The 55,378-nt window shown below is 49.3% G+C and carries 70 protein-coding genes and 1 other annotated feature (1 of these 71 cut by a window edge); of the genes, 1 reads left to right on the top strand and 69 read right to left on the bottom strand.

Annotated elements, in window-relative coordinates; translation table 11 throughout:
• The 62 genes from cwlD to PCH01S_RS27925 form a co-directional block, all read right to left on the bottom strand.
• Positions 1-636, bottom strand: partial view of an N-acetylmuramoyl-L-alanine amidase CwlD gene (cwlD, locus tag PCH01S_RS28220; protein WP_042235556.1) — the 5' portion only. Its footprint begins 123 nt before the window's first position; the window shows 636 of its 759 coding nt (coding positions 1-636); the start codon lies at positions 634-636; its stop codon lies off the left edge, out of view.
• 67 nt (positions 637-703) lie between these two features.
• Entirely contained in the window at positions 704-1,885 is a 1,182-nt protein-coding gene (gene sat, locus PCH01S_RS28215) for a sulfate adenylyltransferase (protein WP_042235554.1), read from the bottom strand.
• Between the two features lie 42 nt (positions 1,886-1,927).
• The gene (locus PCH01S_RS28210; RefSeq protein ID WP_042235552.1) at positions 1,928-2,620 is read right to left on the bottom strand and encodes a phosphoadenylyl-sulfate reductase; all 693 of its coding nucleotides are present in this window, start codon (positions 2,618-2,620) and stop codon (positions 1,928-1,930) included.
• A 281-nt stretch (positions 2,621-2,901) separates the two neighbouring features.
• Positions 2,902-3,294, bottom strand: coding sequence for a 30S ribosomal protein S9 (gene rpsI, locus PCH01S_RS28205; protein ID WP_009676832.1), 393 nt, complete (start codon positions 3,292-3,294; stop codon positions 2,902-2,904).
• A gap of 20 nt (positions 3,295-3,314) precedes the next feature.
• The gene (rplM, locus tag PCH01S_RS28200) at positions 3,315-3,752 is read right to left on the bottom strand and encodes a 50S ribosomal protein L13 (protein WP_042235549.1); all 438 of its coding nucleotides are present in this window, start codon (positions 3,750-3,752) and stop codon (positions 3,315-3,317) included.
• 174 nt (positions 3,753-3,926) lie between these two features.
• Complete coding sequence (gene truA, locus PCH01S_RS28195) at positions 3,927-4,697, bottom strand: tRNA pseudouridine(38-40) synthase TruA (protein WP_009676806.1); 771 nt, start codon at positions 4,695-4,697, stop codon at positions 3,927-3,929.
• Positions 4,698-4,820: 123 nt separating this feature from the next.
• The gene (gene rplQ, locus PCH01S_RS28190) at positions 4,821-5,183 is read right to left on the bottom strand and encodes a 50S ribosomal protein L17 (protein WP_009676799.1); all 363 of its coding nucleotides are present in this window, start codon (positions 5,181-5,183) and stop codon (positions 4,821-4,823) included.
• A 24-nt stretch (positions 5,184-5,207) separates the two neighbouring features.
• Positions 5,208-6,152, bottom strand: a complete 945-nt coding sequence (locus PCH01S_RS28185; protein WP_009676831.1) for a DNA-directed RNA polymerase subunit alpha — start codon at positions 6,150-6,152, stop codon at positions 5,208-5,210.
• Between the two features lie 122 nt (positions 6,153-6,274).
• Positions 6,275-6,670, bottom strand: coding sequence for a 30S ribosomal protein S11 (gene rpsK / locus PCH01S_RS28180; RefSeq protein ID WP_016423660.1), 396 nt, complete (start codon positions 6,668-6,670; stop codon positions 6,275-6,277).
• Between the two features lie 21 nt (positions 6,671-6,691).
• Complete coding sequence (gene rpsM, locus PCH01S_RS28175) at positions 6,692-7,060, bottom strand: 30S ribosomal protein S13 (protein ID WP_016423661.1); 369 nt, start codon at positions 7,058-7,060, stop codon at positions 6,692-6,694.
• A gap of 20 nt (positions 7,061-7,080) precedes the next feature.
• Positions 7,081-7,194 carry a 50S ribosomal protein L36 gene (rpmJ, locus tag PCH01S_RS28170; protein ID WP_003333770.1) on the bottom strand — a complete coding sequence of 38 codons (114 nt, stop codon included), beginning with the start codon at positions 7,192-7,194 and terminating at the stop codon, positions 7,081-7,083.
• Positions 7,195-7,282: 88 nt separating this feature from the next.
• Positions 7,283-7,501, bottom strand: a complete 219-nt coding sequence (infA, locus tag PCH01S_RS28165; RefSeq protein ID WP_009676800.1) for a translation initiation factor IF-1 — start codon at positions 7,499-7,501, stop codon at positions 7,283-7,285.
• A gap of 3 nt (positions 7,502-7,504) precedes the next feature.
• On the bottom strand, positions 7,505-7,816 hold the full coding sequence (locus PCH01S_RS28160) for a KOW domain-containing RNA-binding protein (RefSeq protein WP_042235574.1): 312 nt from the start codon (positions 7,814-7,816) through the stop codon (positions 7,505-7,507).
• A gap of 9 nt (positions 7,817-7,825) precedes the next feature.
• Complete coding sequence (gene map / locus PCH01S_RS28155; protein WP_042235545.1) at positions 7,826-8,578, bottom strand: type I methionyl aminopeptidase; 753 nt, start codon at positions 8,576-8,578, stop codon at positions 7,826-7,828.
• Complete coding sequence (locus PCH01S_RS28150) at positions 8,575-9,228, bottom strand: adenylate kinase (protein WP_042235542.1); 654 nt, start codon at positions 9,226-9,228, stop codon at positions 8,575-8,577. Before PCH01S_RS28150 ends, map begins: the two co-directional genes overlap by 4 nt.
• 85 nt (positions 9,229-9,313) lie before the next feature.
• Positions 9,314-10,621, bottom strand: coding sequence for a preprotein translocase subunit SecY (secY, locus tag PCH01S_RS28145; protein ID WP_042235539.1), 1,308 nt, complete (start codon positions 10,619-10,621; stop codon positions 9,314-9,316).
• Positions 10,621-11,061, bottom strand: coding sequence for a 50S ribosomal protein L15 (gene rplO / locus PCH01S_RS28140; RefSeq protein ID WP_009676816.1), 441 nt, complete (start codon positions 11,059-11,061; stop codon positions 10,621-10,623). The genes secY and rplO overlap by 1 nt, the downstream gene beginning before the upstream one ends.
• Positions 11,062-11,092: 31 nt before the next feature.
• A complete protein-coding gene (rpmD, locus tag PCH01S_RS28135; protein ID WP_009676811.1) occupies positions 11,093-11,278 on the bottom strand; it encodes a 50S ribosomal protein L30 in 186 nt (61 codons plus the stop codon).
• An 11-nt stretch (positions 11,279-11,289) separates the two neighbouring features.
• Positions 11,290-11,787 carry a 30S ribosomal protein S5 gene (gene rpsE / locus PCH01S_RS28130; RefSeq protein WP_009676829.1) on the bottom strand — a complete coding sequence of 166 codons (498 nt, stop codon included), beginning with the start codon at positions 11,785-11,787 and terminating at the stop codon, positions 11,290-11,292.
• 28 nt (positions 11,788-11,815) lie between these two features.
• Positions 11,816-12,181 (bottom strand): 50S ribosomal protein L18, encoded by a 366-nt coding sequence (gene rplR / locus PCH01S_RS28125; RefSeq protein ID WP_042235537.1) that lies wholly within the window; start codon positions 12,179-12,181, stop codon positions 11,816-11,818.
• Positions 12,182-12,233: 52 nt separating this feature from the next.
• Complete coding sequence (rplF, locus tag PCH01S_RS28120) at positions 12,234-12,776, bottom strand: 50S ribosomal protein L6 (protein ID WP_009676801.1); 543 nt, start codon at positions 12,774-12,776, stop codon at positions 12,234-12,236.
• Between the two features lie 29 nt (positions 12,777-12,805).
• On the bottom strand, positions 12,806-13,204 hold the full coding sequence (rpsH, locus tag PCH01S_RS28115; protein WP_009676818.1) for a 30S ribosomal protein S8: 399 nt from the start codon (positions 13,202-13,204) through the stop codon (positions 12,806-12,808).
• A 32-nt stretch (positions 13,205-13,236) separates the two neighbouring features.
• Entirely contained in the window at positions 13,237-13,422 is a 186-nt protein-coding gene (locus tag PCH01S_RS30050; protein ID WP_040953112.1) for a type Z 30S ribosomal protein S14, read from the bottom strand.
• Positions 13,423-13,515: 93 nt separating this feature from the next.
• Positions 13,516-14,058, bottom strand: a complete 543-nt coding sequence (rplE, locus tag PCH01S_RS28110; RefSeq protein WP_042235534.1) for a 50S ribosomal protein L5 — start codon at positions 14,056-14,058, stop codon at positions 13,516-13,518.
• 29 nt (positions 14,059-14,087) lie between these two features.
• Positions 14,088-14,441: a 50S ribosomal protein L24 gene (rplX, locus tag PCH01S_RS28105; RefSeq protein ID WP_009676802.1), complete on the bottom strand. Its 354-nt coding sequence runs from the start codon at positions 14,439-14,441 to the stop codon at positions 14,088-14,090.
• Positions 14,442-14,542: 101 nt separating this feature from the next.
• The gene (gene rplN, locus PCH01S_RS28100) at positions 14,543-14,911 is read right to left on the bottom strand and encodes a 50S ribosomal protein L14 (protein WP_009676804.1); all 369 of its coding nucleotides are present in this window, start codon (positions 14,909-14,911) and stop codon (positions 14,543-14,545) included.
• Positions 14,912-14,943: 32 nt separating this feature from the next.
• On the bottom strand, positions 14,944-15,207 hold the full coding sequence (gene rpsQ, locus PCH01S_RS28095; protein WP_009676813.1) for a 30S ribosomal protein S17: 264 nt from the start codon (positions 15,205-15,207) through the stop codon (positions 14,944-14,946).
• 26 nt (positions 15,208-15,233) lie between these two features.
• Entirely contained in the window at positions 15,234-15,431 is a 198-nt protein-coding gene (rpmC, locus tag PCH01S_RS28090; protein WP_009676819.1) for a 50S ribosomal protein L29, read from the bottom strand.
• On the bottom strand, positions 15,421-15,855 hold the full coding sequence (gene rplP, locus PCH01S_RS28085) for a 50S ribosomal protein L16 (RefSeq protein ID WP_009676823.1): 435 nt from the start codon (positions 15,853-15,855) through the stop codon (positions 15,421-15,423). The genes rpmC and rplP overlap by 11 nt, the downstream gene beginning before the upstream one ends.
• Positions 15,856-15,857: 2 nt before the next feature.
• Entirely contained in the window at positions 15,858-16,520 is a 663-nt protein-coding gene (gene rpsC, locus PCH01S_RS28080) for a 30S ribosomal protein S3 (RefSeq protein ID WP_042235530.1), read from the bottom strand.
• A gap of 13 nt (positions 16,521-16,533) precedes the next feature.
• Positions 16,534-16,866, bottom strand: coding sequence for a 50S ribosomal protein L22 (gene rplV / locus PCH01S_RS28075; RefSeq protein WP_016423663.1), 333 nt, complete (start codon positions 16,864-16,866; stop codon positions 16,534-16,536).
• A gap of 30 nt (positions 16,867-16,896) precedes the next feature.
• A complete protein-coding gene (gene rpsS / locus PCH01S_RS28070) occupies positions 16,897-17,175 on the bottom strand; it encodes a 30S ribosomal protein S19 (protein WP_042235527.1) in 279 nt (92 codons plus the stop codon).
• 48 nt (positions 17,176-17,223) lie between these two features.
• Entirely contained in the window at positions 17,224-18,054 is an 831-nt protein-coding gene (rplB, locus tag PCH01S_RS28065; RefSeq protein ID WP_042235524.1) for a 50S ribosomal protein L2, read from the bottom strand.
• Between the two features lie 30 nt (positions 18,055-18,084).
• Positions 18,085-18,375, bottom strand: a complete 291-nt coding sequence (gene rplW / locus PCH01S_RS28060) for a 50S ribosomal protein L23 (protein ID WP_042235521.1) — start codon at positions 18,373-18,375, stop codon at positions 18,085-18,087.
• On the bottom strand, positions 18,372-18,998 hold the full coding sequence (gene rplD, locus PCH01S_RS28055) for a 50S ribosomal protein L4 (RefSeq protein WP_042235518.1): 627 nt from the start codon (positions 18,996-18,998) through the stop codon (positions 18,372-18,374). The genes rplW and rplD overlap by 4 nt, the downstream gene beginning before the upstream one ends.
• 16 nt (positions 18,999-19,014) lie before the next feature.
• Positions 19,015-19,638, bottom strand: a complete 624-nt coding sequence (gene rplC / locus PCH01S_RS28050) for a 50S ribosomal protein L3 (protein WP_042235516.1) — start codon at positions 19,636-19,638, stop codon at positions 19,015-19,017.
• Positions 19,639-19,683: 45 nt separating this feature from the next.
• Positions 19,684-19,992 (bottom strand): 30S ribosomal protein S10, encoded by a 309-nt coding sequence (rpsJ, locus tag PCH01S_RS28045; RefSeq protein ID WP_009676797.1) that lies wholly within the window; start codon positions 19,990-19,992, stop codon positions 19,684-19,686.
• A 431-nt stretch (positions 19,993-20,423) separates the two neighbouring features.
• Positions 20,424-21,614 carry an elongation factor Tu gene (gene tuf / locus PCH01S_RS28040; protein ID WP_042235513.1) on the bottom strand — a complete coding sequence of 397 codons (1,191 nt, stop codon included), beginning with the start codon at positions 21,612-21,614 and terminating at the stop codon, positions 20,424-20,426.
• Between the two features lie 45 nt (positions 21,615-21,659).
• Positions 21,660-23,735, bottom strand: a complete 2,076-nt coding sequence (gene fusA, locus PCH01S_RS28035) for an elongation factor G (RefSeq protein WP_042235509.1) — start codon at positions 23,733-23,735, stop codon at positions 21,660-21,662.
• A 35-nt stretch (positions 23,736-23,770) separates the two neighbouring features.
• Positions 23,771-24,241, bottom strand: a complete 471-nt coding sequence (gene rpsG, locus PCH01S_RS28030; protein ID WP_042235507.1) for a 30S ribosomal protein S7 — start codon at positions 24,239-24,241, stop codon at positions 23,771-23,773.
• Between the two features lie 42 nt (positions 24,242-24,283).
• Positions 24,284-24,703 carry a 30S ribosomal protein S12 gene (rpsL, locus tag PCH01S_RS28025; protein WP_042235505.1) on the bottom strand — a complete coding sequence of 140 codons (420 nt, stop codon included), beginning with the start codon at positions 24,701-24,703 and terminating at the stop codon, positions 24,284-24,286.
• 158 nt (positions 24,704-24,861) lie between these two features.
• The gene (locus PCH01S_RS28020) at positions 24,862-25,113 is read right to left on the bottom strand and encodes a ribosomal L7Ae/L30e/S12e/Gadd45 family protein (protein WP_009674511.1); all 252 of its coding nucleotides are present in this window, start codon (positions 25,111-25,113) and stop codon (positions 24,862-24,864) included.
• Between the two features lie 158 nt (positions 25,114-25,271).
• Entirely contained in the window at positions 25,272-28,892 is a 3,621-nt protein-coding gene (rpoC, locus tag PCH01S_RS28015) for a DNA-directed RNA polymerase subunit beta' (RefSeq protein WP_042235503.1), read from the bottom strand.
• Positions 28,893-28,970: 78 nt separating this feature from the next.
• Positions 28,971-32,507: a DNA-directed RNA polymerase subunit beta gene (gene rpoB / locus PCH01S_RS28010; RefSeq protein ID WP_042235501.1), complete on the bottom strand. Its 3,537-nt coding sequence runs from the start codon at positions 32,505-32,507 to the stop codon at positions 28,971-28,973.
• A 419-nt stretch (positions 32,508-32,926) separates the two neighbouring features.
• Positions 32,927-33,526 carry a class I SAM-dependent methyltransferase gene (locus PCH01S_RS28005; protein ID WP_042235499.1) on the bottom strand — a complete coding sequence of 200 codons (600 nt, stop codon included), beginning with the start codon at positions 33,524-33,526 and terminating at the stop codon, positions 32,927-32,929.
• Positions 33,527-33,676: 150 nt separating this feature from the next.
• Positions 33,677-34,042: a 50S ribosomal protein L7/L12 gene (gene rplL, locus PCH01S_RS28000; RefSeq protein ID WP_009674515.1), complete on the bottom strand. Its 366-nt coding sequence runs from the start codon at positions 34,040-34,042 to the stop codon at positions 33,677-33,679.
• A gap of 45 nt (positions 34,043-34,087) precedes the next feature.
• The gene (gene rplJ, locus PCH01S_RS27995; RefSeq protein ID WP_042235497.1) at positions 34,088-34,597 is read right to left on the bottom strand and encodes a 50S ribosomal protein L10; all 510 of its coding nucleotides are present in this window, start codon (positions 34,595-34,597) and stop codon (positions 34,088-34,090) included.
• Between the two features lie 62 nt (positions 34,598-34,659).
• Positions 34,660-34,809 (bottom strand) — a sequence feature (ribosomal protein L10 leader region).
• Between the two features lie 59 nt (positions 34,810-34,868).
• Positions 34,869-35,561, bottom strand: a complete 693-nt coding sequence (rplA, locus tag PCH01S_RS27990) for a 50S ribosomal protein L1 (RefSeq protein ID WP_009674490.1) — start codon at positions 35,559-35,561, stop codon at positions 34,869-34,871.
• Positions 35,562-35,638: 77 nt separating this feature from the next.
• Positions 35,639-36,064 carry a 50S ribosomal protein L11 gene (gene rplK, locus PCH01S_RS27985; RefSeq protein ID WP_009674499.1) on the bottom strand — a complete coding sequence of 142 codons (426 nt, stop codon included), beginning with the start codon at positions 36,062-36,064 and terminating at the stop codon, positions 35,639-35,641.
• Positions 36,065-36,243: 179 nt separating this feature from the next.
• Positions 36,244-36,777 carry a transcription termination/antitermination protein NusG gene (gene nusG / locus PCH01S_RS27980; protein WP_009674510.1) on the bottom strand — a complete coding sequence of 178 codons (534 nt, stop codon included), beginning with the start codon at positions 36,775-36,777 and terminating at the stop codon, positions 36,244-36,246.
• A gap of 22 nt (positions 36,778-36,799) precedes the next feature.
• The gene (gene secE, locus PCH01S_RS27975; RefSeq protein WP_009674493.1) at positions 36,800-37,012 is read right to left on the bottom strand and encodes a preprotein translocase subunit SecE; all 213 of its coding nucleotides are present in this window, start codon (positions 37,010-37,012) and stop codon (positions 36,800-36,802) included.
• Between the two features lie 18 nt (positions 37,013-37,030).
• A complete protein-coding gene (gene rpmG, locus PCH01S_RS30040) occupies positions 37,031-37,180 on the bottom strand; it encodes a 50S ribosomal protein L33 (RefSeq protein ID WP_082211310.1) in 150 nt (49 codons plus the stop codon).
• A 255-nt stretch (positions 37,181-37,435) separates the two neighbouring features.
• Entirely contained in the window at positions 37,436-38,080 is a 645-nt protein-coding gene (sigH, locus tag PCH01S_RS27970) for an RNA polymerase sporulation sigma factor SigH (RefSeq protein ID WP_042235494.1), read from the bottom strand.
• A 129-nt stretch (positions 38,081-38,209) separates the two neighbouring features.
• Positions 38,210-38,722, bottom strand: coding sequence for an NYN domain-containing protein (locus PCH01S_RS27965; RefSeq protein WP_042235490.1), 513 nt, complete (start codon positions 38,720-38,722; stop codon positions 38,210-38,212).
• A gap of 6 nt (positions 38,723-38,728) precedes the next feature.
• Entirely contained in the window at positions 38,729-39,466 is a 738-nt protein-coding gene (gene rlmB / locus PCH01S_RS27960) for a 23S rRNA (guanosine(2251)-2'-O)-methyltransferase RlmB (RefSeq protein ID WP_042235487.1), read from the bottom strand.
• A gap of 26 nt (positions 39,467-39,492) precedes the next feature.
• Positions 39,493-40,074 carry a Mini-ribonuclease 3 gene (locus PCH01S_RS27955; RefSeq protein ID WP_042235571.1) on the bottom strand — a complete coding sequence of 194 codons (582 nt, stop codon included), beginning with the start codon at positions 40,072-40,074 and terminating at the stop codon, positions 39,493-39,495.
• Positions 40,071-41,468, bottom strand: coding sequence for a cysteine--tRNA ligase (gene cysS, locus PCH01S_RS27950; RefSeq protein WP_042235484.1), 1,398 nt, complete (start codon positions 41,466-41,468; stop codon positions 40,071-40,073). The genes PCH01S_RS27955 and cysS overlap by 4 nt, the downstream gene beginning before the upstream one ends.
• Positions 41,449-42,120 (bottom strand): serine O-acetyltransferase, encoded by a 672-nt coding sequence (cysE, locus tag PCH01S_RS27945; protein WP_042235482.1) that lies wholly within the window; start codon positions 42,118-42,120, stop codon positions 41,449-41,451. The genes cysS and cysE overlap by 20 nt, the downstream gene beginning before the upstream one ends.
• A gap of 373 nt (positions 42,121-42,493) precedes the next feature.
• Complete coding sequence (gltX, locus tag PCH01S_RS27940) at positions 42,494-43,951, bottom strand: glutamate--tRNA ligase (RefSeq protein WP_042235480.1); 1,458 nt, start codon at positions 43,949-43,951, stop codon at positions 42,494-42,496.
• A gap of 51 nt (positions 43,952-44,002) precedes the next feature.
• Complete coding sequence (gene ispF, locus PCH01S_RS27935; protein ID WP_042235478.1) at positions 44,003-44,488, bottom strand: 2-C-methyl-D-erythritol 2,4-cyclodiphosphate synthase; 486 nt, start codon at positions 44,486-44,488, stop codon at positions 44,003-44,005.
• 4 nt (positions 44,489-44,492) lie between these two features.
• Complete coding sequence (gene ispD / locus PCH01S_RS27930; RefSeq protein ID WP_174446857.1) at positions 44,493-45,194, bottom strand: 2-C-methyl-D-erythritol 4-phosphate cytidylyltransferase; 702 nt, start codon at positions 45,192-45,194, stop codon at positions 44,493-44,495.
• A gap of 99 nt (positions 45,195-45,293) precedes the next feature.
• The gene (locus PCH01S_RS27925) at positions 45,294-46,340 is read right to left on the bottom strand and encodes a PIN/TRAM domain-containing protein (protein WP_042235474.1); all 1,047 of its coding nucleotides are present in this window, start codon (positions 46,338-46,340) and stop codon (positions 45,294-45,296) included.
• Positions 46,341-46,502: 162 nt separating this feature from the next.
• Between PCH01S_RS27925 and PCH01S_RS27920 the strand changes: the two genes are divergently transcribed.
• Positions 46,503-46,898 (top strand): hypothetical protein, encoded by a 396-nt coding sequence (locus PCH01S_RS27920; protein ID WP_042235473.1) that lies wholly within the window; start codon positions 46,503-46,505, stop codon positions 46,896-46,898.
• Between the two features lie 124 nt (positions 46,899-47,022).
• Here PCH01S_RS27920 and pssA read toward each other — a convergent pair whose 3' ends face one another.
• The 7 genes from pssA to PCH01S_RS27885 all read right to left on the bottom strand — a co-directional run bounded on the left by pssA (position 47,023) and on the right by PCH01S_RS27885 (position 55,176).
• Positions 47,023-47,769 (bottom strand): CDP-diacylglycerol--serine O-phosphatidyltransferase, encoded by a 747-nt coding sequence (pssA, locus tag PCH01S_RS27915; protein WP_042235471.1) that lies wholly within the window; start codon positions 47,767-47,769, stop codon positions 47,023-47,025.
• An 86-nt stretch (positions 47,770-47,855) separates the two neighbouring features.
• Positions 47,856-48,935, bottom strand: a complete 1,080-nt coding sequence (disA, locus tag PCH01S_RS27910; RefSeq protein WP_042235469.1) for a DNA integrity scanning diadenylate cyclase DisA — start codon at positions 48,933-48,935, stop codon at positions 47,856-47,858.
• A gap of 113 nt (positions 48,936-49,048) precedes the next feature.
• Positions 49,049-50,416: a DNA repair protein RadA gene (radA, locus tag PCH01S_RS27905; protein ID WP_042235467.1), complete on the bottom strand. Its 1,368-nt coding sequence runs from the start codon at positions 50,414-50,416 to the stop codon at positions 49,049-49,051.
• A gap of 157 nt (positions 50,417-50,573) precedes the next feature.
• A complete protein-coding gene (clpC, locus tag PCH01S_RS27900; protein WP_042235464.1) occupies positions 50,574-53,021 on the bottom strand; it encodes an ATP-dependent protease ATP-binding subunit ClpC in 2,448 nt (815 codons plus the stop codon).
• Between the two features lie 46 nt (positions 53,022-53,067).
• Positions 53,068-54,096, bottom strand: a complete 1,029-nt coding sequence (locus PCH01S_RS27895; RefSeq protein WP_241688924.1) for a protein arginine kinase — start codon at positions 54,094-54,096, stop codon at positions 53,068-53,070.
• 87 nt (positions 54,097-54,183) lie between these two features.
• A complete protein-coding gene (locus PCH01S_RS27890; protein ID WP_042235459.1) occupies positions 54,184-54,702 on the bottom strand; it encodes a UvrB/UvrC motif-containing protein in 519 nt (172 codons plus the stop codon).
• A 12-nt stretch (positions 54,703-54,714) separates the two neighbouring features.
• Positions 54,715-55,176 (bottom strand): CtsR family transcriptional regulator, encoded by a 462-nt coding sequence (locus PCH01S_RS27885; RefSeq protein WP_009674502.1) that lies wholly within the window; start codon positions 55,174-55,176, stop codon positions 54,715-54,717.
• Positions 55,177-55,378 lie beyond the last annotated feature (202 nt).

Below are 55,378 nucleotides of genomic sequence, written 5' to 3'. Positions count from 1 at the left end.
CCCGACTTCGACGAGCGCACTCGGCATTTTCAACGTTTTCAGTAAATAAACGCCTGTATCGGCCTTCTTGGAGACACGCTCCGTATTTTCCAGATTTTTCTTGAGTTCGTTCTGGATGAGTGTGGACAAGGTTGCGTTGTCCGGGTGGTTCGGGTAGTAGAACGTTTGTGCGCCCCTCCACTTATCGGACGGAATGCTGTTCAAATGGATGCTGATAAACAAATCGGCTTTTTTGCTGTTTATGAATTCGGCGCGGCTTAACAAATCTTCTGTTTTACGGCGGCTGAGTCCCTTCGTTCCCTCCAGGGCCAAATCCGTATCCGTCTCCCTTGTCATCACCACCATAGCGCCGACCTGCTGCAAATAATCACGCAAATACAAAGTGATCGCGAGGTTGATATCCTTCTCTATTACGCCGGATTGGCTGACCGCCCCTCCGTCAGGGCCTCCGTGCCCGGCATCCAGAGCAATCGTCTTCCCTGAAAGAGGCATGGACCATTCGCTCCATGTTCGTGTCGAAGGCAGCTCGTAGGTGTACATAAAGGCCATCAGCATAACCAGCAGGCCCGCCATGATGATCTTAATGCCGCTGTCCCAGGTCAGCCATACGACAAACCTTTTTCTTGGTCTCCGCATGAAAAAATCCACCTCTGTTCCCCAATAGACTCCATTCATCTATATGGGACAGGGTGGACAATTATACCTACTGCGCGGACGTGCCTACAGGCTCTGACATGCCGTCTATGAGCACTTTCGCCACTTCCGGGCGTGTGAACTCCTGGGGCGGACATTGGCCGTCACGCAGCAAGGCGCGTACTTTCGTGCCCGACAGGTGCAGGTGGTCAGCTTTATCGTGCGGGCAAGTTTTGCTCGATGCCATATTCCCGCATTTCGTGCAGTAAAAGCTATGCTCGAAGAAAAGAGGCGTAATGCCGATTTCTTCCGGTGTAAAGTTACTGAAAATTTCCTGGGCTTCATAAGTACCGTAGTAGTCGCCTACACCCGCATGATCGCGGCCTACGATAAAATGGGTACAGCCGTAGTTTTTGCGGACCAAAGCATGGAAGATCGCTTCCCGCGGACCCGCATAACGCATGGCTGCCGGAAAAACACCGAGAAAAGCACGATCCGAAGGATAATAATTTTCAAGGAGAACGAGGTAGCTTTTCATCCGGACATCTGCTGAAATATCATCGGACTTGGTTTCGCCAACCAACGGATTCAGAAACAGGGCATCGACGATTTCCATGGCCGATTTTTGAATATATTCATGGGCCCGGTGGACCGGATTGCGGGTTTGAAACCCTACGATAGTCCGCCAGTTCTTCTCGTCAAAAATTCGGCGAGTCTCGGCCGGATCATAGTAAAAATCTTCGAATTTGGCCGGTTTCGGCCTGTTCAACACTTGGACGGGCCCTCCGACATAGGTGGATGGTTTCGTCAGCAGCTTTTGGACGCCTGGATGCTCCGTATCGTCCGTTTTAAAGACTTTACGGGCTTCGAGCTGCTGATCGGCCTTGTAAATGCTGGTCACGTCTATAAGACCGTATACGACGCCGTCCTCTTCTCCCACCAAAGCCGCTTGCTTACCAACGGCGAGCTCCTCCGCAACGGCTTCTTCAACCGCCAGGGTCACAGGTATGCTCCATACGGTGCCATCCGCCAAACGCATGCGTTCGACAACCGAAAGGTAATCTTCTTCATTCAGAAAACCGGTTAGCGGGGAAAATGCCCCTACTCCAATAAGATCAAGGTCGGATATAGCCCAATTGTTTATGCGAATTTGAGGCAGGTCGCCCGCCTTTGCAAGAAGTCGATCGCGTTCGCTTCCCGTAACCAGGCGATTAATCAAAGTGCCGCCGTGAGGCGCTATTGAAGATGGCATGGATGTCTCTCCTTTAGTCTTCTAATAATTTCAGTTTCTCGCTTACTTATGGAGTCCGCATTCCGTTTTGTCATTGCCTGCCCAGCGGCCCGCACGCGGATCTTCACCCGGAGTGACCGCTTTTGTGCAGTGGCTGCAGCCGATACTAGGGTAGTTCTGATCGTGAAGAGCATTATAAATAATACCATTGGAACGAATATACTCCCATACATCGTCCGAAGTCCAGCCAGCAAGCGGATTAAACTTAACCAGACCGAATTTCACATCGTATTCAACCTTCTTGGCATTTGCCCGGGTCGGAGCTTGATCTCTGCGAATTCCTGTAATCCATGCGTCATAGTTTTTTAAAATATCCGTCAAGGGATCCACCTTACGGATGTTACAGCATTCGTTCGGAGTGGACAGCCACAGTTCTGCGCCATACTGCGCCGCTTGCTCTTCCAATGTGAGCTTAGGGAGAACTTGAATAAAAGATTTTTGATAGTGGTCTTGTAAACGATCTCTTGTATCATACGTCTCCTGGAAATGCACATTAGTGTCCAGATAGAAAATGTCTGTTTCCGGGCTCACCTTTTGCAGCATATCCACCAGGACTACGTCTTCCGCACCGAAGCTGCAAGCGAGCGTAATACTTGGAAAAGTGTTAACCGCCCATCGAATAAGCTCTTCGGGTGACTGGTTCTCAAATTCTTCAGCGGCTTTGTTCACTAATACTTCCTTTTCGAACAAATTCATATTTGTACCCTCCCATTTTAATTCCGAGTATCCTAATCTGTTTTGTTATTTTATTTCATTATAAATCACAACTTAGTCTTGTCAATAGCCTAGAGACGATCTTTTTATCATATTGAACAAAAGATAGATAAGTTCGTGCGTTATAACGGAATTGTAGAGTGTTATGGCGAACAGATTGAGGGATCATTTGTCCGTAACGGTCAAAAGAATGTTAAAAGAACACAAAAAAACCCTTCCGGTACATTTCTGTACCCAGAAGGGTTTGCTTTGTATAACCGATCTTAACGTTTCGAGAACTGAGGTGCACGACGAGCTGCTTTCAAGCCGTACTTCTTACGTTCTTTCATACGAGGATCACGAGTCAAGAATCCAGCGCGTTTCAGAGAACCGCGGAATTCAGGATCTGCTTTAAGCAGTGCGCGGGAGATGCCATGGCGGATTGCGCCGGCTTGTCCGCTCATTCCGCCGCCGTTAGCCAGTACGAGTACATCGTACTTGCCAATTGTTTCGGTCAGCGTCAGAGGTTGTTTCACGATTAGTTTCAGCGTTTCCAGGCCGAAGTATTCGTTAAGGTCACGTTTGTTGATGATGATGCGTCCTTCGCCCGGTACTAGACGTACACGTGCTACCGAATGCTTACGACGACCGGTTCCGTAGTATTGAACTTGTGCCACAAGTCAGTCCTCCCTTTCAATTAACCCCGAAGTTCCCAAACTTCTGGTTGTTGTGCTTGGTGTGGATGTTCCGCGCCTGCATATACTTTCAGCTTCAGCTTCATGCTGTTTCCAAGACGTGTCTTAGGCAGCATGCCGTGAATAGCAAGTTCCAGTACACGCTCAGGCTTTTTGTTCAGCATATCTTGAGCTGTCGTAACTTTCAGACCACCTGGGTGCATCGAGTGACGGTAGTATTTCTTGTCTTGCAGTTTGTTGCCGGTCAGATGAATCTTCTCAGCGTTGATGATGATTACGAAATCTCCGGAATCCACGTGCGGGGTGAATTGCGGTTTGTGTTTGCCGCGGATAATGCTTGCAGCTTCACTAGCCAGACGTCCGAGCGTCTTGCCGGTAGCATCAATGATGTACCATTTGCGTTCAACTTCATTCGGCTTAGCCATATATGTGGTACGCATGCTCTGATCCTCCTAAAAATATATCTCCAAACTTTATTAACAAACATAGTCATAGGTTAAAATACGTCTTGAATCTTTGGGTGCTTTTGAAGTCGGGGCCGTGGGGTAGCCCTTCAAGAAACACCATCACATATTTTACAGCATAGTCCAGGGAATAGCAAGAATTAAATTACATTATTCCGCGTATTCTACATTCCACAGCATCAGCCCGTGGGCTTCGGCTGTCGGGCCCGCAAGCGCCCGGTTACGTCCCCTCAAAATCGCAGCCATTTCTTCGGCTGGGCGTTTGCCTTCCCCGATTTGTATCAATGTTCCCACGAGAATCCGGACCATGTTGTAGAGAAAACCGCTGCCGGTGAAATAAAAGCGAAGCTGACCCGGCTGGTTGGGCTCGACAGACATTTGATCCGTTTCTTCAACGATCCAAGCGTCATAAATCGTACGAATACGCGATTCGGCTACGGTTTTGACCGAACAGAACGAGGAGAAGTCGTGCGTGCCTAGGATCGCCGCTAGAGCGTCTCTCATGGCATCCACATCCAAAGGGTTGGGATGGTGGAATTGGTATCGGCGTTGAAAAGTATCCGGTATCCGCGCAGTACGGATCGTATAGGAATAGGTTTTTCTTTTTGCCGACTTGCGGGCATGAAAAGATAGGGGCACTTCATCCGCACGAAGCGCAACGATATCTTTCGGAAGCCTGGAATTAAGAGCAAGGCACCAGCGTTCTGCGGGGATCTGGGAGGCTGTAGTGAAGTTGATCACCTGAGCGCGGGCGTGAACGCCAGCGTCCGTCCGCCCTGATGAGGTGATCTTCACCGTCTCCCCGGACAGCATCCGAATGGCCCGTTCCAGATAATCCTGAACCGTATTGCCATGAGGCTGCGTCTGAAAACCCGAGTACGAGGTGCCGTCATAACTTACCGTTATTCTTATATTTCTCACGAAACCATACCCTCCGTATACCGAACGGACAGGTTGATCGGGAGGTGAGCACAATCCGGTCAGATTGCAAAAAAAGGGCTTCAGCAGAATCCAAAGATTCTGTCCACCCTTTCCCACCCTTCGTTACGCCCGGTCTACCAGTTCCAGATATACCATAGGAGCAGCATCTCCGCGACGAGGTCCCAGTTTCAGGATACGTGTGTATCCACCTGGACGCTCAGCATAGCGAGTTGCCAGCTCGGAGAACAACTTCTGGATTGCATCCTGGTCTCCTGCGGTTTCACGACGAACAAATGCAGCTACTTGACGACGAGCATGCAGATCTCCGCGTTTCGCTAATGTGATGAGCTTCTCGGCGATAGAGCGAACTTCTTTCGCTTTCGCTTCAGTTGTTTGAATGCGCTCGTTAATGAAAAGGTCCGTTACGAGGTCGCGGAACAATGCTTTCCGCGCACTGGAGTCACGGCCTAACTTTTGATATGCCATGTCTTAACCCTCCTTCTGAGGTGATTATTCTTCCGTACGCAGGCCAAGACCCAGCTCTTCGAGCTTCTCTTGAACTTCTTCAAGAGATTTACGGCCAAGGTTACGCACTTTCATCATATCTTCTTCGGTTTTGGTGATCAGCTCTTGCACGGTATTGATACCGGCACGCTTCAGGCAGTTGTAAGAACGAACGGAAAGATCCAGTTCCTCGATCGTCATCTCGAGAACTTTCTCTTTCTTATCTTCTTCTTTCTCTACCATGATCTCCGCATCTTTAGCTTCATCGGTTAATCCAACAAAGAGCATTAGGTGTTCCGTCAGAATCTTCGCACCAAGACTTACTGCTTCCTCAGGGCGAATACTTCCGTCCGACCACACTTCGAGGGTTAGTTTGTCGTAGTTCGTCACTTGGCCGACACGAGTGTTCTCTACCGTGTAGTTCACACGCGTGATCGGAGTGTAGATCGAGTCAACCGGAATGACGCCAATAAGCTGCTCATCCCGTTTGTTCTTATCAGCCGGCACATAACCGCGGCCTCTGTTCGCATGAATTCTCATATGAAGACGAGAATCAGACGATAGAGTCGCGATATGAAGATCCGGGTTCAAGATCTCCACATCACTATCTCCGCGAATATCAGCAGCTGTGATTCTACCTTCTCCTTCGGCATCGATCTCCAGTACTTTTTCTTCGTCTGAATGGATTTTCAAAGAAAGACCTTTCAGATTCAGAATAATCTCCGTTACGTCCTCCATAACTCCCGGAATAGTCGAGAATTCATGGAGAACTCCGTCGATTTGTACGGAGCTAACCGCAGCACCCGGTAGTGAAGACAGTAAGATACGACGTAGTGAGTTACCTAATGTGGTCCCGTATCCGCGTTCCAGCGGTTCTACGACGAATTTGCCGTAAGCTCCGTCTTCGCTTAAAGATACGGTCTCTATTTTTGGCTTTTCGATTTCGATCATGAAATTAACCCTCCTTCAAAACGTCGTTACCCTGGAACATTTCCATAAACGATGTAGTATGCCTATCCTTCAACATCATTATTCACATGTTTAGAATATTTATACCACATGCCGACTTGAAATTACACGCGACGACGTTTTGGAGGACGGCAACCGTTATGCGGAATTGGTGTTACGTCCTTAATCAGGTTGACTTCGAGACCAGCAGCCTGCAAAGAACGAATTGCTGCTTCACGGCCGGCACCAGGGCCTTTAACCATGACTTCAACAACTTTCAGACCATGTTCCATAGCGGCTCTAGCTGCAGATTCAGCAGCCATTTGCGCAGCAAACGGAGTACTTTTACGGGATCCTTTGAAGCCCAGGTTACCGGCACTTGCCCAGGAAAGCGCGTTTCCATGAGGATCCGTGATCGTTACGATCGTATTGTTGAATGTGGAACGGATGTGTGCCACACCGGATTCAATATTTTTACGGTCACGACGTTTCGTACGGACGACTTTTTTAGGTTTAGCCATTGTTCACTCTAACCCCCTTTATTATTTCTTCTTGTTAGCTACAGTCCGACGAGGACCTTTACGTGTACGAGCATTGGTTTTCGTGCGTTGACCACGAACAGGCAGGCCACGACGATGACGGATACCACGGTAGCATCCGATTTCAACCAGACGTTTGATGTTCAGAGCGATTTCGCGACGAAGGTCGCCTTCCACTTTGATCGTTTTGTCGATAACTTCACGAATTTTGCTTACTTCTTCTTCCGTAAGATCGCGAACACGAGTGGATGCGTCAACGCCAGTTTGGCTCAGAACTTTCTGAGAAGTCGTTTTACCGATACCAAAAATGTACGTCAATGCGATTTCAACGCGCTTGTCACGCGGTAAGTCTACACCAGCAATACGTGCCATTGTTGAACGTGCACCTCCTTTTAACCTTGTTTTTGTTTATGTTTCGGGTTTTCACAAATTACCATGACGTTGCCTTTGCGACGAATGACTTTGCATTTCTCGCAGATCGGCTTGACCGACGGTCTTACCTTCATGTTTATTACCTCCTGAGAGTTTGCCACCGCAAACTTGCTTCGTAAGGGTTGGCCGCTATGTCGGCTAAGACTGCGGCGTTGCAGCTATTTATTTGAACCGATAGGTTATACGACCTCTCGTCAAGTCATATGGGGATAATTCTACAGTAACCTTGTCTCCAGGTAAAATCCGAATGAAGTGCATTCTGATCTTTCCGGAAACATGGGCCAAAATTTTATGTCCGTTCTCAAGCTCTACCTTAAACATTGCGTTCGGAAGAGGTTCGATTACTGTACCTTCCACTTCAATTACATCTTCTTTAGCCACTGATTATTCTCCTTTCTCATCTGCCTCAGATTGTAGACTGTCGATAAACTTCTTCACCGCATGTCTTAACTTGGCATTCGTAACACGGCTGCTTTCCGTTAAACTTCTGGAAACTTCTCCGCTGATCTCGGGCTGAAGCTGAAGATGCTGAACATTCTTCTTCTTCGGCTGGTCGAATCTGCGTTTATCACCATCGGCAATCCAAACGAATCTGGAATCCTCCGCTCGAATGATAACCGCATATTGACCTTGATCTTTGCCTCGGAGAATTTTTGCGATTTGACCGGGCTGCGGCAGTTGTTCCTGACCTACCAATTCGCTCACCTAAGCCTTCAGCTGGGTTAATATTTCATAACCGTCTGCCGTAATGGCAATGGTATGTTCGAAATGTGCACATAAGGAATTATCTACGGTAACTACGGTCCAATCATCCTCGAGTGTCTTTACGAATCGCTGTCCGACGTTCACCATAGGCTCGATTGCAAGTACCATACCGGGTTTAAGCCGGGGGCCTTTATCCCGAATCCCATAGTTGGGAATCTGCGGATCTTCGTGAAGTTCCGTGCCGATCCCGTGACCGACATATTCACGAACAACCGAGAAACCCGCGTCTTCGATCACTTGCTGTATGGCGTGTGAGATCGTATACAGCCGGGCGTCCGGTTTGGCTTCCGCCAATCCGGCAAACAGCGAACGTTCAGTTACTTCCAGAAGTTTCTTTGCGGTTTCAGAAATTTCACCGACGCCATAAGTCCAGGCCGAATCACCATGATATCCTTTATATTGTGCCCCGATATCAATGCTGATAACGTCGCCTTCGACTAATTTGCGGCTGCCGGGAATGCCGTGCACCAATTCTTCATTAACTGAAGTGCAGATGCTGCCAGAGAAACCGTTGTAGCCTTTGAAAGAGGGTACGGCACCTTGACTGCGAATGTATTCCTCAGCGATTTTATCCAGGTCCTTAGTCGTAACGCCGGGACGAACCGATTCAGCCATCAACTTGTGGGTCTCGGCTACGATTCGACCTGCCTCACGCATAAGTTCCAACTCTACTTCGGACTTACAAATGATCATTCAGAATGACCTCGCAGCAATGAACTGATTTGGGAAGTTACATCTTCGATATCCTGCTCCCCATCAACCTCGCGCAATACGTTACGTTTCTGGTAGTACTCAAGAAGCGGTGCTGTCTTCGACGTGTATTCGTCCAAGCGGGTACCGACTTTCTCTTCCGTATCATCGGATCTCTGATACAATTCGCCGGAGCATTTGTCGCATACGCCTTCCTGCTTCGGAGGATTGAAAATCACGTGATACGTGGCGCCGCAGGATTTGCAGATACGGCGACCGGTCAGTCTGGCCAGCAGGAAGCTGCGATCCACTTTCAAGTTAATGACGTGATCGATTCGCTTACCAAGAGATTGCAGGATCTCGTCTAAAGCTTCCGCTTGAGCAATCGTACGCGGAAAACCATCGAGGAGAAATCCCTTATCGCAATCCGACTGCTGCAGACGTTCACGAACAATACCGTTAGTGATTTCGTCTGGAACAAGTTTGCCTTGATCGACATAGGACTTAGCTTCTATGCCGAGCGGCGTCCCTTGACTCATTGCCAATCTAAAGGCATCGCCGGTTGAAATGTGAGGAATCTGAAATTCACTAACAATTTTCTCCGCCTGAGTACCTTTACCCGCACCCGGAGGACCCATAAATAAAACGTTCACGTTTTCCCCTCCTTCGGCACTTAGTAGTACGAACAGCACAATAGGTGCCGATGCCGCAACAAAGTGCCTACATCAGAACCTATTGCTATTTGTTGATAAATCCTTTGTAATGACGTTTGATCAGTTGGCTTTCTACTGTTTTCAACGTCTCCAATGCCACACCCACGAGGATGAGAAGTGAAGTTCCGCCGATCCGAACCGAAGTTGGCAAACCTGCCAGAGCCCCGAAGATCATTGGGAGAATCGAGATGAAAGCCAGGAAGAAGGCGCCGGACAAAGTAATTCTCGACATTACTCTTGTCAGATAGCTGGAAGTTGGTTTTCCGGGACGAACGCCTGGAATATAACCGCCGTTCTTCTTCATTTGATCAGCCATTTGCACCGGATTAATCTGTACAAACGTGTAGAAATAGGTGAAACCGACAATCAGTAGTACATATAGAGCAAGCGCAATCGGCGCCGAATTGTTAATGCTTAGATTGCGGATAATCCAATCCGCAAATGGATTCCCCGCCCAGAAACCTGCAATAATCGTCGGGAATTGAAGCAGTGATACGGCAAAGATGACCGGAATTACTCCTGCAGCATTCACTTTCATGGGAATGTGCGTGCTCTGTCCGCCGTACATTTTCCTCCCTACAACACGCTTAGCATATTGCACGGGTATCTTCCGAACTCCCTGCTGAACGTAGATAACGCCAACGATAATGGCTACTACTACGATCAGAATGAGGACGACTTTCAAGATGTTCAGGAACAGGGCATCTCCTGCATTCGCAAACTGCGTCTGGTAAATCTGACTGATTCCTGTCGGAATAGCAGCTACGATTCCCGCGAAGATAATAATCGAAATCCCGTTTCCGATCCCTTTTTCAGTGATCTGCTCACCTAACCACATCAGGAACATCGTTCCTGCCGTCAAGACAATCGCTATCAGAGAGTAGGTAGCAAAGCTTGGATTGATCACAAGCCCCTGGAAGGAGTTGTTAAACATGATCGCATATCCATAAGCTTGAATCACGCCAAGCACAACCGTTAAATAGCGAGTAAGTTGGGCCGATTTCTTTCTCCCCACTTCTCCCTCTTTCGCCCACTGTGTAAGCCTAGGAACAACGTCCATGGACAGTAGTTGAACGATAATCGAAGCCGTAATGTACGGAAAGATCGACATCGAGAAGATGGAGAACTGGAAAAGCGCTCCGCCGGAGAAAGTATTCAGCAATCCGAACACGCTATTCTGGTTGGCCTGATCCTGCAGCTTCAGAAGCTCTGCATTGATATTGGGTACCGGAATGAAGGCACCGATTCTGTAGATGATTAACACGAGAAGCGTGAAAATGATTCTCTTACGCAAATCCTCTACTTTAAAGATGTTGGACAGGGTCCGGAACATTAAATCACCTCGGATTGACCGCCGGCAGCCTGGATTTTATCTACCGCAGATTGGGAAAACTTGTTCGCCTTAACTGTAAGCTTTACAGTGAGTTCGCCGTTTCCAAGAATCTTAATTCCATCTTTAGGTGATTTAACAACACCCGTTTCCATCAGAAGCTCAGGAGTTACTTCCGTACCAGCTTCGAACTTGTTCAGGTCTTCCAGGTTAACGATAGCAAATTCCTTACGCGTTGGGTTCACGAAACCACGCTTAGGGAGACGACGGTAAAGTGGGTTTTGTCCACCTTCAAAGCCTGGACGAACACCACCGCCGGAACGGGCGTTCTGACCTTTGTGACCGCGTCCGGATGTTTTTCCGAGTCCGCTACCTACACCGCGACCGAGACGCTTGCGAGTGTGGCGTGCGCCTTCTGCAGAGCTCAGCTCATGTAATTTCATAGTTGCACCTCCTCTTGATTGAATGTGTTACTTATGCTTGAATTTCTTTAACTTCGATAAGGTGGCTGACTTGATTAATCATACCACGGATTGCTTCATTGTCGCTTTGAACAACAGAATGGTTCAGCTTTCTGAGACCAAGAGCTTGAACCGTCTTCTTCTGTGTTTCTGGACGTCCGATCAGACTACGCTTAAGGGTAATTTGAAGTTTAGACATGTTTATCCTCCTTAACCCATCAACTCTTCAACGGTTTTGCCGCGAAGTTTGGCTACTTCTTCCGCTTTCTTCAGACGGGAAAGACCCTCTAAAGTAGCGTTCACCATGTTCATGGAGTTCGAAGAACCCAGGGATTTTGTTAAAATGTCGCCAACGCCAGCTAGTTCGAGTACTGCACGAACAGGGCCGCCAGCAATAACACCGGTACCTTCAGATGCTGGTTTCAGCAGCACACGTCCAGCGCCGAAATGACCAGTTACAAGGTGAGGAATCGTAGTTCCAACGATAGGAACGTGGACGAGGTTCTTCTTAGCATCTTCGATTCCTTTGCGGATTGCATCAGGAACTTCGGAAGCTTTACCGATACCAGCGCCGACATAGCCGTTACCATCGCCTACTACGACAAGAGCGCTAAAGCTAAAGCGACGTCCGCCCTTTACAACTTTAGCAACGCGATTAATATGAACAACTTTTTCAGTCAGCTCTAAAGTGTTAGGATCTACACGCAAGTCGTTTACCTCCTTATGAGATGTTTTCTTAGAATTCTAGACCAGCTTCACGAGCTGCTTCGGCCAGAGCCTGAACACGTCCGTGATAGAGATATCCGCCGCGGTCAAATACTACTTGGCTCACGCCTTTTTCTTTCGCACGATTCGCAACCAGTTCGCCGACTTTACGAGCAGCTTCGACGTTACCGCCGTTGCTAACCTCTTTAAGCTCTTTGTCCTGAGTGGATGCCGATGCCACTGTTACTCCGTTCACATCATCAATGATTTGCGCATAAATGTGCTTCTCAGAGCGGAAAATGTTCAAGCGAGGACGTGCTGTCGTCCCTTGAATTTTCTTACGAACACGCAGGTGTCTTTTCAGACGTGCTTTATTCTTATCGCCTTTAGTAATCATGGGTTGCACTCCTTTCATCTATATTCCGATGTCAGGCCGGCCTTAGGCCGCCTTACTTCTTCTTACCAGCTTTACCTTCTTTGCGGATAATACGTTCGCCTTCGTACTTAATACCTTTACCTTTATACGGCTCAGGTTCACGAACGGCACGGATTTTGGCAGCAGTTGCGCCAACGAGTTCTTTATCGATCCCTTTAACAATCACTTTCGTGTTGCTAGGTACGTCGAATTCGATTCCGCCTTCAGGGTTGATTTCAACCGGGTGAGAGTAACCTACGTTCAGGACGAGTTTGTTTCCGGTTTTGTTAGCACGGTAACCTACGCCAACAAGCTCCAGATTCTTCTCGAAACCTTGCGTTACTCCTGTAACCATGTTGTTCAATACGCTGCGAGTCGTGCCGTGCAGGGAACGATGCAGTTTATGATCAGAAGGTCTTTCAACCGTAATGACATTGTCTTGTACGGATACCTTCATATCTTTGTGAAGTTCGCGGGAAAGGGTTCCTTTCGGTCCTTTTACCGTGATTGTCGTGTTCTCAAGCTTTACGTCAACGCCACTTGGAACAGTAATTGGTTTGCGACCAATACGAGACATGTTTGCACCTCCATTCAATCGAGTCTAAATTACCAAACGTAGCAGAGAACCTCTCCGCCGGATTTTGCTTGACGAGCGTCTTTGTCCGTCATCACGCCACCGGAAGTGGAGATGATAGCGATACCCAGACCGCCAAGTACCCGAGGGATCTCTTGGGATTTTGTGTATACGCGCAGACCAGGTTTGCTGATACGTTTCAAACCGGTGATTACGCGCTCGTTATTCGGACCGTATTTCAGGAACAAGCGGATGATGCCTTGCTTGTTATCTTCTACGAATTCAGCGTCACGGATGAAACCTTCATTCTTGAGGATTTCAGCAATCTCTTTCTTGATCTTGGAGGCCGGAATTTCTACCGTCTCGTGACGAACAATGTTTGCATTACGAATGCGTGTAAGCATATCTGCAATTGGATCAGACATAACCATGGATGTGAACCTCCTTCCCGAAAATAAGTGGATTACCAGCTTGCTTTACGCACACCTGGAATCTGGCCTTTATATGCTAGTTCACGGAAACAAATTCTGCAAATTTTAAATTTGCGGAGAACGGAATGCGGGCGGCCGCAACGTTCGCAGCGAGTATACGCCTGCACTTTGAACTTAGGGGGACGTTGTTGCTTGATTTTCATCGAAGTTTTTGCCACTTAAATTACACCTCCTACAAGTTTTCGCCTGAAAACTCTCTCCGATCATTATCGGCAGGGGCTTCCTTCCGAAAGCTCCGTGATGATTTGTTCTTACTTCACAAACGGCATTCCGAGTTGGGTAAGCAGTTCACGAGCTTCTTCGTCCGTATTCGCAGTCGTTACGATTACGATGTCCATACCACGAACTTTATCAATTTGATCGTATTCGATCTCTGGGAAGATCAGTTGTTCTTTAAGACCAAGCGTGTAGTTACCGCGTCCGTCGAACGCTTTGGAGGAAACTCCACGGAAGTCACGTACGCGCGGAAGCGATACGTTGAACAATTTGTCCAGGAATTGATACATGCGTTGGCCGCGCAGTGTTACTTTAACGCCGATCGGCATGTTCTCACGAAGTTTGAAACCCGCGATGGATTTCTTCGCACGAGTGATTACCGGTTTTTGACCCGCAATTTTTTGCAGATCCTCTACGGCACTGTCGAGCACCTTGGAGTTCGAAACAGCCTCACCAACCCCCATGTTGATGACTACTTTCTCGATCTTAGGAACTTGCATAACAGTGGTGTAGTTGAACTTCTGCATCAGAGCAGGAGTAATTTCATTCAAGAAACGATCTTTCATTCTTGCTGCCATTCTGGTGCCTCCTTTCCGCACTTAGTCGATTAATCGATAGCTTCGCCGGATTTTTTCGCAATACGTACTTTAGTTCCGTTCTCAAGGACCTTGTAACCTACACGAGTCGGCTTGCCGCTCTTAGGATCCACGAGCATTACGTTGGAAGCGTGAATTGCAGCTTCTTGAGTAATGATTCCGCCTTGAGGGTTTTGCTGGGAAGGTTTCGCATGTTTCTTGATCATGTTCACGCCTTCAACCAGAACACGATTTTCACGCGGGTAAGCTGCGAGAACGCGACCTTTCTTACCTTTGTCTTTGCCGGAGATAACAAAAACTGTGTCGTCTTTCTTTACATGCAGTTTATGGTTATGAGACTCAAGTCTCTTTTTCGTTCTTGGCATGTTGATTACACCTCCTAAGCTTTCGTATGAAAGCTAACTTCGTAAGAGCTGCCGGACTTTCCAGAAGAAAGCCGCGCCGCAATTTAATTGAGCTGCCTGTGTTAGATAACCTCAGGAGCAAGAGAAACGATCTTCATGAAGTCTTTATCACGAAGTTCACGAGCAACTGGTCCGAAAATACGAGTTCCACGAGGGCTCTTATCATCTTTTACGATAACTGCCGCGTTCTCATCAAATGTGATGTAAGATCCGTCTTTACGACGAGCGCCGCTCTTAGTACGAACGATTACCGCTTTGACTACATCACCTTTTTTGACAACGCCCCCTGGTGTTGCTTCTTTCACAGAGCAGATGATCAAATCACCGATATTGCCTACACGACGACCAGTACCGCCAAGCACACGAATGCACATCAGCTGTTTCGCACCGGAGTTGTCCGCAACCTTCAAACGAGATAATGGTTGAATCATGTTAGTCCCTCCTTTCGGATTATACCTGTTGGTTAAACAATAACTGCTTTTTCAACGATCTCAACGAGACGGAAACGCTTGTCTTTAGACAATGGGCGAGTTTCCATGATTTTCACGGTGTCGCCAATTTGCGCTTCATTGTTCTCATCGTGAGCTTTAAACTTCTTCGTATATTTAATCCGCTTGTGGTACAAGTCGTGTTTTTTGTAAGTTTCCACGGCAACAACGATGGTTTTATCCATTTTGTCGCTGACCACTTTACCGGTTTGGACTTTACGTTCGTTACGCTCTGCCATATACGAGCCCTCCCTTCTGAATTTGCTTAACCAATCCCGAGTTCTCTTTCACGCAAAACTGTTTTCGCACGGGCGATTTCTTTGCGCAGCTTCTGAATTTGAACCGGGTTATCCAGTTGTCCGGTAGCTAGTTGAAAACGGAGGTTAAAAAGTTCTTCCTTGAAACCGTTAATTCTTTGTTCAATCTCAGCAGTGGTTAAGTTGCGGAATTCACTAGCCTTCATGTGCTTCACCACCCACTTCTTCTTTCTTCACGAACTTACATTTAACGGGAAGCTTGTGCATAGCAAGACGCATAGCTTCGCGAGCAACTTCTTCGCTAACACCGGCAAGTTCGAACATAACTTTACCTGGTTTTACTACGCTGACCCACTTCTCAACGTTACCTTTACCGCTACCCATCCGAACTTCAAGAGGCTTTTGGGTGATAGGCTTCGAAGGGAAGATTTTGATCCACACTTTACCGCCACGCTTGATGTAACGAGTCATGGCAATACGTGCTGCTTCGATCTGACGGTTTGTGATCCACGCAGGCTCAAGAGCCTGGAGGCCGTATTCGCCGAACACAACTTCAGTGCCGCCTTTAGCGCGACCTCTCATTTTACCGCGGTGTTCTTTGCGGTGTTTTACACGTTTAGGTACTAACATGATTAGTTGCCTCCTTCCGATTGAGCCTTTTTCTTAGCTGTCGGAAGTACCTCTCCACGATAGATCCATACTTTCACGCCGATCCGTCCGTAGGTCGTGTGCGCTTCAGCTGTACCATAATCGATATCCGCACGAAGCGTGTGGAGTGGAACTGTTCCTTCGCTGTATCCTTCCGTACGGGCAATCTCCGCTCCGCCCAGACGACCGCTGGTCGAAACTTTAATTCCTTTAGCTCCCGCTCTTTGCGTTCTTTGCATCGCTTGTTTCATAGCACGACGGAAAGATACGCGGCGCTCAAGCTGTTGTGCAATGCTTTCTGCAACGAGGACAGCGTCGAGCTCAGGGTTTTTCACTTCTGCAATGTTGATGTGTACTTTCTTACCTGTCATGTTGGAGATGTAGTTGCGGATGTTTTCAACTTCCGCTCCACCTTTACCGATAACCATACCAGGTTTAGCTGTATGAATCGTTACGTTAACGCGATTAGCCGCGCGCTCGATATCGATATGGGACACTGCAGAATCTTTCAGCTTGTTCTTCAGATATTCACGAATTTTAACGTCTTCCATCAGCAGGTCGCCGAAATCTTTCTCAGCATACCACTTGGATTCCCAATCGCGAATAATACCAATTCTAAGACCCACCGGGCTTACTTTTTGACCCACACGTTATCCCTCCTTATTTCTCAGATACCACAACAGTGATGTGGCTGGTACGTTTATTGATACGGCTTGCACGACCCATCGCACGAGGGCGGAATCTTTTCATGATTGGACCGTGGTTCACATAAACTTCACTAATAACAAGTTTGTTAGGATCCATCGAATAGTTGTGCTCAGCGTTGGCAATTGCGGAGTTCAGCACCTTCTCCACGATCGGAGAAGCTGACTTTGGAGTATGGCGAAGGATTGCAACCGCATCGCCTACTTGTTTGCCGCGAATCAAGTCAATTACCAGCTGCACTTTGCGAGGAGCGATCCGAACGAATTTAGCAGCAGCTTTAGCTTGCATAGTAGTACCTCCTCTCAGTAAAAATAACGATTAGCGTTTGCCTGTTTTCTTGTCGTCATCGTGACCTTTGTACGTACGAGTTGGTGCAAACTCACCGAGTTTGTGTCCGACCATATCTTCCGTTACGTATACAGGCACGTGTTTTCTTCCGTCATACACCGCGATTGTGTGGCCCACGAATTGCGGGAAAATCGTGGAACGACGAGACCAAGTTTTAACTACCGTTTTCTTGCTCGACTCATTCAGTTCTTCGACCTTTTTCATCAGGTGTCCGTCGATAAAAGGACCTTTTTTCAAGCTGCGACCCATTGAAGCCCCTCCCTTCTCTGAACCATAAGATATTCAGATGTGTATAAATTACTTCGTGCGACGACGTACAATGTACTTGTCAGAAGCCTTGCCTTTTTTACGAGTTTTATAACCGAGTGTCGGTTTGCCCCATGGGGACAACGGAGACTTACGTCCGATTGGAGCGCGGCCTTCACCACCACCGTGTGGGTGATCGTTCGGGTTCATTACTACCCCGCGGACTTCTGGTCTCTTACCGAGCCAACGATTACGTCCCGCTTTACCGATTTTCACAAGTTCGTGATCTTCGTTACCTACAGAACCGATTGTCGCGCGGCAGCCTTTAAGCACTTTGCGAACTTCGCCCGAGGAAAGACGAATTGTCACGTACACATCTTCTTTACCGAGAAGTTGAGCTTCCGTACCGGCAGCACGAACCAACTGTCCGCCTTTGCCTGGCTTCAACTCAATGTTGTGGATAACTGTACCGACCGGAATGTTTTCCAGAGCCAGCGCGTTACCTACTTTAATGTCGGAACCCAATCCGGATTGGATTTGATCGTCGACTTTCAGACCTTTAGGAGCGATGATGTATCTCTTCTCCCCGTCTGCATAGTGGATCAGAGCAATGTTAGCGGAACGGTTTGGATCGTATTCGATTGTAGCAACGCGACCCGGAATGCCGTCCTTATTGCGTTTGAAGTCGATGATGCGGTATTTACGCTTGTGTCCGCCACCGTGGTGACGAGTAGTGATTTTACCTTGGTTGTTACGACCAGCTTGTTTGCTCAGAGGAGCAAGCAGGGATTTCTCCGGTGTGGATGTCGTGATTTCTTCGAAAGAAGATACCGACATGGCACGTCTTGCTGGAGAGGTCGGTTTATACTTTTTAATTGGCACCTGTGTTACCTCCTTACTTTAGAGATATTGTTATACCGTTTCAAAGAACTCCAGCTCTTTGCTGTCTGCGCTAAGTGTCACGATGGCTTTCTTCCATTCGGAAGTGTAACCGGAGTGACGTCCTTGACGTTTCGGCTTCGCTGGCATTCTGAGTGTGTTTACGCTTGATACTTTTACTTTGAAAATTTGCTCGATCGCTTGCTTAATTTCCGTTTTGTTAGCGCGGATTTCAACTTCGAACACATATTTCTTGTCAGCCATCATTTCCGTAGAACGTTCCGTGATGACCGGGCGCTTGATAAGATCGCGTGGGTTCTTCATTGCGCAAGCACCTCCTCTACCTTCTGAACCGCATCCTTCGTAATGATCAATTTGTCATGAACCATTACGTCGAGTACGTTGATTCCATCAGCAACAACGAATTTAACTCCCGGAATGTTACGAGCGGAGAGTGCAACACTATCTTCGTAAGAAGCAGCAACCACGAGAGCTTTGCGCTCAACGTTGAGGTTTTTCAAAATAGCTACGAATTCTTTCGTCTTCGGAGCATTCATTTGAAGTTGATCCAGAACGATAATGTCGTTATCGATTACCTTCGAGGACAGAGCCGACTTGATCGCAAGACGACGAACCTTCTTAGGCAGTTTGTAACCATAGCTGCGAGGAGTCGGTCCGAATACGACACCGCCACCCTTCCATTGTGGAGCACGGATACTACCTTGACGAGCACGGCCAGTACCTTTTTGCTTCCACGGCTTACGTCCGCCGCCGCGTACTTCAGAACGTCCTTTAACCTTGTGAGTTCCTTGACGAACGGATGCTTGCTGGAGCAAAACAGCTTCATGCAGAGCGTGTACGTGAGGTTCGATACCGAACACTACATCAGACAGTTCTACTTCACCGACTTGTGTGCCGGATACATTATAAAGAGCTACTTTTGGCATCAGTCTTCCTCCTTTCTTACTTTTTCACCGCGGATTTCACGCTTACGTAGCTGTTTCTAGGACCAGGAATGGAACCTTTAACAAGGATTACGTTGCGTTCCGCATCAACTTTAATTACTTGCAGGTTTTGCAGGGTTACGGTTTCGCTACCCATATGTCCTGGCAATTTCTTGCCTTTCATTACACGGTTAGCTGCGATGGAACCCATCGAACCCGGTCCACGATGATATCGGGAGCCGTGAGACATTGGACCCGTATGCTGATTGTGTCTTTTGATAACGCCTTGGAATCCTTTACCCTTGGAAGTTCCAGATACGTCAACAAATTCACCCTCGCTGAACAGAGCAGCATTCAGCTCTTGGCCAACTTCGTACTCACCCAGTGCCACTCCACGAAATTCTTTAACGTAGCGCTTAGGAGCAGTGTTCGCCTTCTTGGCATGACCAATTTCAGGCTTAGTTGCATTTTTTTCTTTCTTGTCCGCGAAACCGATTTGGATCGATTCGTATCCGTCGTTATCCACATCTTTCTTCTGCAGAACCACGCAAGGTCCAGCTTGGATAACAGTGACAGGTACTACGTTTCCTTCCGGTGTAAACACTTGAGTCATTCCAAGTTTTTTACCTAAGATACCTTTCATCGTTGACACCTCTTTTCCTTTTCGTTTCTTCTATATATAGAAGCTTTACAGTTTAATTTCAATATCTACGCCGGACGGTAAGTCCAGTCTCATCAAAGCATCCACAGTTTGTGGTGTAGGATTCACGATATCGATCAGACGCTTGTGTGTACGCTGCTCGAATTGCTCACGAGAATCTTTGTATTTGTGTACCGCACGAAGAATCGTGATAATTTGCTTCTCAGTTGGAAGCGGAATCGGACCGGAAACACTTGCTCCGGAACGCTTGGCAGTCTCAACGATTTTCTCAGCCGATTGATCGATCACTCTGTGATCATAAGCTTTCAAACGGATACGAATTTTTTGCTTTGCCATATAAGTCCCTCCTTCTATCGCCCAATTTAGTATCGGACATACTCCGTGAAAATCTCCTGACAACCACTCCCATGGCAAAGGGGCCGGGTGTGCCAGCAACCTCTCACATCATCGCAACGTCACAGACCAACGCTCACTATTATATCGAATCCCAAAGATAAATGCAACATTTTTATACGACAAATATCTAGAAACGAAAAAGTTTCCGGAAATGTCGCTTTTATGTGCATAATCGTTCGTTTCTCTTTATAGATAGCGATGCTTGTTTTGTCTTTGACACCCGATGTGTCTGGCCGAACTTTATTGGGAGATTAATAAGCTTTCATGTAAAAAGGCCCCACCACCAAGGGCAGGGCCTTCGTCTTACTTCGTTACAGTACAGGGGTCTCGTTACAGTACGTGTTGCTTATGAAGATCGTCGTTAGACGATATTATTTGCTGATTGTTGCTACTGCGCCGGCACCAACAGTACGGCCGCCTTCACGGATCGCGAACTTAGTACCTTGCTCGATAGCGATTGGGTTGATCAGTTCTACCGTTACAGTGATGTTATCACCAGGCATAACCATTTCAGTTCCTTCTGGCAGGGCGATGATACCCGTTACGTCAGTTGTACGGAAGTAGAACTGAGGACGGTAACCTGTGAAGAAAGGCTTGTGACGGCCACCTTCTTCTTTAGTCAGAACGTAGATTTGTGCAGAGAAGTTAGTGTGCGGGTTAACGGAACCTGGTTTCGAAAGAACTTGTCCGCGCTCGATGTCTTTACGGTCTACACCACGAAGCAGTGCGCCGATGTTGTCACCAGCTTGAGCGGAATCAAGAAGTTTACGGAACATTTCCACGCCTGTAACTACGCATTTGCGAGTTTCTTCAGCGATACCAACGATTTCAACTTCGTCTTGTACTTTAACAGTACCACGCTCTACACGGCCTGTAGCAACTGTACCACGACCTGTGATGGAGAATACGTCCTCGACAGGCATAAGGAAAGGCTTGTCAGTTTCGCGTTCTGGAGTTGGGATGTAAGTATCAACTTGCTCGAAGAGCTCAATGATTTTGTCAGCCCATTCGCCATCTGGGTTTTGCAGAGCTTCACGAGCGGAACCACGAATGATCGGGGTGTCGTCGCCTGGGAACTCATACTCGGAAAGAAGATCACGGATCTCCATTTCAACCAGTTCAAGAAGCTCTTCGTCTTCAACCATGTCGCATTTGTTCATGAATACGACGATGTAAGGAACGCCTACTTGACGGGAAAGAAGGATGTGTTCGCGAGTTTGCGGCATAGGGCCGTCAGCTGCGGATACAACCAGGATCGCTCCGTCCATTTGAGCCGCGCCAGTGATCATGTTTTTAACATAGTCGGCGTGACCTGGGCAGTCTACGTGAGCGTAGTGACGGTTAGGAGTCTCGTACTCAACGTGTGCTGTGGAGATAGTGATACCACGCTCGCGCTCTTCTGGAGCTTTGTCGATTTGGTCGAATGCTACTGCAGATCCACCATATCTTTTGGACAGTACGTTAGTGATCGCAGCTGTCAGAGTTGTTTTACCGTGGTCGACGTGACCAATAGTACCGATATTAACGTGCGGTTTATTACGTTCGAATTTAGCCTTTGCCATGTTAAACAATTCCTCCTCGGGATAAAGTTTAAGCTTTATTTTATATTAAGCGCCTTTGTTTTTTGCAATGATTTCTTCTGCAATAGTTCTAGGCACTTCTTCATAATGCGAGATTTCCATGGAGTAAACACCGCGACCTTGCGTTCTGGAACGAAGTGTCGTGGAGTAACCGAACATTTCGGAGAGAGGCACCTTAGCACGAATGATTTGCGCACCCGAACGGTTATCCATACCCTCAATGCGTCCGCGGCGGGAGTTCAGGTCGCCCATTACGTCGCCCATATACTCTTCCGGAACCGTTACTTCTACTTTCATGATCGGCTCAAGCAGGGCCGGGCTACATTTGTCCTTAGCTGCTTTAAGAGCCATGGAACCAGCGATTTTAAACGCCATCTCATTGGAGTCAACATCATGGTAAGAACCGTCAACGACAGTTGCTTTGATGTCCACAACAGGGAAACCTGCGATTACGCCGTTCTTCATGGATTCTTCGATACCAGCTTGGATCGGAGCGATGTATTCTCTAGGAATAGCACCACCGACGATTTTGCTTTCGAATACGAAGCCGCTGCCCGGTTCAAGCGGTTGGAACTCAACCCAACAATGTCCGTATTGACCACGGCCACCGGATTGACGAACGAACTTACCTTCAACCTTGGCACCAGACTTGAACGTTTCGCGATAAGCAACCTGCGGTTTACCTACGTTAGTGTCCACTTTGAATTCGCGACGCATACGGTCAACGATGATTTCCAAGTGAAGCTCACCCATACCCGCGAGAATCGTTTGACCGGTTTCCTCGTTGGTACTAGCGCGCAATGTAGGATCTTCCTCGGTAAGCTTGGAAAGCGCAACGCCCATTTTGTCTTGGTCGGCTTTCGTTTTAGGCTCAACTGCGATTTCGATAACCGGATCAGGGAAGTTCATAGACTCCAAGATAACCGCGTTTTTCTCGTCGCAGAGAGTGTCGCCTGTGCCAGTATCTTTCAAACCTACAGCTGCCGCGATATCCCCTGCGTAAACTTCGGAGATTTCTTGACGGCTGTTCGCGTGCATTTGAAGAATACGGCCAACGCGCTCACGCTTGCCTTTGGTAGCATTCAGAACATAGGAGCCGGACTGCAGAACGCCGGAGTACACACGGAAGAACGTGAGTTTACCAACGTAAGGGTCGGTCATGATTTTGAATGCAAGCGCAGCAAAAGGTTCGCTATCGGAAGATTTGCGAATCGTTTCGGTACCATCTTCAAGAACACCTTGAATGTCCGGTACGTCAACTGGAGCCGGCAAATAATCGATAACAGCGTCCAGCATAGGCTGAACCCCTTTGTTACGGTAAGAAGAACCACAGATAACCGGGAAGATTTGAACGGATACTACGCCTTTGCGGAGAGCCGCTTTCAGTTCAGCAACCGTAATTTCCTCGCCTTCCAGGTATTTCATCGTGAGTTCTTCGTCAAGCTCGGCAACTTTCTCAACAAGCTCCATACGAAGTTCAGCGACTTTGTCTTTGTACTCCGCAGGAATCTCGATGTCTTCTACTTCTTTACCAAGGTCATCCTTGTAAAGAATAGCTTTTTCTTCGACGATGTCGATGATGCCGACAAAGTCGTTCTCAGCACCGATAGGAAGCTGAATAGCTACCGCATTGGCACCCAACTTGTCACGCATCGAATCAACTACTCCCAAGAAGTCAGCGCCGATGATGTCCATTTTGTTCACGTAAGCAATACGAGGAACGCTGTATTTGTCAGCCTGTCTCCAAACGGTTTCAGACTGAGGCTCTACGCCTTCCTTGGCACTGAATACGCCAACAGCTCCATCCAATACACGCAGGGAACGTTCAACCTCTACTGTGAAGTCAACGTGTCCCGGGGTATCAATGATATTGATGCGGTGATTCTTCCATGCAGCAGTGGTAGCGGCGGAAGTAATCGTAATTCCGCGCTCCTGTTCCTGCTCCATCCAGTCCATCGTAGCTGCACCTTCGTGCACCTCACCGATTTTATGGGTACGGCCTGTGTAGTACAGGATCCGTTCGGTTGTAGTCGTTTTACCCGCATCAATATGCGCCATGATCCCGATATTACGCGTATCTTTTAAGGAGAACTCTCTTGCCATGGTTTTGTCTCCTTCCTAATTCGAGGATCTGAATCCTACCAACGGTAGTGAGCAAACGCTTTGTTCGCTTCCGCCATCTTGTGTATATCTTCACGTTTCTTAACGGAAGAACCCGTGTTGTTGCTAGCGTCGATGATTTCGAAAGCCAGTCTCTCTTCCATGGTTTTCTCACCACGAAGACGAGAGTAGTTTACGAGCCAACGCAGACCAAGAGTCGTACGACGCTCAGGTTTAACTTCGATCGGAACTTGGTAGTTAGCACCGCCGACACGGCGAGATTTAACTTCCAGCACCGGCATGATGTTCTTGATGGCTTGTTCGAAAACTTCCATCGGCTCCTTACCGGTACGCTCTTGCACGAGTTCAAATGCGTTGTATAGAATCGATTGTGCTACCCCTCTTTTACCGTCGATCATGATGCGGTTAATCAAGCGAGTAACCAATTTGCTGTTGTAAATCGGATCTGGCAATACGTCTCTGCGTGTTACTGGACCTTTACGAGGCATAGTGATCCCCCTTTCCCCAAAAAATAAATGCTTGAAAAAATATTACTTCTTAACTTTAGGACGCTTCGTACCGTATTTGGAACGAGCTTGCATACGGTTGTTAACACCGGACGTATCCAGTGCACCGCGAACGATGTGGTAACGTACCCCCGGAAGGTCTTTAACCCTTCCGCCGCGAATCAGAACAACACTGTGCTCTTGCAGGTTGTGTCCGATACCCGGAATGTATGCAGTAACCTCTACACGGTTCGTCAAACGCACACGTGCGTATTTACGAAGTGCGGAGTTCGGTTTCTTAGGAGTCATTGTACCTACACGAGTACAAACACCACGTTTTTGTGGAGCGCTGATCTCCGTGGACTCTCTTTTCAGGGCGTTAAAACCTCTTTGGAGAGCTGGGGATTTCGATTTAACGACTTTAGCTTGACGTCCTTTACGAACTAGCTGGTTAATTGTTGGCATGCCGCCACCTCCTCTCTAGCATTTCTTACTTCCTTTATTGCAAGCCCACAGATCCAGGCGAGTCGTAAAAAAGCAAAGGAAAGTTTTTGTTTTTAGACTCAGCAAAAATAAGCTGGTTATTCTCACATGAAATCTAGAAACAAAAACACTCGACCTTACTATTTATCGACGATCGCAGCCACAGCGGCTCCCACTTCAATTCCACATGCTTTTCCAAGCAGCTTCATAGAATCTACGTAAGTAACCTCTACTCCTGACTTGCTGCAGAGATTAACAATCTTAGTAGTCAATCGCGGATCTGCATCTTTGGCAACAATAACTTCTAATGCCTGACCAAGCTCGACGCTTTTCGTTGCTTGCTTTGTGCCGACACTTAATTTCGAAGCCTGTTTCACTTTGTCATATGTCATAATCCCATATCCTCCAAAGAACAGGAAAGAATATTAATTTAGGCACACTACGATATCTTAGCACCTCGACGAGGTAGTGTCAAGAATATTACCCGTCTCTTTTGATTTTTTTTATAAACTCTCGGGAGACGGGCATTTTATTGCCGAATCAGCTCCGTTTATTCAACGGATACCGCTTCTTTTTCTGTGTTTTCTTCTTCAGACGGTTCCTGGTTCGGATCTACGACCCGAATGTTCCGGTAGCGGGTCATCCCCGTACCTGCAGGAATCAGCTTACCGATGATAACATTCTCTTTGAGGCCGAGCAACTGATCGACTTTGCCTTTAATCGCGGCATCCGTCAATACGCGAGTCGTCTCCTGGAACGATGCAGCGGAGAGGAAGGAATCCGTCTCCAGTGATGCTTTCGTAATCCCGAGAAGGATTGGCTTGGCTACTGCAGGCTCTTTATCCGCAAACAAGGCTACTCTGTTCGCTTCTTCATATTCATGCATGTCTACGAAGGAACCTGGCAGAAGCGTGGTGTCACCGGCGTCAACGATACGAATTTTGCGAAGCATTTGACGAATCATAACTTCGACGTGCTTATCGTTAATTTCTACACCCTGGTTCCGATAAACGCGTTGAACCTCTTGCAGGATGTAGTTTTGAACGCCGCGGATACCTTTGATACGAAGCATTTCCTTCGGATCGATCGAACCTTCGGTCAGCTCATCCCCGGCTTCGATCGTCTGCCCGACAACCGCTCTTACACGGGAACCGTATGGTACCGCGTATACACGGGACTCGGCTTCGCCCTGAACTTCAATCTCACGGCGATCCTTGGCTTCGCGGATCTCTTTAACAAGTCCGTCGACTTCGGAGATAATCGCTTGACCTTTCGGATTCCGGGCTTCGAAAAGCTCCTGAATACGCGGAAGACCTTGCGTGATATCGTCTCCTGCTACGCCCCCGGTATGGAACGTACGCATGGTAAGCTGGGTTCCCGGCTCACCGATGGATTGAGCCGCGATAATACCGACTGCTTCCCCGATTTCAACGTGCTGGCCAGTCGCCAAGTTACGTCCGTAACACTTCTTGCAGACCCCGTGACGGGACCGGCAGCTGAGGACGGAACGAATCTGAAGACGTTCAATATTCGCATCAATGATCGCATTTGCAATGTTGGCTTCAATTAGCTCATTGCGGTTCACGATAACTTCGCCCGTCTCCGGGTGACGAATGGTTTCAAACGCATAGCGGCCTTCAATACGGTCAAACAGGTCTTCGATAACCTCTTTGCCGTCTTGAATTTTGCTGACGATAAATCCTTTATCCGTTCCGCAATCGTCTTCACGGACGATAACGTCTTGGGCTACGTCAACGAGACGTCGAGTCAGGTAACCGGAATCCGCTGTACGAAGGGCCGTATCGGCAAGACCTTTACGGGCACCGTGCGTGGAAATAAAGTATTCCAAGACGGTAAGGCCTTCACGGAAGTTCGATTTAATCGGCAACTCGATGATTTTACCGGACGGGTTGGCCATCAGACCACGCATACCGCCCAGCTGGGTGATTTGCGATTTGTTACCCCGTGCTTTGGACTCAACCATCATGTTGATGGAGTTGTATTTGTCGAGGGATCTCATCAGGATATCCGTGATTTCATCCTTCGTTTTGCTCCAGATCGCGATAACACGGTCATAACGCTCGTCGTCGGTAATAAGACCGCGGCGGTATTGGTTCGTTACCGTGCGTACTTTCTCTTCGGAATCTTCAAGGATCTTCTTCTTCTCGTTAGGTACCACGACATCCGCCACGGCAACCGTAATACCGGCTTTAGTGGAGTATGTGAAGCCGAGTTCTTTGATCTTGTCGAGAATGACCGAAGTTCTGGTCGTATGGTAATTACGGAAGCACTCGGCAATAATCGAACCGAGGTAGTCTTTACCGACCGCTTTCGCTTCAGGCAGCTCTTCCATTCTCGCACGGATGTTGGAGCCTTTTTCAAACACGAAATAGTCATCGGACGGGCCGTTAAGCAGATTCGCTTTAGTCGCATCGTTGATGTACGGGAAGTCATCCGGGAAAATTTCGTTAAAGATAATTTTACCGATGGTCGTAATCAGATAAGCGTTCTGTTGGGCTTCCGTAAAGTTCTTCTTATTCAAAACCTTAGCAGGGATAGCTACGCGGGCATGAAGCTCGGCAGTCCCGTTCTGATAAGCGGAAACGGCTTCGTTAACGGAACGGAAGATCAAGTTCGCACCACGGCCGTGCTTGTTGTCCGTAGTCAGATAGAAGCTTCCCAGAACCATATCCTGCGATGGAGTTACAACCGGCTTGCCGTCTTTCGGGTTAAGAATGTTGCCTGCCGCAAGCATGAGAAGGCGTGCTTCAGCCTGCGCTTCAGCGGAAAGCGGCACGTGAACGGCCATTTGGTCACCGTCGAAGTCGGCATTATAGGCCGTACATACGAGCGGATGCAGCTTGATGGCGCGTCCTTCGACCAGAATCGGTTCGAACGCCTGGATGCCCAATCTATGCAGTGTGGGGGCACGGTTCAGAAGAACCGGGTGCTCCTTAATGACTTCTTCAAGGACATCCCAAACTTCGGGGCTAACGCGTTCTACTTTGCGTTTCGCGCTTTTGATGTTATGGGCAAGACCTTTGTTTACGAGCTCTTTCATAACGAAAGGTTTGAAAAGTTCCAATGCCATCTCTTTAGGCAGACCGCACTGGTACATTTTGAGGCTAGGACCTACAACGATAACGGAACGGCCGGAGTAGTCGACACGTTTACCGAGCAAGTTCTGGCGGAAACGGCCCTGCTTACCTTTCAGCATGTGGCTGAGAGATTTAAGCGGACGGTTACCGGGACCCGTTACCGGACGGCCGCGGCGGCCGTTATCGATCAGAGCGTCAACGGCTTCTTGAAGCATACGCTTCTCGTTCTGAACGATGATATCGGGAGCGCCCAGGTCGAGAAGACGCTTCAGACGGTTGTTACGGTTAATAACGCGACGATACAGATCATTAAGGTCGGAAGTCGCAAAACGTCCGCCGTCCAACTGAACCATCGGGCGAAGTTCCGGAGGAATAACCGGCAGCACATCAAGAACCATCCAGTCCGGACGGTTTTTCGAATTACGGAAAGCTTCCATAACTTCCAGACGCTTGATCGCCCGGTTGCGACGTTGGCCTTGAGCGGTTTTGAGTTCTTCTTTTAAGGATTCCACATCTTTGTCGATGTCGATATCCTGCAGAAGTTTCTTAACTGCCTCGGCGCCCATACCCGCTTGGAAAGCATAACCGTATTTCTCGCGGTAGCTGCGGTATTCTTTTTCGGAAAGAAGCTGCTTCTTCTCAAGAGGCGTGTCTCCAGGGTCCGTTACTACATAGGATGCAAAGTAGATAATCTCTTCAAGGGAACGAGGAGACATATCCAAAGCAAGACCCATGCGGCTAGGAATACCTTTGAAATACCAGATGTGGGATACGGGAGCGGCAAGCTCAATGTGTCCCATACGTTCGCGGCGAACTTTCTGACGTGTTACTTCAACGCCGCAACGGTCACAAACGACCCCTTTGTAACGCACACGCTTGTATTTACCGCAGTGACACTCCCAGTCTTTCGTCGGTCCGAAAATCTTCTCGCAGAACAAACCTTCTTTCTCCGGTTTCAAGGTTCTGTAGTTGATGGTTTCCGGTTTTTTAACTTCCCCACGGGACCACGAACGGATCTTCTCAGGTGAGGCCAATCCAATTTTCATAAATTCGAAGTTGTTTACGTCCAACAAGGAGCAACCCTCCTTAGAATGTGCTAGTTATGGGAAGGAGGCGGACTGCTATGTCCGCCTTTCCTCTATCAGTTGCAGCTATTCGACTCCAATTTCTGCCCCTTCAAGGTTCAGATTAAGCTTGTCACTGGTCGTATCTTCCTCATCATCGAGTTCTTTCATCTCGATTTCCTCTTCGTCGCCGGACAGGATTTTAACATCCATTCCCAAGCTTTGAAGCTCCTTGATCAATACTTTAAACGACTCCGGAACACCCGGCTCCGGCACGTTCTCGCCTTTGACGATGGATTCGTACGTTTTAACACGACCAACCACGTCATCGGACTTCACGGTCAGGATTTCCTGCAGCGTGTAAGCCGCGCCGTAGGCCTCTAGGGCCCACACTTCCATCTCCCCGAAACGCTGTCCGCCGAACTGAGCTTTACCGCCCAGAGGCTGCTGTGTAACGAGAGAGTACGGACCTGTGGAACGGGCATGGATTTTATCATCGACCATGTGCGCCAGTTTAATCATGTACATGACGCCAACGGTAACTTCGCGTTCAAAAGCGTCGCCTGTGCGGCCGTCATAAAGCTTGGTTTTACCGTTGCGCTGCATGCCGGCTTCTTCCATCGTATCGAACACGTCGTACTCGCGCGCTCCGTCGAATACCGGCGTGGCCACGTGGATACCGAGCGCTCTGGACGCCATACCCAAGTGAACTTCCAGTACTTGACCGATGTTCATACGCGAAGGTACGCCCAGCGGGTTCAGCACGACTTCTACAGGCGTTCCGTCCGGCATGAACGGCATATCTTCCTCAGGGAGGATACGCGCGATAACCCCTTTGTTACCGTGACGTCCGGCCATTTTATCACCCTCGGAGATTTTACGCTTCTGGGCAATGTAGACACGAACGAGCTGGTTAACGCCCGGAGGCAGTTCGTCGCCGTTCTCGCGTGTAAATACCTTCACGTCTACGACGATACCGTCGGTTCCGTGAGGAACACGCAAGGAGGTGTCTCTCACTTCACGCGCCTTCTCACCGAAGATCGCGTGCAGGAGACGCTCCTCTGCCGTCAGTTCCGTTACGCCTTTCGGCGTTACTTTACCGACGAGAATGTCGCCCGCGCCGATTTCGGCACCGACGCGGATAATTCCGCGCTCGTCGAGGTTCTTCAGAGCATCTTCGCCGACATTCGGAATGTCGCGAGTAATCTCTTCCGGACCGAGCTTCGTATCCCGGGCTTCGGACTCGTATTCCTCGATGTGAATGGATGTGTACACATCTTCTTTTACAAGTCGTTCGCTCAGAAGGATCGCATCCTCATAGTTGTAACCTTCCCACGTCATGAAGGCAACGACTACGTTACGGCCCAGAGCCAGTTCGCCCTGTTCCGTCGAAGGACCGTCGGCAAGGATGTCGCCGGCTTTAACAAGCTGGCCCTTTTGAACGATCGGACGCTGGTTGATACACGTACCTTGGTTGGAACGCATAAATTTGTGAAGCTTATGCTTGATGAGATTGCCGTTGACCAATTTACCGTCCACCAGTTCCTGGCGGCGCAGCCAAATTTCATTGCCGGCAACTTTTTCGATAATTCCGTCATGTTTGGCAACAATACAAACACCAGAGTCTTTAGCGGACTTATGTTCCATTCCCGTACCGACGAGCGGTGCCTTAGGAATAAGAAGCGGAACGGCTTGACGCTGCATGTTGGATCCCATGAGGGCACGGTTGGAGTCATCGTTTTCCAAAAACGGAATCAACGCCGTCGCAACCGATACGACCTGCTTAGGAGATACGTCCATGTAGTCGACGCGCTCTTTAGGCAGGGTCAAGATATCATCTTTATAACGAACGATAACACTGTCATTAACGAATGTTCCTTCTTCCGTAAGTTCAGCATTCGCTTGAGCAACGACGTAGTTATCCTCTTCATCCGCTGTCATATACACGATTTCTTCCGTGACCACACCGGTCTTCGGATCTACGTGGCGGTAAGGAGCCTCGATAAAGCCGTACTCGTTGATCCGCGCGAAGGTGGACAAGGAGTTGATCAATCCGATGTTCGGACCCTCCGGCGTTTCAATCGGACACATCCGGCCATAGTGAGAGTGATGGACGTCACGGACTTCAAAGCCCGCGCGTTCACGCGTCAAACCACCGGGACCCAATGCGGACAGACGACGTTTGTGCGTCAGTTCAGCCAACGGATTCGTCTGGTCCATAAACTGCGATAGTTGGGAGCTTCCGAAGAACTCTTTAATCGCGGCAATCACCGGACGTATGTTGATCAGAGCCTGTGGTGTAATAACGTTCGCATCCTGAATGGACATACGCTCGCGAACGACACGTTCCATACGGGACAAACCGATACGGAACTGGTTCTGAAGCAGTTCGCCAACCGAACGAAGACGACGGTTACCGAGATGATCGATATCATCCGTGTTTCCGATTCCGTGCAGAAGGTTTATAAAGTAGTTAATGGACGAAATGATATCGGCCGGTGTAATGTTCTTAACGGACTTGTCAATGACAGCGTTAGAAATTACTTTAACTACTTTCCCGTCTTCGAGCGGGGAGTATACATCAATGGTTTGAACCGGAATGATCTCTTCTCCGGCAACTCCGTTAGGAACGGAGTAATCCTTAAACCCGATCTTCTTCTCCAGGAACGGCAGCACTTCATCGAGCAGACGACGGTCAAGCAGTTGACCGGCTTCGGCCACGATTTCGCCCGTTTCCGGATCCGCAAGAGTTTCGGCAAGACGCTGGTTGAACAAACGGTTCTTGATATGAAGCTTCTTGTTGATTTTGTACCGGCCCACGTTGGCGAGGTCATAACGCTTCGGATCGAAGAAACGCGCTACAAGCAAGCTTCTTGCGTTATCCAAGGTCGGCGGCTCGCCCGGACGAAGACGCTCGTAAATTTCAATCAGCGCTTTATCCGTTGAATCGGTGTTGTCTTTGTCGAGTGTGTTGCGTATATATTCATTGTCGCCAAGAAGATCAAGAATCTCGGCATCGGTTCCGAATCCAAGTGCGCGCAGAAGAACGGTAACCGGAATTTTACGTGTGCGGTCGATTCTCACATAAATGATATCTTTCGCGTCCGTCTCTAATTCCAGCCAGGCTCCCCGGTTAGGAATAACCGTAGCCGTGTAAGTCTTTTTACCGTTCTTATCCACTTTAGTGCTATAATAGACGCTAGGAGAACGAACGAGCTGGGAGACAATTACACGTTCAGCACCGTTAATAATAAAGGTTCCGGTTTCGGTCATGATCGGGAAATCGCCCATGAACACTTCCTGTTCCTTTACTTCTCCGGTTTCCTTATTGATCAGACGTACCTTCACCCGAAGCGGTGCAGCGTAGGTTACGTCCCGCTCTTTGGATTCGTCCACGGAATACTTAGGCTCTCCTAAGCTGTAGTCAATAAACTCAAGCACTAGATTCCCCGTAAAATCCTGAATCGGTGAGATATCTAAAAACATCTCCCGCAATCCTTCATCCAAAAACCATTCGTATGATTTTTGCTGAATTTCAATCAGGTTGGGGATGTCCAGCACCTCATTAATTCGAGCATAAGTCCTGCGTTTGCGTCGTCCAAATTGAACAAGATGTCCCGCCAACTTCATTCACCCCTTAAGTCTACTCAGTTCATAAAAATAAATAAGAAAAACTTCTATCGACGTACACTTCAGGCGGCGCCGTCTTGTATGTTGGCACCCCCTTAAGGAAGGGCGTCTAAGCCGGGCGCACACTAAGGTTGGACATCTCCGATCTTGTCAGAGAGCCCGTCCGAAGAAGCGACTGCAATGGATGGAGGTTTTTCTTGTTGATCCGCATCGTTATGACTAGTACTACTATTTTGTTAGAATTTCCTAAAATTTCAACATTATACTCAACGTTTGAAATTTTATTCATTTCTCTCCAAAAAAAATGCTTGACATTTTCTTTAACGAAAGACATCAAGCCCATCTTAATACTGACATTTTTTAATGATACCATATCAGGATTGTCAAGTCAAACTTTTTTCTCAAACACTTGACTATTTCTTAAAGGCCCGTAATATACGGTAGCCTTTGTCTTTTGTAACTTCTTCAGCCTCTCCGAAAAGCTCTTCCATCTTAGCTAACGCCGACGGCGACCCTTGTTTCTTCTGGATAACCACCCATAAAGCGCCTCCGGGATTCAGGCATTCGTAAGCCTCTTCAAAAATGGCATGCACGGTTTGTTTACCTGCCCGTATTGGTGGATTTGTCAGTACGACGTCAAACTTTTCCGTCTTTACTGCTTCCAGCTTATCGCTTTGAAGAACCGAAACATTCCGGATCCCGTTGCGTTCCGCGTTTTGCCGCGACAGCTCCACAGCCCGTTCGTTGATATCTACCATCGTCACATGACCGGACGGATATTTAAAAGCCGCACTCAGTCCGATCGGTCCATATCCGCAGCCCACATCCAGAACACGAGCCTTAGCCGGCAGCACCATAGTTTCAATTAGCAGACGGCTGCCAAAATCAACCTCGTTTTTGGAAAAAACGCCGGCGTCCGTCATCAACCGGAGCTTGCGATCCCCCACTTGAAACTCTATTTCCCGCACATCGTGTTTCACTGTCGGTTTTTGCGTGTAGTAGTGATCCGTCATCGCCTACGCTCCTTTGTATTCAAGTCGCTATTCCTATCCTAGAATACCCGGAATTATGGAGCTCTACATAAACTGCATGCAAAAAGCTCTATAAATTCAAAAGAAACCTCTTGAAGCCAGGCTTCAAGAGGTTTCTCGTGTAAAGCAAAATTATTTCACTTCGATGGAAGCGCCAGCTTCTTCGAGTTTTGCTTTTACTGCTTCTGCTTCTTCTTTGCCTACTTTTTCTTTGATAGGCTTCGGTGCGTTGTCAACCAGGTCTTTTGCTTCTTTCAGACCAAGACCAGTGATTTCGCGAACGACTTTGATAACGTTGATTTTGGAAGCACCAGCGTTGTTCAGGATTACGTCGAACTCGGATTGCTCAGCAGCTTCAGCACCGCCAGCAGCGCCGCCCATTACTGCAACTGGAGCTGCAGCAGTGACGCCAAATTCTTCTTCAATTGCTTTAACCAGATCGTTCAGTTCAAGAACTGTCATGCCTTTAATGGCTTCCAAGATTTGCTCGTTACTCATGGTTAAACCTCCATTATATTCATTCGAATTATTTTTGGGTAAAAATTAAGCTTCCGCTCCGCTTTCTTGCTTTTCAGCCACAGCTTTAACCGCAAGAGCGAAGTTGCGTACAGGTGCTTGAAGCACGCTGAGGAGCATGGAGAGAAGACCTTCGCGGGAAGGCAGATCTGCCAGTGCTTTGATTTGAGTTACATCCACAACTTTACCTTCAACAACGCCCGCTTTAATGCTCAGGCTTTCGTTTTTCTTAGCAAAGTTGTTAAGGATTTTCGCTGCAGCGACAACGTCGTCTTTGCTGAACGCGATAGCAGTCGGACCTGTCAGATGTGCATCCAGTTCCGTCAGCTCAGCGTTAGCAGTTGCACGTCTTACCATCGAGTTCTTAAGAACTTGGAATTCTACGCCTGCTTCACGTAGTTGCTTACGAAGTTCCGTTACTTGCGCAACGTTAAGACCACGATAGTCGGTTACGATTGTGCAGGAGCTTGCACGTAGTTTTTCCGACAAGTCGGATACGATCTGCTCTTTTTCTGCTAAAATCTTTGCGTTTGCCATTGGTACACCTCACTTCTTGTCAATCTGGTTTTCACCGAATCTATTACAAGCATTTCCGCCGCCTAAGCATAAGAAATGCCTTCGTAGACTCTACGAAGGCATGACACTTCCGGTATAACCCGAACTTATATCATAACACCTCGGCAGGACATTAAGCTGTTTGGGATGTTCCCATCGGCACCTGCTGTCTACGGTCTATATATTCGTTTGTTAAACTAACGACCTCAGTTATATTATCACGTTCGACATAAGATGTCAACCGTAGAATAACTTATCTGAAGGATTGAAGGTTCACGCGAACGCTCGGGCCCATTGTGGAGGAAATTGCAACGCTTTTAAGGTATACACCTTTAGCAGCGGCAGGTTTCGCTCTGAGCAGTGCGTCGATCAGCGCTTTGAAGTTCTCGGAGAGCTTGTCAGCGTCGAAAGATACTTTGCCGAGTGGAGCATGAATTTGTCCTGCTTTATCCAGGCGGTATTCGATTTTACCAGCTTTGATCTCTTGAACAGCTTTGGTAACGTCGAAAGTTACGGTACCTGCTTTAGGGTTAGGCATAAGGCCTTTACCACCGAGCAGACGTCCGAGCTTACCAACTTCACTCATCATGTCAGGAGTAGCTACGCAAACATCGAATTCGAACCAACCTTGCTGGATTTTGTTGATCATATCCTGATCGCCTACAAAATCAGCGCCAGCTGCTTCTGCTTCTTTAGCTTTGTCGCCTTTCGCGAATACGAGGACGCGCTTAGTTTTACCAGTACCGTGCGGAAGTACAACTACGCCGCGGACAGCCTGGTCCTGTTTTCTTGGGTCAACGCCAAGACGAACAGCAATATCAACTGTTTCATCAAATTTCGCCGGAGCTGTTTTCTTAACAAGCTCAATCGCTTCAGCCGGCTCATAAAGTGCATCGGCAGTAACCTGCTTAGCCACTTCGTTATATTTCTTACCGTGTTTAGCCATTTGTATTCCTCCTCTGTGGTCGTAACGGATTGCCCTCCCACTGTTTTGCGGCTTCCGGGGGAAGCCTACGAATCGAATTAGTCTTCGATCGTGATGCCCATGCTGCGAGCAGTACCTTCAACCATAAGCATTGCAGCCTCTACGGTTGCAGCGTTAAGGTCAGGCATTTTCGTTTCAGCGATTTCGCGAACTTTCGCACGCTTAACCGTTGCAACTTTCTTCTTGTTCGGTTCGCCGGAACCTTTTTCGACACCAGCTGCGATACGAAGAAGTACGGCTGCCGGAGGCGTTTTCGTTTCGAATGTGAACGAACGGTCCTCGAATACAGTGATAACAACCGGAATGATCAGACCCGCTTGATCAGCAGTCTTAGCATTGAACTCCTTACAGAAAGCCATGATGTTCACGCCAGCTTGACCCAAAGCAGGACCGATTGGCGGAGCAGGATTCGCTTTCCCTGCAGGAACCTGCAGTTTCACCATTTTAATTACCTTTTTTGCCATGTGTGATGACACCTCCTTGCACGTAGTGTGGTTCGACGGGATCATTTCCCTCCCACCAGCAAAAGCCCATCCGCGAAAGAAACAGATCTGGCTAAGCTTTTCTTAAGGAACCAGCCAGAATCAGCAACCTGATTCCGCAAGAGAAACTTCCTCAATAGAGGGATTTGAATCGACGCAGTCTACAGTTTCTCCACTTGATGGAACTCAAGCTCCAGCGGAGTCTCTCGACCAAACATGTTGACATGAACCTTGAGCTTGCTCTTGTCTGCAATAATTTCTTCGACAGTGCCGACGAAATTCGCAAAAGGACCAACCTTCACGCGAACCGTTTCCTTCAGATCGAAGTCGATCTTCGGTTTCGGTTCTTCCATTCCCATATGCTTCAGAATAGATTCGACTTCTTCCGGAAGCAGCGGAGTCGGTTTAGAGCCGGAACCCGTCGAGCCTACAAAGCCGGTTACGCCGGGAGTGTTGCGAACAACATACCAGGAATCGTCGGTTTGAATCATCTCTACGAGCACGTATCCGGGGTAAACTTTACGCATGACGGTTTTCTTCTTGCCGTCTTTGTTTACCAGCTCTTCCTCCATGGGTACGAGTACGCGGAAGATCTTGTCCGCCATATCCATAGATTCAACGCGCTTCTCCAAATTGGCTTTGACTTTGTTCTCGTAACCTGAATAGGTATGAACGACATACCATCTTTTTTCCATATTTGCCACCTAGTTCCTGAATTTATTTGAAGACAAGCCGCAGCAACTCAGAGATCCCCAGGTCGAGCAAGAAAAAATAGACAGTCACGAAAGCCACCGTCACAAGGGTAACGGTCGTATAGCTGATCATTTCCTTGCGTGTTGGCCACTTGACCTTCTTCAGTTCGCTCCAGCTTTCACCAAAAAACGAGAACGAGGAGCCGAAACCCTGCTTCATTTTAGCTAAGAAAGCCACGCACTACACCTCCACAGACTATCTGGTTTCGCGATGAGCGGTATGTTCATTGCAATATTTGCAGAATTTCTTGAACTCCATACGGTCTGGATGGTTACGCTTGTTCTTGTTGGAAGTATAGTTCCGTTGCTTGCAGTTCGTGCAAGCTAGCGTCATAACAACTCGCATGTGTTACACCTCCCGTATCAGGATATACCCTTTTTTGCGCACAAAAAAAAAGCGATAGGGCTACCTGCAATACTTTAACATAACCGGTATGGGGTGTCAAGGATAACATCCTGCCCCGCGCACAGCAAAAAACCCTTTCTCGACCCGGGTTCTCTTCTCATTATCGACCAGCCGACATTCCCTTAAACGTACGTTAATTCCTTTATCATCCGGCGACAAAAATAAAAACACCCATTCACCGAAAGGGTGCCTCATCTATAAATCCCGTACTTCCAAGTAACGTTCCAACTTGCGTTTGACCCGCTGCAGCGCGTTGTCGATCGACTTCACGTGGCGGTCCAGATCTACCGCAATTTCCTGATAAGATCTGCCATCCAAATAGAGCATAAGCACACGGCGTTCCAGATCGCTCAGAATCTCGCCCATCTTGTCTTCGAGTCCGCTGAATTCTTCCTGATTGATAATCAGTTCTTCAGGGTCCGTAACCTTAGAGCCGCAAATAACGTCCAGCAGCGTACGGTCCGAATCCTCGTCGTAGATAGGCTTGTCCAGCGAAACGTAAGAGTTAAGCGGGATATGCTTCTGGCGGGTCGCCGTTTTAATAGCCGTTATGATCTGCCGCGTAATGCACAACTCTGCAAACGCTTTGAATGACGATAGCTTGTCTCCACGGAAATCACGAATCGATTTATATAAACCGATCATGCCTTCTTGCACGATATCTTCGCGGTCAGCACCGATGAGAAAATACGAACGGGCTTTAGCGCGTACAAAATTGCGATACTTGTTAATCAGATACTCCAGCGCGTCGCTGTTGCCGCAATGGACAGCGTCGACGATATCTTCGTCAGTCTTGAGATCGTAATCAGTCATTTTAAGCTCTTTGAGGTCGACACTCACCAACAATCCCTCCGGCCTGCAAAACTACCAAGTTTGCTAAAAAGGATAGGATAAGTATACATTATGTAATCTTACATCGTCAATGCAAACGGACATTCTTTTTCCAGACTTTTTCAGAAGTGTCTGATGTTACTTCCCCCGTCTCCATCTCTCGAAGATCTCCCTCATTTCCTCATTCAGCTTGCTGTCAAAGGTGTTTCGGCCGCTCTCGGCCTCTTCCCGGATACGTTTGCGGACCTCCGTGCGGCTCTGTTTAATTTTGACGAAAAGTTCGGAAGCCGGGAGACGGAGCGCCCCTTTGCCGAAAATCACATGCTGCTCGGTCATATCGGAGGTCGCCACGTAAATCTGGCGGCGCCGGCCGGTCAGCTCGGTAACGAGACGCTCGATCAGTTCGTCGGCCGTTTCCTTCTCTTTCGTATACAGAACGCTGAGTCTGCTCTGCACGTATGTTTTGCCCAGTCCCGGGACCTGGTACGCGTCAAAAACCAGATAAACCTTCACGCCGGAAAAAGACTGGTATTCCGCCAATATGGTGATGAGCCTGTCCCTCGCCTCTTCCAAACTGCGGTCGCGCAGCTGCTTCAGTTCGGGCCAGGCCCCGATAATATTGTAGCCGTCCACAATCAGGAATTCTTTCATACGAGGCTATCCCGTAGTACGTTGTCTGACTACCTCGTACATCAGTACTCCCGCGGCTACGGATGCATTGAGCGAATTCACGCGTCCATGCATCGGCAGCTTCACGAGAAAATCGCACGATTCTTTGATCAGGCGACCGACTCCTCGGCCTTCGTTGCCGATGACCAGAGCCAGCGGCATTTTAAAATTGCTGCGGTATACGTCGTCGGCCGCAGTCACGTCCGTGCCCGCTACCCAGACACCGCGTTCTTTCAGATCGCCGATAGTCTGGGAAATATTCGTCACGCGGGCTACGGGCACATACTCCACCGCTCCCGCGGATGTCTTCGAGACGGTTGCGGTCAAGCCGACGGAGCGCCGCTTAGGGATGATGACGCCGTGCACGCCGGTGCAGTCCGCTGTACGGAGAATGGATCCGAGATTATGCGGATCTTCGATTTCGTCGAGGATCAGAATGAACGGATCCTCTCCTTTGCGCTCGGCGCGCGCCAGGATGTCATCCACACTGGCGTAATCGTATGCCGCCACCTGGGCAACGACGCCTTGGTGCTGCAAATCCGGAGCAAGCTGATCGAGCTTGCGCTTGTCGGCTGTCTGCACGATGACGCCAAGCTTCTTGGCTTCCGCGGCAACGGGCTGGGCCAGCTGCTTCTGGGCGGACTCGCTCAGCCATATTTTGTGAATGGTGCGGCCGGAGCGCAGCGCTTCGAGCACCGAGTGTTTACCGCCGATGTATTCTTCCATGGTCGTGCCTCCTATAATGATTCTGCTTAAAGTTTGTGTGCATCGGACGGCGCTTCCGGATCTGCTCCGGCTGCCTCCGGCTCTTCGGAAGCGTCGGCTTGAACCCTTCCGGTGCCGGCATCCGTACCGCCCGGTTGATTCGAAGCGGGACCGGCTTCGGATTCCGAAGCCGCGAGAGCCGTAATTTTCTCCGGCGCCAGCGAGGCTTCCATGATATAGTTCAGGCGCTCGTATGCCTGCTTATAGTACAAATAGCCGATCAGGGATTCGAATGCGGTGCTGTGCCGGTATTCCAGCACATCCGCATTTTTGGCAGTCGAGCCTGATTTGGCGTTGCGTCCGCGCTTGACGATGTCCGTTTCTTCCTCCGTAAGAAGAGGCAGCAGCGCCAGCAAGGCCTTCGACTGCGCTTTGGCCGAAACGTAGCGCGTAGCGGTGCGGTGCAGGTGGTTGGGACGCTGGCTGGGCATGGAGATGACGTACTGACGGATAAACATTTCATAGACGGCATCCCCTACATAAGCAAGGACCAGCGGATTAAGCAGTTCCGGCTTCTGGGAAGGCGGGTACCGGAACAGCTGTGCATTCAACTTATCGGTAAGGTTCATTTCCGGCGCCAACGGATACCCTGCGGTGTATCTTCGAGGTAGATACCCTTCTCGGTAAGCAGGTCGCGGATTTCATCGGCGCGCGCCCAGTTTTTCGCCCGTCTCGCTTCGTTGCGCTCTTCAATCAGTCCCTCGATTTCTTCGTCGAGCAGTTCATCTTCTTCTCTTGCCAGAATGCCGAGTACGGAATCGAAGTTGCGGAAGCGTCCCATAATCAGTCTGAGTGTAGCCGCGGATACCCGCTCCTGCTGCAGCACACGATTAGCCTCCGTGACGAGATCGAAAACGGCGGTAATCGCATCCGGAGTGTTAAAATCGTCGTCCATTTTCGAAATAAACTGGGCTTCGATTTCTTTCACGCGCGCCTCAACCTGATCGTCCAACGCATCTTCCTGAGCGATGCCGAGACGGTGCTTCAGGTTGGTCACACAATTCTGGATACGGTCCAATCCGTTGCCCGCTTGCGTTAACCCGTCTTCGCTGAAATTAAGCGGATTCCGGTAATGGGAGGACAGCATGAAAAAGCGGAGCGTCTCCGGTTTGATCTTTTTGGCGATCTCTCTGATCAATACCCCGTTGCCGAGGGATTTGGACATTTTTTCGTTATCGATATTGAGGAATTCGTTGTGGAGCCAGTATTTCGCCATCGGCTTGCCCGTAATGGCTTCCGTCTGGGCAATCTCGCACTCATGATGCGGGAACGTGAGGTCTACGCCGCCGCCGTGAATGTCGATCGACTCTCCCAGGTACTTGTGCACCAGAGCGGAGCATTCGATGTGCCAACCCGGACGACCGTTGCCCCAGGGACTGGACCAGAACACCTCGCCCGGTTTCGCCGCTTTCCAAAGAACGAAATCCTGCGGATTTTCCTTGCGCTCATCCACTTCGATGCGGATTCCGTACTGAAGCTCATCCAGATTCTGATGAGACAGTTTTCCGTACTCTTTGAAACGGGAGGTCCGGTAATAGACGTCTCCGCCATTCTCGTAAGCAAAGCCCTGCTGCACCAGCGAATTAATGAAGGTGATGATGATCTCCATGTTGTCCGTTACCCGCGGATGAATCGTGGCCGGCTCGATGCGGAGGGTTTTCATATCTTCCATATAGGCGGCGATAAAACGGTCGGCCAGCTCCTGCACGGTTTCCCCTGTTTCTTCCGCTTTGCGGATCAGCTTATCGTCCACGTCGGTAAAGTTCACCACGTAGGTCACTTCGTAACCGACATAGGTTAAATAGCGGCGGACGACATCGAAGAAAATCGCCGGGCGTCCGTTGCCGATATGAATATAGTTATATACGGTCGGGCCGCACACATACATTTTCACCTTGCCCGGTTCAAGAGGTTTAAATTCTTCTTTTTCTCTTGTCATCGTATTAAACATTCTGAGTGTCATGCTCCCTAACGCCTCCATTCTTGATCTTCTCTTCTTCTAATTGTTCCCTTAATTCGTCGATTTGCACCTGTAAAGTGCGGCAAAGATCAAGTACCGGATCGGGCACGTTGCCGTGATCCAGCCGGTTAACCCGGATTCCGTCCCTTTTCACAATTTTTCCGGGAATGCCCACTACCGTAGAGTTCGCGGGAACTTCCTTAAGCACGACCGCATTCGCGCCGATCATCGCATTGTCTCCCACTTTGAAAGAACCCAGGATCTTGGCCCCGGAGGAGATAACCACCTTGCTGCCGATCGTCGGGTGCCGTTTGCCTTTCTCTTTTCCCGTTCCGCCGAGGGTGACTCCCTGATAAAGAATAACGTCATTGCCGATTTCGCACGTTTCGCCAATCACTACCCCCATCCCGTGATCAATAAACAGCCTTTCGCCGATTGTGGCTCCCGGGTGGATTTCGATGCCAGTCATAAAGCGGCTGAACTGCGAAATGATACGTGCCGCCGCAAACAGTTTGCGGGTATACAACCAGTGAGCAACCCGGTGCGCCCAAATGGCATGGAGCCCGGAATAAGTAAACACAACCTCGAACCAGCTTCGGGCGGCAGGATCATTGTCGAAGACGGCTTTTATATCAGAACGTATGGTTTTCCACAAGGTTCATCACCTTCTTATTCGTTTCTGGGATGTTTAGCTCCTACCAACTGCTCCTGGAAAAAATTAAAAAGCCTCCGCAGCCATAAGGCTGCAGAGGCGTATAATCGCGGTTCCACTCTGCTTGGTGACTGTGAAGTCTCCCAACTCTGCGTTGTTAACGGGTACGACCCGACTGAACCTACAGAGGCGTAAGCCATCATTCGGCGCAGCAGCTCACAGGTGCATTTCCTCATAAAGGGATCGGATAACTTTCAGCCCAGCGGGTTACCGCTCGGTTATCCTCTCTGGAGATTCCGTCTTATGGGTACTCTCCTGTTCGGCGCTGTTCATAAACGTATAAAGTTGGTATCAGTATAGCTCAAAAGAGACAGCTTTACAATAAGGCGCGAAGCCGTTCCTGCACTTTTTCGCGGCCCAGCAGATGGATGGTCATGTTCAGGTCTCTTCCGTGCATCTGTCCCGTCAAAGCTACACGGATGGACATAAAGAGCTGTTTGCCCTTATAGCCGGTTTCCGCTTGCACGGCTTTAAGCAGCTTCTGCACATTTTCCGGCGCCAGACTATCGGCCGCTTCCACCTGTTTCAAGAAGCTTTGCACCACGGCCGGCACATGCTCTTCGGCAAGCAGCGCGGCCGCTTCATCGTCGAAAGCCAGCTTTTCGCGGAAGAACAGCTCGGCGAGATCTACGATCTCCGCAGCGTAACGAAGCTGTTCCTGATACAAGCCGACGAGTTCGGTCGCCCAGCGCTGCTGGTCTTCCGAGAGTTCCGCCGGTATAAGCCCCGCTTTTTGAAGATGAGGAACAGCCAGTCCGGCGATTCTTTCGAGCGGTGCCTGTTTGATGTAATGATTGTTCATCCAGTTAAGCTTGTCCATATCGAAGACGGCCGGGCTTTTGGAAACACGGTCCAGATCGAACTGTTCCACAAGCTCTTCCAGTGTGAACATCTCCACTTCGCCTCCGGGAGACCAGCCCAGCAAAGCGATGAAATTCACGACCGCTTCCGGCAGATAACCCAATTCGCTGTATTGTTGTACGAATTGAATGATGGACTCGTCGCGCTTGCTCATTTTTTTGCGGTCCGGGTTGAGGATCAGCGAAAGATGCGCGAAATCCGGGACCGGCAGGCCGAGCGCCTCATACAGCATGATCTGACGCGGTGTATTCGTCAAATGCTCCTCGCCCCGGATGACGAGGGAGATTTTCATAAGGTGGTCATCCAGTACAACGGCAAAGTTGTAGGTCGGAATTCCGTCGGGACGGACGATGATAAAGTCGCCGATTCCGTTCGTTTCGAATTCGACTTCTTCACGTACTTTATCTTTAAATGCGATAATCTTATCCTTCGGTACATGGAACCGGACAGAAGGCTTGCGCCCTTCCGCTTCGAACTCCGCCTTCTGCTCGGCGGTCAGGTGGCGGCGGCATCTTCCCGAATACTGCGGAGTTTCTCCGCGCGCTTCCTGCTCTTCCCGTTCGCGCTCGAGCTCCTGCTCGGTGCAGTAGCAGGGATACGCGTTCCGCTCGCTCAGCAGCTGATCGATAAACGGCTGGTACAAGCCCAGACGTTCCATCTGACGGTAAGGGGCGTACGGCCCGCCGATATCGACGGATTCGTCCCAATTCAGCCCAAGCCAGCTTAAGCCGTCCAGCTGATTCTGTACACCGGACTCGACATGACGAGTCTGGTCTGTATCTTCGAAGCGGACCACGAATTGGCCGCCGTTTTTACGGGCAAGCAAATAATCGAATAAAGCGGTACGGGCTCCACCGATATGAAGATGTCCGGTCGGACTCGGTGCGTAACGTACGCGGAGTGGGGTACTCATGGTATTAGCCTCTCTTCCGTTTTCCCTTGCGGGATCCTTTGAAATAATAATTTATGATAGCACACCTTTTATCAAACAAACAACCGACTGCGCCGCGATTCCTTCGCCTCTTCCGGTAAAGCCGAGCTGCTCCGTAGTGGTCGCTTTTACGTTCACCTGCTCCAGTTCCGCATCCAGCGCCCGGGCAATAATTTCCGCCATTTGCGGAATATACGGGGCCATTTTGGGCTTCTGGGCGATGATGGTGGAATCCACGTTGCCGAGCCGGTACCCGCGTTCTTTGGCCAGGGCCCAGACCCGCTTCAACAGCACCAGGCTGTCCGCATCCTTGAATTCGGCAGCCGTATCCGGGAAATGCTTGCCGATATCGCCCAAACCCAGCGCCCCCAGTATGGCGTCGGTAATCGCGTGAAGCAGCACATCCGCATCCGAGTGCCCCAGCAGTCCCTTTTCATACGGAATCGTAACGCCTCCGATAATACACGGGCGGCCCTCCGCCAACTGATGCACATCAAATCCTTGTCCTACTCGAATCATCCGTCTATTCTCCTCTCCTGTTGCCTAACAACCATTCCGCCCATGGCAGATCTTCGGGGGTAGTGATTTTGATATTGGCATAATCCCCTTCGACGACATGCACCGTATGCCCCGCCCGTTCGACAAGCATGGCATCGTCTGTGCCAAGGAATCCGTCTCGGATTGCCTCCTCATGCGCTTCTTTTAAAAGAGAAAACCGAAAAGCCTGCGGCGTTTGGATCGCCCACAAGCTTTTGCGGTCGGGTGTGGACATGATCTGGCCATCCTCACTCACGACCTTGATCGTGTCTTTAACGGGAACGGCCAGCACGGCTGCACCCGTATCTATGGCTTTGTCCAGACAGGCGCCTACCTGCTCTTCGGTAACGAGCGGGCGGACGCCGTCATGGACAAGCACCCACTGCGTTTCCGCGCCAAGCGCCTCCAGTCCCGACCGGACGGAGTCCTGCCGTTCCGCACCGCCGGCTATGACCCGGCTGACTTTATGCAGCCCGTAGCGGGCGGCATACGATTCGCAGCGCGGGACGTCCGCTTCCCCGGTCACAAGCACGACGGAGTCGATACGGGCCATCTTCTCGAAGAGTTCCAGCGTATGTACCAAAATCGGCTTGCCCGCCAGCTCCAGATATTGTTTGCTTTCCGCCGTCCGCATTCGTGAACCTCTGCCTGCCGCAACGACGATGACGCCGACTTTATTCACCTGCATACCTCCGGTTACCACCGGGTTTTGCTGCTGCAGCCTTTTTCCTCTGCTTTAACGTGCCTAGCTGCAGCCCCAGCGAAATACTCTCCCTATGATAACCCTTTATTGCGCTTTTTCCAAGAGCTTGGGCTTCGCGAAGATCATTCGTCCCGCTGACGTTTGAAGGACACTGGTAACCATTACTTCAAGCAGGGAGCCGATAAAGTCCCGGCCGCCTTCAACGACGATCATGGTTCCGTCATCCAAATACGCTACTCCTTGTCCATGCTCTTTGCCGTCCTTGATGACCTGAACCAGAATCTCTTCACCGGGGAGTACCACCGGTTTCACGGCATTCGCCAAGTCGTTGATGTTCAGAACGGATACGCCCTGGAGTTCACAGACCTTGTTCAAGTTGTAATCGTTGGTGATCACTTTGCCTTGAAGCACCTTGGCGAGCCGGATAAGCTTGCTGTCCACCTCGGAAATTTCTTCGAAGTCGCCTTCATAGATAAGAACTTTCACGTCAAGTTCCTTCTGAATTTTATTTAAAATATCCAATCCGCGCCTGCCGCGATTACGTTTGAGCAAATCGGAAGAATCCGCGATATGCTGCAGCTCCTCAAGGACGAATTCCGGAATAACCAGCGTTCCTTCAATAAACCCCGTTTTGCAAATGTCCGCAATGCGTCCGTCTATGATCACGCTCGTATCGAGGATCTTGTGTTCTTCCGGCATTTTTCCTTTGCCGCTTCCCCCGTCTTTCCGGCTGCTCAGAAGTTCGAAGATTTCCTCGCTCTTGCCGTAGCCGATCCGCCCGCCCATGAAGGCCAGAAGAACGGTAGCCATACCCGCCAATACTACATGAACCCGTTCAAGCGCCGGGAATACCAGCACGGCTGCAAGCAGCCCCACGATCGTACCGAATGCGGCAGGAAGAAGATCGGAAGCGGGCATTTGCGATAAGCTGTTTTCTCCACGCTGCACCAGTCTTAAAATAAGGCCCATGCCTATCCATGACACGATAAACATCCCGATAAATCCCGCTCCAGCTGCCGTGTAATCCGCAACCGTTCCACCGTTGATTCCCGATAATTGAATAATGGCATCACTCCACCCGTAACCGAGCGCACCACCTAAGACGGCAATAATCCATTGAATCCATTTCATCTTACGGATTCACCTCCATCATCCAAAGTAAGAGGATCCTCTCCCCTGTTACAAGTATGTTCCAAATGTTGGATGTATAAACACGCAGCAGGTGTCAGATTGCCTCGCTAACCTAATTTCTATATAATGAGATGGAGACGAAACTAAAATGAGGTGCATGAGATGAGTGCCCTGTCCCTGAAAGATTTCCAGGAACAAGTTGGTGAACTGCTGCTTCGCCATCGCAGCCTGCTTGATGTATTGTCCAAATTCCAACAATCCAATGCCGGTGTGAACCGCTCTGTCATCAAATCGATTACCGAATGCGGCTGCGTTGAAGTCAATGCCAAGAAACAGGAGTATTCTCCCGAAATGACATTGGATCAGGCTAAAATCGAGCTGCAAACCCATTTGGAAGGCCAGTTGTGCGAGCACTGCATGGAGGCGATTTCCACTGAAATCGGTAAGCACCTTTTTTATCTTTCCGCTCTGAGCAATCTTCTTGATGTGAACTTGGAAAAAGTACTCGAAGACGAATCGAAAAAATGCTCGACACTCGGATTTTTCAATATGTCTTAGTATAGAAGAAAAAAGCATGTATTCTCCTCCGAAGCCCGGATGAAAATAGATGCTTTTTTTGTTCACCGAAACCCTGATTTAGCGGCAAAAAAAAGAACAGGAAGCTTATACTTCCTGCTCTTTTTTATAGATGAGTTTTTGAATTCGCCAGATCTTCGGTCGTTTCCATGGCTTTGTGCTTTCTGCGGCGAAGAACGAAGAGGCGATCAACGTTTTTTTTTAAGCCATAGAGCGCATAGATCACAAGCGGTATGAAAATCATTTTGGAAATGAACGATGGTTTGTTGATTCCGATAATAACCGCGATGATCACAATGATCGGTGTAATCCAGATAGCGGCTTTGGGAATTCCCGCTTTCTTAAAGTTCGGATATTTGACGTTACTCACCATCAGATAGGAAAGCAGCACTGTGCTGACCAGCAGAACATAGACGTTAAGCTCGTTGTGGAACAATGCCAGCGTTGCAAGTATGCCGCCTGCCGCCGGAATAGGTAGGCCGATAAAGTAACCCGGTGTACCTGCCACCACATTAAAACGTGCCAGACGAAGAGCTCCGCAAATCGGGAATATTGCCGTTACGACCCAAGCTGCCGCGGCAGGGCGGATATCGCCGAATGCGACAACGTACATAATGAATGCCGGTGCTACACCGAACGAAATGACATCCGACAAAGAATCCAGTTCTTTACCAAACTCACTCTGTGCGTTGAGCGCACGAGCAACTCGTCCATCCAGACCGTCGAGCAGCATAGCCACAATGACAAGTACGGCTGCCGTATCCGGTCTTTCATTAAACACGAGAATAATGGCCAGAACGCCTAAAAACAGATTCCCAACAGTAAACAAGCTAGGAAGCGATTTAGTTATCATATTAGTTTAGTCCACCTCTAAATATACTGTACCCCATTAAAACAACGTGATTCAACCCATATTTATACTTTATGATTGTATGCAATTTAAATATGCCTGTCAATTAATACTTGCTCCTGAATTCTGCGCAGCCCTTCCTTGATCGCTCTCGCCCGGACCTCTCCGATTCCGTCTACCTCATCCAGCTCTTCGATTGTCGCCACCGTGATATGAGGTAAGTGACCGAACTTTTCCACCAAATTACTGATAATGATAGAAGGAAGCCGCGGGATTTTATTGAGTACCCGGAACCCTCTCGGAGAAACAAGTTCCTCCGATACGGCGTTAGTGTGCGGATAGCCGAGCAGCCGGATAATATGATGCGGATCGAGCAATTCTTCGGAAGAGAGACGCTTGAGCCCCAGCAAAATATCTTTGATCTTCTCTTCGCTGAGTTCCCGGACATAATCCTTCAGAAGCAGACGTACTTCCAGCTCCGTATTACCGACCAGTTCTTCCAACTGCATGGAAATCAGGCGTCCTTCGGTTCCAAGCTCCGTGATATATCTGTTGAGCTCGTTCTTAATACGCAGCACCATTTCTACCCGCTGAATGGCATTGGTGACATCATGCAGAGTCACAAGCTCTTCGAACTCGGAAGCGCCCAGATTGATTAAGGACTGATCCAGCTCCGTCTTGTAACGTTCCATCGTCTGGATCGCCTGATTCGCCTTGGTCAGAATGACCCCGATATCCTTGAGGGAATACCGCAGGTTTCCTTGATACAAGGTAATAATGTTCCGGCGCTGGGAAATAGACACAACCAGTTTATTCGTCTGCTTGGCAACCCGCTCGGCCGTACGATGCCGGATTCCCGTCTCGGTCGATGGAATCGAAGAGTTCGGAATCAGTTGGGTATTCGCATATAAAATTTTCTTGGCATCTTCATTTAGAATGATGGCTCCGTCCATTTTGGCCAATTCATACAAATAGTTTGGCGTAAAATCGCAGTCGATGGAAAATCCGCCGTCCACGATTTCCATAACTTCCGGAGTACATCCGACGACAATCAAGGCTCCCGTTTTGGCACGAAGCACGTTCTCGAGCCCATCGCGGAAAGGCGTACCCGGAGCGACCAGCTGGAGCAGTTGGCTCATGACGTCTCGTTTAGTTTCTTCTTTGCTCATGTTAATCCTCCTGAAGCATTTCCGTTCTGTTAGCCGAGCGTGTTCCGCTATGCCTTGTTTTCAATAGATCCGTCTTGCGGGGCCGAACTAATCCGGCCGCATAAACTTTTAAACTAGTCCAATGCCGCTTTTAAAGCTTCGGACACCGTACTTACGCCGACCACTTCGATGCCCTTTGGAGGCGTCCAGCCCTTGAGGCTTTTCTCCGGCATAATGACGCGCCGGAAGCCGAGCTTCTGCGCTTCCTTGACCCGCTGGTCGATACGCGATACGCCGCGGACCTCTCCCGTGAGCCCGACCTCACCGAACACGGCGTCGTAAGCCTGCGTCGGCTGCTCTTTGAAGCTGGAGGCGATGCTTATCGCCACCGCCAGATCGACAGCCGGCTCATCGAGTTTGACTCCGCCGGCTACGTTCAAGTAAGCGTCCTGACTCTGAAGGAACAGGCCGACCCGTTTCTCCAAGACCGCCATAATGAGTGACAGCCGGTTATGGTCGATTCCCGTAGCCATTCTTCGCGGAGACGGGAAGTTGGTTGACGAGACAAGCGCCTGGATCTCAACCAGGACCGGTCTCGTTCCTTCCATGCTGGCGACGACTGTCGATCCGGCTACGCCAAGCGGGCGCTCGGACAAGAAAAGCTCCGACGGGTTGCTCACTTCGGCCAGCCCGGTTTCCCGCATTTCGAAGATGCCGATTTCGTTCGTTGAACCGAACCGGTTTTTAACCGCACGCAAAACGCGGTAGGTGTGATGCCGTTCCCCTTCAAAATAAAGCACACAGTCCACCATATGTTCAAGCAGGCGCGGTCCTGCAATGGCGCCTTCCTTGGTTACATGGCCGACAAGAACCGTCGCTATATTCTTAAGCTTAGCTATGCGCATGAAATGGCTTGTGCATTCACGTACTTGGGAAACGGTTCCCGGGGCGGAGGATACGCTTGGATGGTAGACGGTCTGAATCGAGTCGATGACCAGAAAATCCGGCTGAACCTCCTGGATCGCCTCTTCAACCACTTCCATATTCGTTTCGCAGAGCACGTATAGATTCGGCGAAACGGCATCCAGCCGATCCGCGCGAAGCTTCGTCTGACGAATCGATTCCTCGCCTGAGATATATAAAACCTTCCGCCCCTCTTTGGTCAGCGAGTGCGAGGTTTGCAGGAGCAGCGTCGATTTGCCTATGCCGGGGTCTCCCCCAACCAGAATGAGCGAGCCGGGGACGAACCCGCCGCCCAAAACGCGGTTGAGCTCTCCGTTATCCGTGAGCACACGCTGTTCAACACTGCTTTCTATGTTTATGATCGGAGTCGGTTTTTCTTTCGTCCGCAGGAAAGAAGAATTCATTCCCTGGGTCTTGACAACCGTCTCCACTTCTTCGGCAAAACTGTTCCACGCTCCGCAGCCGGGACATTTGCCGAGCCACTTCGGGGTTTCAACCCCGCACTGCTGGCAGATGAATTTCGTTTTTGTTTTACTCATGGCGCGAAGTTCCCCTTCTCTTTCTACGCCTAAAACGGGCAAACCGTTCCAGCGTCATTCAAAGTTTACCATTTTTGCGAATGCTATGAAAGTACTTGGCAAAAGAAAAAGCATTTTGCGGTACAACTGCATACCGCAAAATGCTTGATTTTATACCTTATTTGGTCTGCGTCATCGCTTCTTCGTTCCGAAGTACAACAAGTTCGCCGTCTTTTTCGTCTATAGTAAGGGAGTCGCCTTTGGAGATGCTTCCTTTGAGAAGCTCTTCGGAGAGACGGTCCTCAATGTGTTTCTGGATTGCCCTGCGAAGCGGCCTTGCTCCATAGCTTGGATCAAAGCCTTCCTTAGCCAGGAAGTTCTTCGCGTCATCGGTGAGGGTAAAGTCGACCTCCTGTTCTTTCAAGCGTTTGCGGAGCTCATCGGCCATGAGACTGACGATTTCAGCAATATGCTTCTGGTCGAGAGAGTGGAAGACGATAATTTCGTCGATCCGGTTCAGGAACTCCGGACGGAAACTTTTCTTCAGCTCGTTCATGACTTTGTCCTTCATGTTGTTGTAATCTTTGCCGGAGTCTTGGACAGCCGTAAAGCCGAGTGTCGAATTTTTCTTAATCGTATCGGCGCCCACATTGGACGTCATGATGATCAAGGTGTTGCGGAAGTCGACGGTACGGCCTTTGGAATCAGTAAGGCGCCCGTCTTCCAGCACTTGCAGAAGGATATTGAACACTTCCGGATGTGCTTTCTCGATCTCATCAAGCAGGACAACGGAGTAAGGCTTGCGGCGTACTTTTTCGGTCAATTGGCCGCCTTCTTCGTAGCCTACATAGCCCGGAGGCGCTCCTACGAGACGGGACGTGGAGTGTTTCTCCATATATTCGGACATATCAATGCGGATAACGGCATTTTCGTCTCCGAACAGGGATTCCGCCAAAGCGCGGGCAAGCTCGGTTTTACCTACACCGGTCGGACCCAGGAAGATAAAGGAGCCCATCGGACGCTTCGGATCTTTCAGACCCGCTCTTGCGCGGCGGATTGCGCGGCTAACAGCTTTAACCGCTTCTTCCTGGCCGATCACACGATTGTGAAGGATATCTTCCATTTTAAGAAGACGCTCCGTCTCCTCTTCGGCCAGTTTGCGTACCGGAATTCCGGTCCAGCTTGCAACCACCTGAGCGATGTCGTCCGGAGTCACTTCCGTGTCCATGCGTCCCTGCTTCTCTTTCCATTCGTTCTTCGTACTGTCGAGTTCTTCGCGAAGCTTTTGCTCGGTATCACGCAATGAAGCGGCTTTCTCGAACTCCTGGCTTTGAACAGCCGCGTCTTTCTCCTTGCGGATGTTTTCGAGCTTTTGCTCCAGCTCTTTCAAGCTAGGCGGTACCGTGTAAGAGTGAAGCCTTACTTTCGAGCTTGCTTCATCGATCAAGTCGATCGCTTTATCAGGCAGGAAGCGATCGGGGATATAGCGATCCGAGAGCTTGACTGCTTCTTCGATAGCTTCATCGGTGATTTTCACCCGGTGATGCGCCTCATAACGGTCACGCAGTCCGTGAAGGATTTGGATCGCTTCTTCCGGAGTCGGCTGATCCACCGTAATCGGCTGGAAGCGGCGCTCCAGAGCGGCATCCTTCTCGATGTATTTGCGGTACTCATCGAGAGTAGTAGCCCCGATGCACTGCAGTTCGCCGCGGGCCAAAGCCGGCTTCAGAATGTTGGAGGCATCAATCGCACCTTCTGCACCGCCGGCGCCGATCAAGGTATGCAGCTCATCGATGAAGAGAATGATGTTCCCCGCCTGGCGGATCTCATCCATGATCTTCTTCAGACGATCTTCAAATTCACCGCGATATTTGGTGCCTGCCACGACAGAACCCATATCGAGCGTCATGACACGCTTATCTTTTAACGTTTCCGGAATTTCATTGTTGATGATCTTTTGAGCGAGGCCCTCGGCGATAGCCGTTTTACCTACACCTGGCTCCCCGATCAGAACCGGGTTGTTTTTGGTGCGGCGGCTGAGAACCTGAATAACACGCTCGATTTCTTTGGAGCGTCCGATTACCGGATCGAGGTTGCCCTCTTTGGCAATAGCCGTCAAATCTCTCGCGAGACTGTCCAGTGTAGGCGTGTTGACATTGTTGCCGCTGCCGTGATTGCTCGAAACGACCTCACTGCTTCCAAGGAGCTGCAGGACTTGCTGGCGGGCTTTGTTCAAGGAAATGCCCAGGTTGTTCAGCACGCGTGCCGCAACCCCTTCGCCCTCGCGGATCAGACCGAGCAGAATATGCTCCGTACCTACGTACGTATGGCCAAGCTTTCTGGCTTCGTCCATCGAAAGTTCAATGACCTTTTTGGCACGCGGTGTGTAAGCGATATTGGAGGGTTGCTCTTGTCCGCGGCCGATTAATGATTCGACCTCATCTTGAATTTTTTCAAGTCCGAGTCCGAGAGCCACCAGCGCTTTGGCCGCAATGCCTTCGCCTTCGCGAATAAGACCCAGCAAGATATGCTCTGTACCTATATTGTTGTGACCCAAGCGTACTGCTTCTTCCTGTGCAAGGGAAAGAACTTTCTGTGCACGTTCCGTAAATCTTCCAAACATCATACTTAGCACCTCCATTGTAATTTCGAACGAAAGTCGTATAGTACCATTAAACGTTATGACACGGCTTGAATCTTTCCCTGATGATTTCGGCACGCCGGATATCCCGGTCGTCGGGAGATAATAGCTCCCCTGCTATTTGCTGCAAAAATCCTGGCTGTGTCATCACGAGAAGTTCGTTCATAGTGTGTGCGGGAACTTCCCCCACTAAATTAAGATCTATGCCAAGGCGGACATCGGATAGCCGCTGTGCCGCTTCCTTGGAATCGATAATCGAAGCGTGAGTCAAAATTCCGTATGACCGCATAACGCGGTCTGTTATACGTATTCTGGATTCCTGCATGAGTTGCCTTCTTGCGGCGCGCTCGTGTTCGATAATCTGTTTGGCTACGCTATATAGATTATCGATGATTTCATCTTCGGACTGGCCGAGCGTAATCTGATTGGAAATCTGAAATAAATTTCCTAACGCTTCGCTTCCTTCGCCATATAGGCCCCGGACTGTCAGGCCAACCTGTGAAACCGCCGATAGAATTCGATTGATTTGCTGGGTCAAAACAAGAGCGGGCAGATGCATCATGACCGAAGCCCGTATACCGGTTCCCACATTCGTAGGACAGCTGGTCAAGTAGCCGCGTCTTTCGTCAAAGCCGTAGTCTAACTGAGATTCGAAAATATCGTCAATCTGGTTCGCCAGATCCCAGGCCTCTTTAATTTGAAATCCGGGACACAGACATTGAATCCGCAGATGATCCTCTTCATTCACCATAATGCTGATAGATTCGTTATCATTAAGGATAACGGCTCCGTTCCGCGATTCGGTTGCCAGATTCGGGCTGATCAAATGCTTCTCCACCAGGATCCTCCGCTCCAGTTCATTCAATTCCGAGAGCGGTACAAGCGTGAAGTCGCTGATCGTTTTTAAATCCTCATTGCCCAGTACATCTGAAACTTTCTCAAGCACTTCCGCGGACTGCTGGTTCGCGGCCAACATAGGAAACGGATAATCTTGCAGATTCCGGGCTATCCGGATGCGGCTGCTGATCACAATATCCGAATCGGGACCGTCCCCTTTCATCCATTCGCTTAATGCTTCCTTGACAAAATGTCTCAAAGAGGAACCCTCCTTTTCTCCAAGTTCAAAGGCTTGAGGCGGGCGTCGAAGTTAACTGCTGCCGGCTGACTTCTTATCGAGGTCGCGAATACGGTCTCGCAGTTCAGCCGCTTGCTCGAATTCTTCCTGTTCGATGTACGTCTGAAGTTCTTTCTTGAGACGCTCCACCTCACGCTTCTGCTCGATCTCCTGTCCGGAGCGTTTCGGCACTTTGCCGACATGCTGCGTATTGCCGTGAACCCGTTTAAACAGGGGATCCAGCTTATCCTGAAAGCTTTCATAGCAGTGGCTGCAGCCGAAACGTCCCAGCTTGCTAAACTGTGAATACGTAAGTCCGCAGTGTTCGCATCTTATCGGACGCGCTTTGCTTGAGACCGTTCCGGAAGAAGGATCAAAGTCCAGCAGACCCGAAAGCAAATTATGAATGGAGAAACCTCCCGGCGTACCGGGAATCAGCTCGCCCTTCTCTTTGGCGCATGTTTCACAGAAGTGAAACTCTGTTTTCTCACCGTTAACAATTTTCGTAAAATGAAGCGTTGCGGGCCGTTTGCCGCATTCTTGACAAAGCACGTCAACCCCTCCTTATTTGCTCAGTAAGGATATCAGCATCGCCTTTAAAATCCGGGCACGGACTTCATCCCGCAAAGGAAGCTTAAACTGAAGCACATCCCGCGATATTGCCGCTTTAATGATGGCTGCTTCCCTCCGGCTGATCAACCGGCCTTCTTCCAGACGGTAAATCAACCCTTCGGCCGACGCTTGATCTATACTTTCACGAATGGTAGTCATGATGGTGTCCAGCAGTGAACCGTAGGCGTTGAGTTCAATCTTCTGAATCCGGATGTAACCCCCGCCCCCGCGTTTGCTTTCCACCACGTAGCCTTTTTCAAGGGTGAATCGTGTGCTGATGACATAATTAATCTGAGACGGCACACACTGAAATTGATCAGCGAGCTCATTCCGCTGGATCTCAATAGACCCTTCGGGGCTTTGCTGCAGTATATGCTTTAGATATTGCTCAATAATCTCGGAAACATTACGCATCAATTCAGCCTCCCGTTGTTGAGAAGTAAATTGACTTTGACTTTCTTTGACCTTAACTCAATTATAATCATTTCCATATCACTTTGCAAGTACCTGATAAACAGCTATGCGGAACTTCCTCTCTTTAGTTTTAACGCTATCCCGAAAAATATGCAAATACAGCAAAAAACCTCTATGAAAAAATTCATAGAGGTTTTCGTTA

Origin of the sequence: Paenibacillus chitinolyticus NBRC 15660 (assembly GCF_000739915.1) — a bacterium.
In the GTDB taxonomy this organism is placed as follows: Bacteria; Bacillota; Bacilli; order Paenibacillales; family NBRC-103111; genus Paenibacillus_F; species Paenibacillus_F chitinolyticus.
Note: the sequence above shows the minus strand (reverse complement) of the source record. Positions and strands in the feature narration are given on the sequence as shown.

Excerpts from the sequence above, each read along its gene's own strand:
- nusG (WP_009674510.1), bottom strand. The coding sequence starts at position 36,777 with ATGGAAAAAAGATGGTATGTCGTTCATACCTATTCAGGTTACGAGAAC.
- gltX (WP_042235480.1), bottom strand. The coding sequence starts at position 43,951 with ATGAGTACCCCACTCCGCGTACGTTACGCACCGAGTCCGACCGGACAT.
- rplK (WP_009674499.1), bottom strand. The coding sequence starts at position 36,064 with ATGGCAAAAAAGGTAATTAAAATGGTGAAACTGCAGGTTCCTGCAGGG.
- rpsJ (WP_009676797.1), bottom strand. The coding sequence starts at position 19,992 with ATGGCAAAGCAAAAAATTCGTATCCGTTTGAAAGCTTATGATCACAGA.
- rplA (WP_009674490.1), bottom strand. The coding sequence starts at position 35,561 with ATGGCTAAACACGGTAAGAAATATAACGAAGTGGCTAAGCAGGTTACT.
- PCH01S_RS27965 (WP_042235490.1), bottom strand. The coding sequence starts at position 38,722 with ATGAAAGAATTCCTGATTGTGGACGGCTACAATATTATCGGGGCCTGG.
- ispD (WP_174446857.1), bottom strand. The coding sequence starts at position 45,194 with ATGCAGGTGAATAAAGTCGGCGTCATCGTCGTTGCGGCAGGCAGAGGT.
- rpmC (WP_009676819.1), bottom strand. The coding sequence starts at position 15,431 with ATGAAGGCTAGTGAATTCCGCAACTTAACCACTGCTGAGATTGAACAA.
- secY (WP_042235539.1), bottom strand. The coding sequence starts at position 10,621 with ATGTTCCGGACCCTGTCCAACATCTTTAAAGTAGAGGATTTGCGTAAG.
- map (WP_042235545.1), bottom strand. The coding sequence starts at position 8,578 with ATGATCATTTGTAAGTCCGAAGTAGAGTTGGAACTTATGCGTGAGGCA.
- ispF (WP_042235478.1), bottom strand. The coding sequence starts at position 44,488 with ATGATTCGAGTAGGACAAGGATTTGATGTGCATCAGTTGGCGGAGGGC.
- rpsK (WP_016423660.1), bottom strand. The coding sequence starts at position 6,670 with ATGGCTAAACCTAAAAAAGTCGTCCGTACGAAACGTCGTGACCGTAAA.
- rplD (WP_042235518.1), bottom strand. The coding sequence starts at position 18,998 with ATGCCAAAAGTAGCTCTTTATAATGTATCCGGCACACAAGTCGGTGAA.
- PCH01S_RS28005 (WP_042235499.1), bottom strand. The coding sequence starts at position 33,526 with ATGACGGATCACTACTACACGCAAAAACCGACAGTGAAACACGATGTG.
- PCH01S_RS28210 (WP_042235552.1), bottom strand. The coding sequence starts at position 2,620 with ATGAATTTGTTCGAAAAGGAAGTATTAGTGAACAAAGCCGCTGAAGAA.
- rplO (WP_009676816.1), bottom strand. The coding sequence starts at position 11,061 with ATGAAATTACATGAGCTGAGCTCTGCAGAAGGCGCACGCCACACTCGC.
- rpmG (WP_082211310.1), bottom strand. The coding sequence starts at position 37,180 with ATGCGAGTTGTTATGACGCTAGCTTGCACGAACTGCAAGCAACGGAAC.
- tuf (WP_042235513.1), bottom strand. The coding sequence starts at position 21,614 with ATGGCAAAGGCTAAATTCGAACGTAATAAACCGCACGTTAATATCGGT.
- rlmB (WP_042235487.1), bottom strand. The coding sequence starts at position 39,466 with ATGGAAGAATACATCGGCGGTAAACACTCGGTGCTCGAAGCGCTGCGC.
- rplC (WP_042235516.1), bottom strand. The coding sequence starts at position 19,638 with ATGAAAGGTATCTTAGGTAAAAAACTTGGAATGACTCAAGTGTTTACA.
- fusA (WP_042235509.1), bottom strand. The coding sequence starts at position 23,735 with ATGGCAAGAGAGTTCTCCTTAAAAGATACGCGTAATATCGGGATCATG.
- clpC (WP_042235464.1), bottom strand. The coding sequence starts at position 53,021 with ATGATGTTTGGAAGATTTACGGAACGTGCACAGAAAGTTCTTTCCCTT.
- PCH01S_RS27895 (WP_241688924.1), bottom strand. The coding sequence starts at position 54,096 with ATGAAAGGGGACGGTCCCGATTCGGATATTGTGATCAGCAGCCGCATC.
- rplM (WP_042235549.1), bottom strand. The coding sequence starts at position 3,752 with ATGCGTACCACATATATGGCTAAGCCGAATGAAGTTGAACGCAAATGG.
- rplF (WP_009676801.1), bottom strand. The coding sequence starts at position 12,776 with ATGTCTCGTATTGGTCGCAAACCAATTACTGTTCCAAGTGGCGTTGAC.
- PCH01S_RS28185 (WP_009676831.1), bottom strand. The coding sequence starts at position 6,152 with ATGATCGAAATCGAAAAGCCAAAAATAGAGACCGTATCTTTAAGCGAA.
- rplJ (WP_042235497.1), bottom strand. The coding sequence starts at position 34,597 with ATGGCAAACGCAAAGATTTTAGCAGAAAAAGAGCAGATCGTATCCGAC.
- cysS (WP_042235484.1), bottom strand. The coding sequence starts at position 41,468 with ATGACACTCAGAATGTTTAATACGATGACAAGAGAAAAAGAAGAATTT.
- rplE (WP_042235534.1), bottom strand. The coding sequence starts at position 14,058 with ATGGCAGCAAGAATGAAAGATCGTTTCTTGAATGAAATTACTCCTGCT.
- rpsQ (WP_009676813.1), bottom strand. The coding sequence starts at position 15,207 with ATGGCAGAGCGTAACGAACGTAAAGTCCAAACCGGTAAAGTGGTCAGC.
- rplV (WP_016423663.1), bottom strand. The coding sequence starts at position 16,866 with ATGCAAGCTAAAGCTGCTGCTAAATTCGTTCGGATCGCTCCTCGCAAA.
- rpsH (WP_009676818.1), bottom strand. The coding sequence starts at position 13,204 with ATGGTTATGTCTGATCCAATTGCAGATATGCTTACACGCATTCGTAAT.
- sat (WP_042235554.1), bottom strand. The coding sequence starts at position 1,885 with ATGCCATCTTCAATAGCGCCTCACGGCGGCACTTTGATTAATCGCCTG.
- PCH01S_RS27885 (WP_009674502.1), bottom strand. The coding sequence starts at position 55,176 with ATGCGTAATGTTTCCGAGATTATTGAGCAATATCTAAAGCATATACTG.
- disA (WP_042235469.1), bottom strand. The coding sequence starts at position 48,935 with ATGAGCAAAGAAGAAACTAAACGAGACGTCATGAGCCAACTGCTCCAG.
- rpsM (WP_016423661.1), bottom strand. The coding sequence starts at position 7,060 with ATGGCACGTATTGCTGGTGTAGACTTACCGCGTGACAAGCGCGTTGAA.
- rplL (WP_009674515.1), bottom strand. The coding sequence starts at position 34,042 with ATGAGTAACGAGCAAATCTTGGAAGCCATTAAAGGCATGACAGTTCTT.
- PCH01S_RS27955 (WP_042235571.1), bottom strand. The coding sequence starts at position 40,074 with ATGAACCTTACCGATAAGTTGAATGCACAGCTGTTCCGGTACCCGCCT.
- rplR (WP_042235537.1), bottom strand. The coding sequence starts at position 12,181 with ATGATTACTAAAGGCGATAAGAATAAAGCACGTCTGAAAAGACACCTG.
- rplQ (WP_009676799.1), bottom strand. The coding sequence starts at position 5,183 with ATGGCATATCAAAAGTTAGGCCGTGACTCCAGTGCGCGGAAAGCATTG.
- PCH01S_RS27920 (WP_042235473.1), top strand. The coding sequence starts at position 46,503 with ATGAGTGCCCTGTCCCTGAAAGATTTCCAGGAACAAGTTGGTGAACTG.
- rpsG (WP_042235507.1), bottom strand. The coding sequence starts at position 24,241 with ATGCCTCGTAAAGGTCCAGTAACACGCAGAGACGTATTGCCAGATCCG.
- rpmD (WP_009676811.1), bottom strand. The coding sequence starts at position 11,278 with ATGTCTAAACTTCAAATTACCCTTAAGCGTAGTCTGATCGGACGTCCA.
- rpsL (WP_042235505.1), bottom strand. The coding sequence starts at position 24,703 with ATGCCAACAATTAACCAGCTAGTTCGTAAAGGACGTCAAGCTAAAGTC.
- pssA (WP_042235471.1), bottom strand. The coding sequence starts at position 47,769 with ATGATAACTAAATCGCTTCCTAGCTTGTTTACTGTTGGGAATCTGTTT.
- PCH01S_RS27925 (WP_042235474.1), bottom strand. The coding sequence starts at position 46,340 with ATGAAATGGATTCAATGGATTATTGCCGTCTTAGGTGGTGCGCTCGGT.
- radA (WP_042235467.1), bottom strand. The coding sequence starts at position 50,416 with ATGAGTAAAACAAAAACGAAATTCATCTGCCAGCAGTGCGGGGTTGAA.
- rplW (WP_042235521.1), bottom strand. The coding sequence starts at position 18,375 with ATGAAGAACCCACGCGATCTTATCAAGCGCCCGGTCATCACGGAACGT.
- rpmJ (WP_003333770.1), bottom strand. The coding sequence starts at position 7,194 with ATGAAGGTAAGACCGTCGGTCAAGCCGATCTGCGAGAAATGCAAAGTC.
- rplX (WP_009676802.1), bottom strand. The coding sequence starts at position 14,441 with ATGCCAAGAACGAAAAAGAGACTTGAGTCTCATAACCATAAACTGCAT.
- rplP (WP_009676823.1), bottom strand. The coding sequence starts at position 15,855 with ATGTTAGTACCTAAACGTGTAAAACACCGCAAAGAACACCGCGGTAAA.
- PCH01S_RS28020 (WP_009674511.1), bottom strand. The coding sequence starts at position 25,113 with ATGACATATGACAAAGTGAAACAGGCTTCGAAATTAAGTGTCGGCACA.
- rpsS (WP_042235527.1), bottom strand. The coding sequence starts at position 17,175 with ATGGGTCGCAGCTTGAAAAAAGGTCCTTTTATCGACGGACACCTGATG.
- rplN (WP_009676804.1), bottom strand. The coding sequence starts at position 14,911 with ATGATTCAACCATTATCTCGTTTGAAGGTTGCGGACAACTCCGGTGCG.